Origin of the sequence: Leptospira jelokensis (genome assembly GCF_004769635.1) — a bacterium.
Lineage (GTDB): Bacteria > Spirochaetota > Leptospiria > Leptospirales > Leptospiraceae > Leptospira_A > Leptospira_A jelokensis.
This window is the reverse complement of the sequence record NZ_RQGH01000006.1, coordinates 1-57671: the sequence shown is the minus strand read 5'-3', so window position 1 is coordinate 57671 and position 57671 is coordinate 1. Positions and strand designations below refer to the sequence as shown.

The 57671-nt window shown below is 36.5% G+C and carries 41 protein-coding genes (1 of these 41 running past the window's edge); 25 read left to right on the top strand and 16 right to left on the bottom strand.

The features are described 5' to 3' along the window. Positions 1-1446, bottom strand: the 5' portion of a protein-coding gene (locus tag EHQ62_RS01120) for a nitrate reductase (protein ID WP_135640432.1). The gene continues 2067 nt to the left of window position 1, outside the view; 1446 of the gene's 3513 nt are visible here — the first part of the coding sequence; it begins with the start codon at positions 1444-1446; its stop codon lies beyond the left edge, outside the window. Between the two features lie 420 nt (positions 1447-1866). Here EHQ62_RS01120 and nirB point away from each other — a divergent pair, with 420 nt between their 5' ends. The 7 genes from nirB to EHQ62_RS01085 all read left to right on the top strand — a co-directional run bounded on the left by nirB (position 1867) and on the right by EHQ62_RS01085 (position 11485). Further along, on the top strand, positions 1867-4386 hold the full coding sequence (nirB, locus tag EHQ62_RS01115) for a nitrite reductase large subunit NirB (protein ID WP_135640431.1): 2520 nt from the start codon (positions 1867-1869) through the stop codon (positions 4384-4386). A 15-nt stretch (positions 4387-4401) separates the two neighbouring features. Further along, complete coding sequence (gene nirD / locus EHQ62_RS01110) at positions 4402-4782, top strand: nitrite reductase small subunit NirD (RefSeq protein ID WP_135640430.1); 381 nt, start codon at positions 4402-4404, stop codon at positions 4780-4782. Beyond that, the gene (gene cobA, locus EHQ62_RS01105) at positions 4779-5570 is read left to right on the top strand and encodes a uroporphyrinogen-III C-methyltransferase (RefSeq protein ID WP_135640429.1); all 792 of its coding nucleotides are present in this window, start codon (positions 4779-4781) and stop codon (positions 5568-5570) included. Before nirD ends, cobA begins: the two co-directional genes overlap by 4 nt. A 9-nt stretch (positions 5571-5579) precedes the next feature. Continuing rightward, a complete protein-coding gene (gene moaCB, locus EHQ62_RS01100) occupies positions 5580-6494 on the top strand; it encodes a bifunctional molybdenum cofactor biosynthesis protein MoaC/MoaB (protein ID WP_135640428.1) in 915 nt (304 codons plus the stop codon). Then, positions 6491-7681, top strand: a complete 1191-nt coding sequence (locus tag EHQ62_RS01095) for a molybdopterin molybdotransferase MoeA (protein ID WP_135640427.1) — start codon at positions 6491-6493, stop codon at positions 7679-7681. Before moaCB ends, EHQ62_RS01095 begins: the two co-directional genes overlap by 4 nt. A 198-nt stretch (positions 7682-7879) precedes the next feature. After that, positions 7880-9235 (top strand): NarK family nitrate/nitrite MFS transporter, encoded by a 1356-nt coding sequence (locus EHQ62_RS01090; protein WP_208720594.1) that lies wholly within the window; start codon positions 7880-7882, stop codon positions 9233-9235. 93 nt (positions 9236-9328) lie between these two features. Further along, positions 9329-11485: a molybdopterin-dependent oxidoreductase gene (locus EHQ62_RS01085; RefSeq protein ID WP_135640426.1), complete on the top strand. Its 2157-nt coding sequence runs from the start codon at positions 9329-9331 to the stop codon at positions 11483-11485. Here EHQ62_RS01085 and EHQ62_RS01080 read toward each other — a convergent pair. After that, positions 11482-12558 carry a HesA/MoeB/ThiF family protein gene (locus tag EHQ62_RS01080; protein ID WP_135640425.1) on the bottom strand — a complete coding sequence of 359 codons (1077 nt, stop codon included), beginning with the start codon at positions 12556-12558 and terminating at the stop codon, positions 11482-11484. The genes EHQ62_RS01085 and EHQ62_RS01080 overlap by 4 nt on opposite strands. Before the next feature lie 125 nt (positions 12559-12683). Here EHQ62_RS01080 and EHQ62_RS01075 point away from each other — a divergent pair, with 125 nt between their 5' ends. From EHQ62_RS01075 to EHQ62_RS01055, 5 genes are read left to right on the top strand one after another with little or no spacing between them, the layout of a single operon-like run. Continuing rightward, positions 12684-13625 (top strand): GTP 3',8-cyclase MoaA, encoded by a 942-nt coding sequence (locus tag EHQ62_RS01075; RefSeq protein ID WP_135640424.1) that lies wholly within the window; start codon positions 12684-12686, stop codon positions 13623-13625. Beyond that, complete coding sequence (locus EHQ62_RS01070; RefSeq protein WP_135640423.1) at positions 13626-13868, top strand: MoaD/ThiS family protein; 243 nt, start codon at positions 13626-13628, stop codon at positions 13866-13868. A gap of 10 nt (positions 13869-13878) precedes the next feature. Next, positions 13879-14304 carry a molybdenum cofactor biosynthesis protein MoaE gene (locus tag EHQ62_RS01065; RefSeq protein ID WP_135640422.1) on the top strand — a complete coding sequence of 142 codons (426 nt, stop codon included), beginning with the start codon at positions 13879-13881 and terminating at the stop codon, positions 14302-14304. Then, positions 14285-14917: a molybdenum cofactor guanylyltransferase gene (locus EHQ62_RS01060; RefSeq protein WP_135640421.1), complete on the top strand. Its 633-nt coding sequence runs from the start codon at positions 14285-14287 to the stop codon at positions 14915-14917. Before EHQ62_RS01065 ends, EHQ62_RS01060 begins: the two co-directional genes overlap by 20 nt. Next, positions 14914-15504 carry an HAD family hydrolase gene (locus EHQ62_RS01055; RefSeq protein WP_135640420.1) on the top strand — a complete coding sequence of 197 codons (591 nt, stop codon included), beginning with the start codon at positions 14914-14916 and terminating at the stop codon, positions 15502-15504. Before EHQ62_RS01060 ends, EHQ62_RS01055 begins: the two co-directional genes overlap by 4 nt. Here EHQ62_RS01055 and EHQ62_RS01050 read toward each other — a convergent pair whose 3' ends face one another. From EHQ62_RS01050 to EHQ62_RS01040, 3 genes are all read right to left on the bottom strand, one after another. Further along, complete coding sequence (locus tag EHQ62_RS01050) at positions 15505-16446, bottom strand: sensor histidine kinase (RefSeq protein WP_135640419.1); 942 nt, start codon at positions 16444-16446, stop codon at positions 15505-15507. 1 nt (position 16447) lies between these two features. Beyond that, positions 16448-16714: a hypothetical protein gene (locus EHQ62_RS01045; protein ID WP_135640418.1), complete on the bottom strand. Its 267-nt coding sequence runs from the start codon at positions 16712-16714 to the stop codon at positions 16448-16450. 103 nt (positions 16715-16817) lie between these two features. Further along, the gene (locus EHQ62_RS01040; protein ID WP_135640417.1) at positions 16818-17807 is read right to left on the bottom strand and encodes a M14 family zinc carboxypeptidase; all 990 of its coding nucleotides are present in this window, start codon (positions 17805-17807) and stop codon (positions 16818-16820) included. Between the two features lie 240 nt (positions 17808-18047). Here EHQ62_RS01040 and EHQ62_RS01035 point away from each other — a divergent pair, with 240 nt between their 5' ends. After that, positions 18048-19007, top strand: a complete 960-nt coding sequence (locus EHQ62_RS01035; protein ID WP_135640416.1) for an alpha/beta hydrolase — start codon at positions 18048-18050, stop codon at positions 19005-19007. Between the two features lie 70 nt (positions 19008-19077). Here EHQ62_RS01035 and EHQ62_RS01030 read toward each other — a convergent pair whose 3' ends face one another. The 3 genes from EHQ62_RS01030 to EHQ62_RS01020 all read right to left on the bottom strand — a co-directional run bounded on the left by EHQ62_RS01030 (position 19078) and on the right by EHQ62_RS01020 (position 20995). After that, the gene (locus tag EHQ62_RS01030; RefSeq protein WP_135640415.1) at positions 19078-19356 is read right to left on the bottom strand and encodes a hypothetical protein; all 279 of its coding nucleotides are present in this window, start codon (positions 19354-19356) and stop codon (positions 19078-19080) included. Between the two features lie 193 nt (positions 19357-19549). After that, entirely contained in the window at positions 19550-20170 is a 621-nt protein-coding gene (locus tag EHQ62_RS01025) for a glycosyltransferase family protein (protein WP_135640414.1), read from the bottom strand. A 72-nt stretch (positions 20171-20242) separates the two neighbouring features. Next, positions 20243-20995, bottom strand: a complete 753-nt coding sequence (locus EHQ62_RS01020) for an OmpA family protein (RefSeq protein ID WP_244241576.1) — start codon at positions 20993-20995, stop codon at positions 20243-20245. A gap of 222 nt (positions 20996-21217) precedes the next feature. On the opposite strand from EHQ62_RS01020, the gene EHQ62_RS01015 reads away from it, so the two are divergent. Together EHQ62_RS01015 and EHQ62_RS01010 are read left to right on the top strand one after the other, a co-directional pair. Further along, a complete protein-coding gene (locus EHQ62_RS01015) occupies positions 21218-22429 on the top strand; it encodes an NAD(P)/FAD-dependent oxidoreductase (protein WP_135640412.1) in 1212 nt (403 codons plus the stop codon). A 165-nt stretch (positions 22430-22594) separates the two neighbouring features. After that, positions 22595-26296 carry a LamG-like jellyroll fold domain-containing protein gene (locus EHQ62_RS01010; RefSeq protein ID WP_135640411.1) on the top strand — a complete coding sequence of 1234 codons (3702 nt, stop codon included), beginning with the start codon at positions 22595-22597 and terminating at the stop codon, positions 26294-26296. A gap of 136 nt (positions 26297-26432) precedes the next feature. Here the strand turns inward: EHQ62_RS01010 and EHQ62_RS01005 are convergent, their stop codons facing one another. The 4 genes from EHQ62_RS01005 to EHQ62_RS00990 all read right to left on the bottom strand — a co-directional run bounded on the left by EHQ62_RS01005 (position 26433) and on the right by EHQ62_RS00990 (position 32988). Then, a complete protein-coding gene (locus tag EHQ62_RS01005; protein ID WP_135640410.1) occupies positions 26433-26696 on the bottom strand; it encodes an RNA recognition motif domain-containing protein in 264 nt (87 codons plus the stop codon). Between the two features lie 118 nt (positions 26697-26814). Then, entirely contained in the window at positions 26815-28728 is a 1914-nt protein-coding gene (locus EHQ62_RS01000) for a 7TM-DISM domain-containing protein (RefSeq protein ID WP_135640409.1), read from the bottom strand. Beyond that, positions 28728-29387, bottom strand: a complete 660-nt coding sequence (locus EHQ62_RS00995) for a response regulator transcription factor (RefSeq protein ID WP_135640408.1) — start codon at positions 29385-29387, stop codon at positions 28728-28730. Before EHQ62_RS00995 ends, EHQ62_RS01000 begins: the two co-directional genes overlap by 1 nt. Further along, positions 29377-32988: an adenylate/guanylate cyclase domain-containing protein gene (locus EHQ62_RS00990; RefSeq protein WP_135640407.1), complete on the bottom strand. Its 3612-nt coding sequence runs from the start codon at positions 32986-32988 to the stop codon at positions 29377-29379. The genes EHQ62_RS00995 and EHQ62_RS00990 overlap by 11 nt, the downstream gene beginning before the upstream one ends. Positions 32989-33180: 192 nt before the next feature. Here EHQ62_RS00990 and EHQ62_RS00985 point away from each other — a divergent pair, with 192 nt between their 5' ends. From EHQ62_RS00985 to EHQ62_RS00960, 6 genes are all read left to right on the top strand, one after another. After that, the gene (locus tag EHQ62_RS00985; RefSeq protein WP_135640406.1) at positions 33181-34710 is read left to right on the top strand and encodes a hypothetical protein; all 1530 of its coding nucleotides are present in this window, start codon (positions 33181-33183) and stop codon (positions 34708-34710) included. 256 nt (positions 34711-34966) lie between these two features. Further along, a complete protein-coding gene (locus EHQ62_RS00980) occupies positions 34967-37216 on the top strand; it encodes a fatty acid desaturase (RefSeq protein ID WP_244241575.1) in 2250 nt (749 codons plus the stop codon). An 8-nt stretch (positions 37217-37224) separates the two neighbouring features. After that, a complete protein-coding gene (locus EHQ62_RS00975; RefSeq protein ID WP_135640404.1) occupies positions 37225-40278 on the top strand; it encodes an Ig-like domain-containing domain in 3054 nt (1017 codons plus the stop codon). Continuing rightward, positions 40275-44513, top strand: a complete 4239-nt coding sequence (locus EHQ62_RS00970) for a hypothetical protein (protein WP_135640403.1) — start codon at positions 40275-40277, stop codon at positions 44511-44513. Before EHQ62_RS00975 ends, EHQ62_RS00970 begins: the two co-directional genes overlap by 4 nt. A 4-nt stretch (positions 44514-44517) precedes the next feature. Continuing rightward, a complete protein-coding gene (locus EHQ62_RS00965; RefSeq protein ID WP_135640402.1) occupies positions 44518-48150 on the top strand; it encodes a hypothetical protein in 3633 nt (1210 codons plus the stop codon). Beyond that, positions 48150-49466 carry an OmpP1/FadL family transporter gene (locus EHQ62_RS00960; protein ID WP_135640401.1) on the top strand — a complete coding sequence of 439 codons (1317 nt, stop codon included), beginning with the start codon at positions 48150-48152 and terminating at the stop codon, positions 49464-49466. Before EHQ62_RS00965 ends, EHQ62_RS00960 begins: the two co-directional genes overlap by 1 nt. A gap of 1 nt (position 49467) precedes the next feature. Here the strand turns inward: EHQ62_RS00960 and EHQ62_RS00955 are convergent, their stop codons facing one another. Together EHQ62_RS00955 and EHQ62_RS00950 are read right to left on the bottom strand one after the other, a co-directional pair. Further along, complete coding sequence (locus EHQ62_RS00955; RefSeq protein WP_135640400.1) at positions 49468-50679, bottom strand: DUF445 domain-containing protein; 1212 nt, start codon at positions 50677-50679, stop codon at positions 49468-49470. A 39-nt stretch (positions 50680-50718) separates the two neighbouring features. Then, positions 50719-51300, bottom strand: a complete 582-nt coding sequence (locus EHQ62_RS00950) for a TetR/AcrR family transcriptional regulator (protein WP_135640399.1) — start codon at positions 51298-51300, stop codon at positions 50719-50721. Between the two features lie 204 nt (positions 51301-51504). Here EHQ62_RS00950 and EHQ62_RS00945 point away from each other — a divergent pair, with 204 nt between their 5' ends. The 3 genes from EHQ62_RS00945 to EHQ62_RS00935 all read left to right on the top strand — a co-directional run bounded on the left by EHQ62_RS00945 (position 51505) and on the right by EHQ62_RS00935 (position 55117). Next, positions 51505-52707 (top strand): helix-turn-helix transcriptional regulator, encoded by a 1203-nt coding sequence (locus EHQ62_RS00945; protein WP_135640398.1) that lies wholly within the window; start codon positions 51505-51507, stop codon positions 52705-52707. A gap of 47 nt (positions 52708-52754) precedes the next feature. Further along, positions 52755-53486 carry a hypothetical protein gene (locus EHQ62_RS00940; RefSeq protein ID WP_244241574.1) on the top strand — a complete coding sequence of 244 codons (732 nt, stop codon included), beginning with the start codon at positions 52755-52757 and terminating at the stop codon, positions 53484-53486. A 143-nt stretch (positions 53487-53629) separates the two neighbouring features. Then, positions 53630-55117 (top strand): NADP-dependent isocitrate dehydrogenase, encoded by a 1488-nt coding sequence (locus EHQ62_RS00935; RefSeq protein WP_135640396.1) that lies wholly within the window; start codon positions 53630-53632, stop codon positions 55115-55117. A 66-nt stretch (positions 55118-55183) separates the two neighbouring features. Here EHQ62_RS00935 and EHQ62_RS00930 read toward each other — a convergent pair whose 3' ends face one another. After that, a complete protein-coding gene (locus EHQ62_RS00930; RefSeq protein WP_135640395.1) occupies positions 55184-55783 on the bottom strand; it encodes a GyrI-like domain-containing protein in 600 nt (199 codons plus the stop codon). A 63-nt stretch (positions 55784-55846) separates the two neighbouring features. After that, positions 55847-56515: an SH3 domain-containing protein gene (locus EHQ62_RS00925; RefSeq protein ID WP_135640394.1), complete on the bottom strand. Its 669-nt coding sequence runs from the start codon at positions 56513-56515 to the stop codon at positions 55847-55849. A 139-nt stretch (positions 56516-56654) separates the two neighbouring features. On the opposite strand from EHQ62_RS00925, the gene EHQ62_RS00920 reads away from it, so the two are divergent. Then, the gene (locus EHQ62_RS00920) at positions 56655-57494 is read left to right on the top strand and encodes an FAD-binding domain-containing protein (protein ID WP_208720593.1); all 840 of its coding nucleotides are present in this window, start codon (positions 56655-56657) and stop codon (positions 57492-57494) included. The last annotated feature ends 177 nt before the right edge of the window (positions 57495-57671 follow it).

Sequence of the window (57671 nt, the reverse complement as noted above, 5' to 3'; positions counted from 1 at the left end):
TGAAATTGCTTCTCCAGGTGGATCGATGATTTTGGAAAGATACGTTACTCTTCGATCTGAGTTTGTCATCGTTCCTTGTTTTTCAGCCCAGCCTGCGGCAGGTAAAACATAATCCGCATACGGGATCGATGCATTACTCATGGAAATGTCTTGGACAACAACAAGTTCCGCTTCACGTAATCCTTGTTCCACTGTCCTTGCGTCAGGTAAACTCGTAGTTGGATTCGTACACACAATCCATACGGCTTTCATTTTACCGCTTTTTAGATTCTCAAACATCTCGACGGCTGTATAACCTGGTTTGTCCTTGATTTTACCTTCACTCACTCCCCAAAACTTCTCTACTTCATGACGATGGTTTACATCATTCAAATCTCGGTGTGCGGGTAACAAATTACAAAGACCCCCCACTTCCCTTCCTCCCATGGCATTCGGTTGGCCGGTAAGGGAAAATGGACCAGAGCCAGGTTTCCCAATTTTTCCAGTGATGAGTGATAAATTGAGTAGTGCTAGATTTTTGTTCACACCAATCACACTTTGGTTCAAACCCATTGCCCAAAGGGACAAAAAGCCTTTTGCTTCGTGGATGTATTTTGCTGCAAGAGCAATGTCTTCCAAAGGTATACCACAAATGTTTGCCGCTTCAAACAAATCAAAACCTAAAAGGAATGATTTTAACTCATCGAATCCTTCCGTATGAGATGTAAGAAAGGAATGATCAATCCAATCATGATCGATCAAAATTTTTGCAATGGCATGAAAAAGATAAATATCGGTTCCAGGATGGATTTGAAGGTGAAGGTCAGCTTCTTCACATGTGTCGGTTTTTCTGGGATCAACCACAATGAGTTTCGTATTGGGAAAATTTTTCTTATGTGCTTCAATCCTTCGGAATAAAATTGGATGGCACCAAGCAGGATTGGCACCTGCAATGAGAAAACAATCTGCAAGTTCAATATCTTCATATGATACAGGAACACTGTCTTCACCTAATGCCATTTTGTATCCAACAACCGCGGAACTCATACAAAGCCTAGAATTGGTATCGATATTATTACTTCCGATAAAACCTTTAATTAACTTATTAATAATATAATACTCTTCTGTTAATAACTGTCCTGATACATAAAATCCAACAGAATCTGGACCATACATAGCAATTAGGTTTTTAAACTTTTCACTGATCGAATCGAGTGCCTGGTTCCAAGAAATTCGTTTTAATTCAGAACTCCGTGTTGTACGGTGTAATGGATAGAAGATCCGATCACTTCTGTCCATCACGGTATAATGCAAATTCCTTCCTTTCGAACACAACAACCCTAAATTGGCAGGATGGTTTTTATCCCCTTCCACAAGAATTTCATGATTTCCTAATTTTTGAATCGTGACACCGCAGCCAACACCACAATAGGAACAAGTTGAAGGATATGATTCTTTGCTTCGCACATTGGAAAATTAGCAATTTTTATGCCAAATGCTGAATATTTCACAAAAATGCTTATTCTAATATAAAAAATCAATATTAGAACCAAATTTGGCATTCTTCTTTTCTAACATTCTAATGATTAGGATGCAAAATGTACACGACCTAGGCGATATGCCTCCATTTCCCCAATTTGATCACGAAAAATCTTTTCCCGTAAATAGAAAAGGCCATTCAAAAGAATGGAATGTTCTGAGTCAAACTGCTGTCCAACAGCTGATTCATTCCAAAAAACCGACATTTTGTACACGATCGTTACGGATCTTTGCTAATTTAGACCTTTTATTGATCTAGATGCCTTTCTTTGGTACAATTCGTGCATAAAAAGTATGGAAAGGGGCTTTTGTAGCTCCTTTAATTTGTGCCTTGGGTTAGGTAAAGAAATGATCAAGCGGAAGTTAGTTGTCATAGGGAATGGAATGGTTGGCCACAGGTTCTGCGAAAAGTTGGTAGAATTTGGTGGGACTGACAAATTTGAGATCACGGTCCTTGGAGAAGAACCCAGACGAGCATATGACCGAGTTCACCTCTCTGAATATTTTGCCAATCGCTCTGCAGAAGAACTCTATCTATGCAGCCCAGATTGGTATAGAACCAATGGCATTAAATTATTGTTATCTGAACCTGCCATCTCACTTGATACAGTAAAAAGAAAATTAGTAACAAGTTTAGGAACAGAATTAGAATTCGACGAGTTAATATTTGCAACAGGCTCTTCCCCTTTTATTCCACCACTTGAAGGTTTAAACAAAGAAGGTGTATTTGTTTATCGAACCATTGAAGACTTAGAAGAAACATTAGAATATAGCAAAAAAATCAAAAAAGCGGCTGTGTTAGGTGGCGGTTTACTGGGTCTCGAAGCGGCAAAAGCTCTTGTAGACTTAGGAAAAGAAACACATGTGATTGAATTTGCACCAAGGCTAATGCCGCGCCAACTTGATGAAGGTGGAGCCTCGATTTTAAAAGCCAAAATTGAGGAAATTGGTGTTGAAATCCATTTAAATAAACAAACCGAAACTGTTCTAGGAGACAAAAAAATTGAAGGATTTGCCTTCAAAGATGGAGGGACCTTAGATTTTGATATGTTAGTTGTCTCGGCAGGAATTCGTCCTAGGGATGAATTGGCGAAAGAGGCAGGCATTAGCGTTGGCGAACGTGGTGGTATCATTGTAGATGATGGTATGGGAACCAATGTTTATGGAATTTATGCTATCGGCGAAGTTGCATTACATAGAAATTTTATTTATGGTCTCGTAGCACCTGGATATGAAATGGCAGAGACACTTGCCTTTAATCTTTGTAGCCCCGGTAGTAAACCAAAAGTTTATGTAGGATCTGATCTCTCCACAAAACTCAAATTAATTGGTGTAGAAGTCGCATCATTTGGAGATGCCTTAGGACAAAACGAACACATCCCTATTGTATTCAAAAATCCTAGAAGCGGAGTTTATAAAAAACTCGTCATTTCACCGGATGGAAAGTATTTACTTGGTGGAATCCTTGTGGGAGATGCAAAAGCATATGGTAATCTTTTATCCTTTTATCTGAACAAAATGGAATTACCAGACGAACCAGAGACATTGATTGTAGGTTCTGTATCTTCGGAAAATTTATTTGGTGCTGATACTTTGCCAGATGAAGCAAAAATTTGTTCCTGTAATAATGTTTCCAAGGGAGATATCTTAAGTGCAATTCGTGAGAAGGAATGTTTTGACATCACTAGTTTAAAAAATTGTTCAAAAGCGGGTAGTGGTTGTGGTGGTTGTTTACCCCAAGTCAATTCTATCTTAAAAGCAGAACTTAAGGTGCAGGGAAAAGTGGTCACAGAACACCTCTGCGAACATTTTAAGTTTTCAAGAAAGGAACTTTTCCAAGTCATTAAAGTAAAATCATTAAAAACATTTCCTGATGTTTTAAAAGAAGTAGGAAAAGGCCATGGTTGTGAAATCTGCAAACCTGCGGTAGCGTCAATCCTTGCAAGTATCTGGAATGAACCTATATTAAAACACAGAGAAATCCAAGATACCAATGATAAATACTTAGCCAATATCCAGAGAGGAGGAACCTATTCCGTAGTTCCAAGAATTCCTGGCGGAGAAATTACACCCGACAAACTGATTGTGATCGGTGCAATCGCTAAAAAGTACAATTTGTACTGCAAAATTACAGGTGGACAACGAATCGATTTGTTAGGTGCAAAACTAAACGAACTTCCAGCGATTTGGAAAGATTTAGTAGACAATGGATTTGAAAGTGGACATGCCTATGGCAAATCAATGCGAACTGTAAAAAGTTGTGTTGGTTCCACCTGGTGTAGATTTGGAGTTCAGGACAGTACTTCTTTTGCCATCAGATTGGAAGAACGATACAAAGGTATCCGCGCTCCTCATAAATTAAAATGTGGGGTATCTGGATGTATCCGAGAATGTGCGGAGGCTCGAGGTAAAGATTTTGGAATCATCGCAACAGAAAAAGGATGGAATTTATACATCGGTGGGAATGGAGGTGTGAACCCAAAACATGCCATCCTATTTGCTGAAGATTTGGATGAAGACACCTGTATCAAATACATAGATCGCTACATGATGTTTTACATCCGCACTGCTGACAAATTAATGAGAACCTCAACATGGTTGGAACAACTGGAAGGTGGAATCGAATACCTCAAAGATGTTGTGATAAATGACAGATTAGGCATAAACTCACAGTTAGACGAAGAAATGAAACATTTGGTGAACACATACCATTGCGAATGGAAAGATGTTGTTGAAGACACCGAAAAACAAAAAAAGTTCAAACACTTTGTCAATAGCAACGAAACAGATCCAAACATTCAGTTTACAGAAGAACGTGGTCAAATCCGACCTATCGATTGGTTACAAAAAGATTTGGTGAAAACTTAAAAAAAGGATATTTTTATGCAAACGAATCAAAATACAAAAGAAAAAGTATTCATAGGTCCAATCGCAGATTTTGAAAAAGAAGGTGGAGTTAGTGCAAAAATTGGAACGAAACAAATTGCCATTTTTTATTTTGAATCAAAAAATGAATGGTATGCATGTGATAATGCATGCCCTCACACAGGTGATATGGTTTTATCGAGAGGTTTATTAGGCGACGCAAACGGTGAACCAAAAGTTGTATGCCCACTTCACAAACGAAATTTTTCATTACAATCAGGTGAATGTTTGAGTGATGAAAAATATAAAGTGAATCTTTATCAAGTCATCGTAGAAAATGGGTCTGTTTATCTCGAAATAGACCCTTCTCTTTTACAATCTACTGGTTTACCATCATGAGCGGTATTTCTAATCAAATAAACAGAGGTAAAATTTATTTGGTTGGTGCAGGTCCTGGTGACCCTGAACTTCTCACAATCAAAGCATTAAAAATCTTAAGAAAAGCTGACATTGTATTTTATGATGACTTGGTATCTCCTAGGATTCTTGGAGTTTGTCGCAAACGAATCCAAATGGTATATGTAGGAAAACGTTTGGGAATTCATAGTTGTTTGCAAAATGAAATCAATGATAAACTAATCCAAGCAAGTGTAGAACACAAAACCATTGTAAGATTAAAAGGAGGAGATCCTTCTATCTTTGGAAGGGTTGGCGAAGAGTATGCATCCATTTTACAAGCAGGAATTTCTTGTGAAATCATAGCAGGGATCACAACTGCATCTGGTGTAGCATCATCATTGGGATTCCCACTGACACATAGAGATTATGCTAGAGAAATATTATTTTTATCAGGGCATAAAAAAGACGGAGTGAATACCGATGCCTTTCAAAATTTAAATTGTATCGGAAAAACAATCATCATCTATATGGGACTGAATTCACTGACTCTGATTGCCTCTGAACTCATTCGATCGGGAAATCTTCCTTCGACTAGAATCGCCGTCATACAAAATGCAACCTTAGACTCAGAACGAGTTTTCACTGGTAATTTGGAAACCATTGAATCCATAGTCACAAAAAATGAAGTGAAATCTCCGGCAATCTTAGTCATTGGCGAAATTGTCCGTTTTTATGAAGAGATGAAATTTTTGAAAAATGGCTGTGCTTCCATTCTATCTCCTGTATAAGGGATAGGAATGAATGATATTACTGGAAAAAGAACAACCCTTCGTTTTGCAGAAGCAGAAGGATTTGTTTATTGTCAAAAAGAAACCATCGATAGAATCAAAGCCAATACCCTCCCCAAAGGAGATTTGTTTGGAGTCGCTAAAGCCTCTGCACTATTAGGTGCTAAAAAAACATCCGACCTCATCCCGCATTGCCACCCTGTTAATATCGATTCGTTTTCCATTCAATTTGAAATTTTAGAAGAAAAAAATGCAGTTCGCATCCTTACGCAAGCAAAATCAATCGGCAAAACTGGAATCGAAATGGAAGCCTTAACAGGAGTAACTGTTGCGGCTCTTGTGATCTATGATTTATTAAAACCAATTGATAAATCCATAGAAATATCTTCGGTTAGGCTTCTAGAAAAAAAAGGTGGGAAAACAGACAAACAAATCGCCAAATTCGCGTTTGGTTCAACGTCAAAAATTTTAGTTTGTTCCGATTCTTGTTTTGCCGGAAAAAAGGAAGATAACTCTGGCAAAATCATCTCTGAACTTTTAAAAGAAGAAGGTGTTGAAGTTTTAGAAATTAAAATTATACCGGATGAACCCGATGTTATCAAAGAAACAATCACCAATTGGACAAATGAAAACATAGATTTAATCGTAACTACCGGTGGGACAGGGCTTGGTCCAAGAGATAACACAACCGATACCATTAAACCAATGTTAGAAAAGGAAATTCCTGGAATCGCAGAAGTGATGCGTTCCTTTGGCCAAGACAGAACACCATTTGCAATGTTATCCAGATCCATAGCGGGAAGTATTGGAAAATCCATCATTGTTTCCGTCCCTGGGAGCAGTAATGGGGCAAAAGAAAGTATGACATCCATTTTACCTGCAATCTTTCATTCCAAAAAAATGATGCGAGGGGAAGGACATTGATTCCTTACGAAGAGGCAATTCAATTCATTGACCAAGAAGCCAAGTCTTTTGGTACGGAATCGGTTCCATTACTTGAGGCATACGGACGTATTTTGGCTGAATCAGTGTTAGCTGATCGTGATTACCCTCCTTTCAATCGTTCCGCAATGGATGGATTTGCAATCGCACTTAAAGATTTTGAAGCAAACAAACAATTTGTTTATGAAAGAGAACTACACGCAGGGTCCACTTTAAAAAAACTACCAGAGGAAACTGTCATTCGAATCATGACGGGTGCCCCTGTTCCGGAAGGATTTGATGTTGTGATCAAAATAGAAGATACAATTCTTTCGGAACATCAAAATCAAAAAATGGTTAAGTTCCCAATCGAAAATGTTTCCCTTTGGCAAAACATCGCCAAACAAGGAGAAGATGCCATTAAATCTGATCCCATGCTCTCTGTTGGAACATATCTCAATCTATCAGAAGTTTCCTTATTAGCAAGTTTAGGAACAATGGATGTCACAGTATTTTCACTCCCGAAGGTAAAAATCATTTCAACTGGAAATGAAGTTGTCCCTTTTGGTGTCACTCCCCTACCTCACCAAATTCGAGATTCAAATTCTGTTACCATCTCTACCTTTCTAAAAAAATGGAAAATCACTCCGATTGAAATTTCAAGAGTTCCAGACGACGTAAGTATAATAAAAAATACAATCGAACAATCATTAGATTGCGATATCCTGATCCTATCTGGTGGCGTTTCCATGGGAGAAATGGATTTAGTTCCCTCTATTTTAAAAGAATTGGGAGTTGAGACCATTTTTCACAAAACAGCGATTAAACCAGGAAAACCAATATGGTTTGGTAAAAAAAAGAAAACCATAGTTTTCGGCTTACCTGGGAATCCCTTTAGTGTTCAAACTTGCCTACGAATTTTTATCGATCCATTTTTAAGGAGTTGTTTTTCCCAAAAAAAAGAAGTTTATCTCAAATTTCCAATTTCCCAAACCAAAAAGAAAAAACATTCACTCACAGAGTTTTTCCCTGTTCGATTTACAACCAATGAAAAAACTCGATTGGAAGCGATTGCCTTTAATGGAAGTGGTGATATCAAAGCAGGTATTTTTTCAGATGGCCTCGCTCTATTCCCAAGTGAATCAAAGGAAATCTTATCCGAATCTAGTATCCAATTTTTACCATGGTAGATTGACTTTAGACAGATTGTACGTTCCGTACACAGATAATTCGAATTTTATACAATTCTAATTCTAGGGATATCCTCCTATCTAAAATCCTCCAAAATTATATAAAACCCCTTTATTTTTAGCCTTTTTTGGAGTTTATGAGTTCGATCATTTGGTACAATTTTTGCAAATAAATTCTCCATAAGGAGAATCATTCCCGTGACGATTACACCTCATGCGAAAGCAACTAAAATCGATTTATTCAGTTTCAAAACTCCCCAAATGAGAACTTTCCATCTCACTTGGATCGCCTTCTTTTTGTGTTTTTTTGGATGGTTTGGCATTGCCCCACTAATGGTTTATGTAAGAGAAGAGTTATCACTCACGAAAGCACAAATTGGAAACATCATCATCGCATCAGTTGCGATAACAATATTTATGCGACTTTTGATCGGATGGTTGTGTGACAAAATTGGACCTAGAATTGCTTATACATTTTTATTAATCTTTGGATCAATTCCGGTTATGTGCATCGGTTTGGCTGACAGTTACCTTACCTTTTTATTATTACGATTGGCGATTGGGGCAATTGGGGCTTCATTTGTCATCACTCAGTACCATACATCTGTTATGTTTGCACCAAATATAATTGGAACAGCCAATGCAACGACTGCCGGTTGGGGAAACCTAGGTGGGGGTGTAACACAAATGGTGATGCCTCTGATTTTTGGTTTTTTTGTCGCATTTGGTTTTACAACGGGAGTTTCTTGGAGACTTGCCATGGTTGTCCCTGGTGTTGCTCTATTCCTTATGGGGATCATCTACTATTTCGGAACACAAGATACGCCAGGAGGAAATTTTAAAGACATCAAAGATACATATCCAACCTTTCAAGGTGGTAAAAAAAATTCTCTTTCTAACTTTCTTTTGGTGATAAAAGATTCTAGAGTTTGGTTATTATTCCTAGCTTATGGAGCTTGTTTCGGAATTGAGTTAACCATTAACAATATAGCTGCGTTATATTATGTTGACCAATTCAAACTTGAACCTCCTACTGCAGGACTCATTGCCGGACTTTTTGGACTGATGAATTTGTTTGCAAGAACACTAGGTGGTGTTTTCGGAGATAAATTTGGCATTAAATGGGGGTTACGCGGTCGAGTGATTTGGTTATCGGCTGCCCTCGCTGGCGAAGGAATTTGTTTGATCTTGTTTTCGCAAATGACTTCACTCATACTTGCCATATCATCTATGATCGTATTCAGTTTATTTGTCCAAATGTCTGAAGGAGCAACCTTTTCCGTAGTTCCTTTCGTTAACAAAAAAGCGATTGGTGCAGTATCCGGGATTGTGGGAGCCGGCGGAAATGTTGGCGCAGTTTCGGCAGGATTTTTATTCCGAGGTGAATTGACCTACCAAAACGCCTTACTCATCATAGGTATTCTGGTTACAGTCTCTGCATTTTTTGCATTACTCGTTCGTTTTTCAATGGAAGAAGAAAAAGAAGTGGGAGACGAGATGAGTCAAATCGTGCCAACAGGTGAGAAAAAGGCAGACTTGTTAACTGCTACTTGATCTAAAACAAAAATACAAATTTCTTTTGAGAGGCAATTTTACACTTGTCTCTCAAAAAATCCCATTTTAAAATTTCCCTCTTGGGAGAAACAAATGGAATTCACTCATTACCGATCTTGTAATTTATGTGAGGCCATGTGTGGACTCCAAATCGAAGTTAAAAATGGTTCTATCCAAGGTTTTAAGGGAGACCCGAAAGACAGTTTTAGTAGAGGGCATATCTGCCCAAAAGGTCCAGAATTAAAAAGTTTATACGAAGATCCTGATCGTATCAAGTTTCCTTTAAAAAGAACAGAATCGGGATGGGAAGAAGTATCTTGGGTTTCTGTTCTTTCTGAAATCGCGACTAAAATCGTTAACATCCAATCGAAATATGGGAACGATTCTGTTGGGATCTATAACGGGAATCCAACTGTTCATAATTATGGTTCGATGTTGTTTGGCCAACGGTTTGTAAGTCGAATCAAAACCAAAAACAATTTTTCTGCAACCTCCGTTGACCAACTCCCTCACCAACTACTTTCCTATTTAATGTTTGGCCATCAATTATTGATTCCAATCCCCGATATTGATCGGACTCAGTTTTTTTTAATTTTAGGTGGGAATCCTTTTGCATCTAACGGAAGTTTGATGAGTGTTCCCGATGTGAAAAAAAGGCTAAAATCCATCCAAGATAGAGGTGGGAAATACATTGTCGTTGACCCAAGGAAAACGGAAACGGCAGAACATGCGAATGAACATATTTTCATCAAACCAGGAACTGACGTATTTTTCTTATTATCAATTGTTCATGTCATTTTTAAAGAAAAACTCACAAAACCAAATCCATTGGTCAAAGAAGCAGATTTAATTTCGATCCAAAGTTTGGTAAACGAATTTGATCCAGAGACTGTTTCTAAAATTACGGGAATCCCAAAAGAAACCATCCAAAGAATCGCGTTAGAATTTGCAACTGCACCATCTGCAGTTTGTTATGGAAGAGTTGGAGTATCCACTCAAGAATTTGGTGCACTCTGCCAATGGCTCATCAATACAATTAACACCATTACCGGAAATTTAGACAAAGAAGGTGGTGCCATGTTCACTTTGCCAGCTGTGGATTTAGTTGGTGAAGGATCTGTCATTCGATCCTCTCCAGGAAGTTTTAATACTTACCAATCAAGGGTGAGAAAATTACCTGAATTCAATGATGAATTACCAGTTTCAGCCCTGGCCGAGGAGATTCTAACAGAAGGTGAAGGACAAATTCGATGTTTGGTGACATCCGCTGGGAACCCTGTTTTATCAACACCTAACGGAAAAAGGCTGGAAAATGCCTTGTCTTCACTTGATTTAATGATTAGCTTTGACTTTTATCTGAATGAAACAACAAAGCATGCTCATTACATATTACCTCCAACTTCTGCTTTAGAGCATGATCATTATGATTTGATTTTTAATGTTTTTGCCATAAGAAACACAGCTAGATACAACGAACCACTTTTCCCTCCTAAAGAAGGTATGTTACATGATTGGGAAATATTTACCGATTTAACCAAACGGATTGAACTGAAACGATCTGGTAAAGATTTACCCGAGGAATTGATCCGAACGAAGTTAACACCAGCAAATATCATCGACCATGCTCTAAAGTCAGGACCCTATGGTGCCAAACAAAATCCTGATTTGCAAATGAGTCTAGAATTATTAAAAAATAGTCCACATGGCGTGGATTTAGGTCCACTGAAACGATCTTTCCCAGAGAGACTCTATACTGATGATAAAAAAATTCAATTATTTCCAAACCATTTAGAAAAAGACTTACCGAGACTTAAGGAAAAATTCCAAAAGCACCTTGTCGCCAATCAATCGTTATACCCATTCCTTTTAATTGGAAGGAGGCATTTACGAAATAATAATTCATGGATGCACAATCTTCCGAAACTCATGTCTGGAAAACCTAGATGTACGATGATGATCCACCCCGATGATGCCAACCAACTCGGAATCAAAAATGAAGAAGAAGTCATAGTGGCATCCAAAGTAGGCCAACTAACAATACCAATTGAAATCACAGAGGAATTGATGAAAGGAGTGGTCAGCATTCCCCATGGATTTGGACATAACAGAACGGGAACAAACCAAAAGGTAGCAAGTCAATTTTCAGGAGTGAGCATTAATGACTTAACGGATGATCAAAATTTAGATGAATTTTCTGGAAATGCCGCTTTTAGTGGTGTCCAAGTGAAAATTATGAAAATCAAAAATTAGTTTGGTTCCATTTTTTGTTTCGCCTGTATATATAATTTTCTTCCACCTAAGAAGGAATAACAATGCGAGTGATGTGAAAAATAAGAAATTGCATGTTTTGATCTGATCCCTGATTCACAAATACAAACGATTGTTTGGTTACCATCTATATCAGGGAGATTTCCTTTTTTCAATTCTGATAGTGGAAAATGGAATCCATCTTTTATGGGAAACTGTTTCACCTCTTCCTTTTCTCTGACATCGAGTAACACAACAGATCCATTTTTTTTGAGTGAAATGAATCCTTCATAATCGATTTCCATTTTTTTTATGACCGGTGTCATTATGTTAGAATTAGGATGATTACATACACAATTTGAATCGGGTTCTACTTTTGATTCAAAAAAGGAAATCGGATTCCATTCAATGAAATACACAGAACTTGATTCAAACTGTTGTGGATTTAAAAGGTATTGTAAGGCAAGTGATGCTTGGTAATTTCCTGCAATTGAAACTTGTAATCCTAAAACCCCACCTTCATTACAACTTAGCGTATCACCTTCACTTAGGTCAGGAAACAAACATCGATAACAAGGCTTTCCTTTCCCAGAAAATAATGCAAACTGAGCACTTGTTCGAAAAACTGATGCGGTTACGAATGGAATTCCAAGTTTTAGACAAAAATCATTAATGGCATACTTTGAAGCGATGGTGTCAGTGCAATCTAAGACAAGATCCCAACTTTGAAATATACTTGGATTTGATTCAGAATGCAGGAAATCTGAATAGATCTCAATTTGCACCCATGGAACGTGTTCCTTTATTACTTCAGCTGCAACTTCATTTTTTTTACGACCGATATGTTTCCATGTAAACAAAGTTTGACGGTGTAAATTTGAAACATCGACAACATCAAAATCCAGAAGTCCAATCCTTCCAATTCCAGAAAGAGCCAATTGTAATGAAGAAGGACAACCAAGTCCGCCAAGGCCAATGATCAATACGGACGATTTGGCCCATTTCGTTTGACCCAATTCACCAATTTCTGGAACCAAACTTTGCCTTTGAAAGAATTTCGTTTTATCTATATTCATGATTTCTATTGTATGAAAATCGATTCAAAAAAAGGATCATCTTGCCTATTTTTCCAATAGATCCAATTGAAAAAAATCAATTTTAGTTTCCAACTTAGAATTACTGTATAAATTCGTTTATAACGATGTTACCGGATACTCGAAAATTTGAAGTTTTACGAATTAGTATCCTATCCCATTGCAATTTTGCATGTGTCTATTGTGCACCAAAAGAAAAAGAAAATCCATCCTCTCGGCATGCTCATACACATTCTCTCGGCCCAAACCAATTAGATAAAAATTTACACCTACTAAAAGCCCATATAAAAATTAAGGAAGTGCATTTAACCGGTGGGGAACCAACTCTCCATAAAAATTTAATCGAGTTGATCCAAATCGTAAAAAAACACAACATCCAAGAAATTGCTCTCACTTCGAATGGTCATTTCCAATCAGAATTATTAAAAGAAATGGTTTCGACTGGACTAACAAGAATTAACTTTTCATTGGATAGCATGTCACAATCGGTTTTCGAGCGATTGAGTGATCGAAAAATTCCTGTTTCACATGTGTTAAACCAAATCAAATCAGCAAAACAACTAGGCCTCAAAGTCAAAATAAATACCACGGTATTACGTGGATTGAATGACCAAGAAGTATTGAAATTACTCTCATGGTGCGGCGAAGAAGGAATCCCCATTCGCTTTTTAGAATTTATGAAAATGGGTCCACTACACGAAGAGCACCCTTCCTATTTTTATTCCGCTGAAGAAATTCGAAACCAAATTCTTACGAAGTACCGTTTCCAAAATTATCCAACTCCACCTGATTCAACGGCTCAGTATTATATCACAAACGAAGGATATATTTTTGGTATGATCGCCAATCATACAGAGCCATTTTGCTCTGGTTGTAACAGATTGCGTATGGATAGCAGGGGAAGGATTTATGGATGTTTGAGTGACGAAACTTCTTTTGAGATTCCTGATACATTTGATGAAATTCAAAACACATTAGAAAAAGCAATGTTAACAAAAAAGAAAGAATTCACTGGTTCTGAATTATCGATGAAGTATATTGGAGGTTAAATGGAAGTTGAAATTTTATATTTTGCAGCCTTAAAAGATTATTTCCCAAGTCGAGAAATCAAACAAATCGATTCAAATACTACTGTCGCGGCACTAAAGGAAATTTTGGCAAAAGAAATACCAAACGCTGAAAAAATCATAAAGGTTTCAAGAGTTTCCATCAACCAAAGGATAGCAAAAGAATCAGAGATCATTCCAAAAAATTCTAGTCTAGCAATTTTACCACCTTCAAGCGGAGGATAACAGAAGCTAAGTGAAACATATTACCGAAAACAAAATAGAAATCCAAGAAATTTTACCAACATTACCGAAGATGGGTGGATTTGTCATGTTTACTGGGATCGTACGGGATACCAATGAAGGGAAATCCGTAACTCATTTAGAATATGAAGCTTATTCTGAGTTGGCCAATAAAATGATCCAAGATATTATCTTGGATGCAAAAGAAAAATGGGTTTTAGAATATGCAGACTGTATCCACAGATTAGGAAAATTGGTTGTTGGAGAAATTGCGGTGATTGTATCCACAGGTTCTGTCCACAGAGATGAAGCATACCAAGCAAATCGTTATATCATTGATCGCGTGAAACACGAAGTTCCAATATGGAAAAAAGAAACGTATATTGATGGAAGTTCTGAATGGTCAAAAGGTTGTGTTCATGAAACACACGAAAAATGATCTTATCTTTTTACTATTGGCAGGTGGACAAAGTGTCCGAATGGGAAAAGAGAAAGCCTTCCTTCCCATTGGAAAAAATTCAAATTTCATAACAAAACTCATTCAAAAAATAAAATTTTTCAAAAAGGAGGTCTACCTTTCCCTCCGTTCCGAACAAACGAAAGATTACATTTCATTTTTCCCCGAAGATAAAATCATCACAGACCAAAACATCCCTGTTTTCGGTCCACTTTTAGGTTTATTCTCCGCTCATGTATTATTAAAGAATTCAAAACATCACTATAATGCACTCTTTGTTTTACCCGTTGATATACCATATATAAAATTGAAAACAATAAATCGATTGATCAACCTCTATGAAAAAAAACCAAATGCTTCAGGTTTCTTTTACCAATCGAGTACTGGCCTTGAACCTCTTTGCGGAATTTACCACCACCAAACTCTGGATAAGTGGTTAAAGGATTTTGAAACACAAATCGATTCTGAACTTTCACTTCAAAAAAAGATTACAAATTTAGAACCAAAACCTGATTTCATTCTATTACCAAAAGTTGAAGAACGGTATTTTCAAAATATTAATACTGAAAAAGATTTGGAGTTTTTCAAAAAATGAAATTACTGACTGAAAAAAAATATTGGATTTTTGATATGGATGGGACACTCACGGTAGCCCAACATGATTTTTTGGCAATCAAACAAGAATTAGGAATTTCATTGGAACTTGATATACTCACTTCCCTTTCCAAATTACCAGAGGAAATAAAATTACAAAAACAAATCCAATTGGATGAAATCGAATATAAAATCGCAAAATTGGCTATTGCTATGCAGGGTTCAACAAATCTCCTAACACAATTAAAGGTAATGGGCCACCAAATTGGTATCCTAACTAGGAATAGTTTCGACAATGCAATTGAAACGCTAAAGGCCGCAAGGATTGATTCCTTTTTCGAAAAAGAACATATTATCTGTCGAAATAAAGCCTTACCCAAACCAATGCCAGATGGTATCCTTCATTTGATGCGAGAATGGAATGCAAAACTTGATGCTACGATTATGGTAGGGGATTATTTGTATGATATGCTCGCTGGTAAAAATGCAGGAGTTCAAACCATTTATATTGACCCCAGTGGAAATTTTCCTTACCAAGATGAAGCCAATTATTCTGTGAAAAATTTGGATGAAATTCTATACTTATAATTAAATTTCAATTGGAGAGTCATTCACCAAAGGAAATCGAATCTCAACATTCATTCCTATCGTATTATCAAAAATAATTTTTCCTTTAATCTGCTTTACTAAATTTTTAACAAGCATGATTCCAATTCCTTTAGATTCACTCAGCTCAACTTCCGAACCAAGGCCATTGTCTTTGATTACCAATACATATTCGTCGCTCAATTTTCCTAAGCTCACTTCAATAATTCCTTTATCTTCTTTTTTGAATGCATGTCGAAATGCATTTGAAACCAACTCATTTAGGATAAGTCCAATTGGTATTGCCCTATCCAAGTCCATTTCTAATCCTTCTTCTATCAACTCACGTAATTCAATATTTTGATTTTCTTTGAGGTAAGTTAATTTTATATTTAATAAGATTGAACTAAAAATTTGATTCAGATTCACAAAAAGAAGATTGGGTGAACCATATATGATTTTATGGACTGATGCGATTGCATTGATACGATTTTGGATTAAATTGAGTGATGTTGTGAGTTTTTCATCTTTTTCTGATTCAATTTGTAATGCCATGAGACCAGAGATAATTTGTAAGTTATTGTTCACACGATGGTGAATTTCAGTTAGTAATTTGGTTTTTAACTTAAGATCCGATTTGATTTGAGATTCGTGTTGGATGATTGTGTTTTGTTCTTTTTTAATGGTATGTACATAAAAGTAGATCAGAAGGAACATCGCATACAAATCTTTAAAAAAACCTTCGTAGTCATCAAAATAGTCAATGGAAAAACCATGTTCAAAAATATTAGAGATATTCACATAACACGGAATAAGTGCAAGAACTAAAACCATAGTTCCTTCTCCGCGAAATACAGGTTTTTTGATCAACACAAATATGATCTGGAATATTGCTAAGAGATAAATGATAAACGATGTTACATTTAAAAAAACGATTGCATTCATATCAATGGGCTGAAACCAATATTTCTTTTTTCACACTAATCAAAAAGAATACAGAAGAGAAAAAATAAAAGGAATGTTCTAATAAATTAAATAGGTCAGGAAAACAATAACCTTCGACAACTGTAAAAATATTGCTAAACCAAATACAAAGAAAGCCGAGTAATAAAAATTTATAATTTGGGATTAGTCCGAGCCAAAACAATCGAACGAGAATCAATAGGCCAATACTATCAAAGATAAGATTTAGTACTTCGCTCAATTGGTACATAACGATTGCCTTTGGAAATATTTTTTCCCAGGAAAAAAAGAGTAACAGAGAATGGGGAAAGGTAAAGAGAATATTTACAAAAAAAATCTAAAAAAATTGATTTTTAGACTAGATCGTCTGCTTTTTGTTTTGCCAGTCGCATAACATCGGATAAGAATTTTCGATGGCTGATGATCGATTTTTGTTTGGATTCGCGCGCTGGGTTAAAAATACCACGTTTGCGGAATATTTTCCAAGGGTCGATTTTGATATCAGACCAAGTTCCCATTTCCAAAGTAAGTGGCAAAAACCTTGAGTTTCTAGTGTTTGGATTAAATTTCCTTTTTGCAAGAAACAAATCATAAAGCCGATCCCAAAGATCACCATGGGTTGTATACGTTTCACTTTGAGGACCGAATCGATACAAATAATGATTTAATGTGTTGGTAAAATGATTTGCCATTTTTTGGAATAAAGGTTCGTCAGCACAAGGATCATGTGTGCTCGCATAAGGCCACCAAACATGGTCAATTGTGCCAAATCCAGAATGTATGTCTACGACAGGAATCATCTCATTTTCAGCATTCAATAGATACTCGTAAAAAAAACGATCTAATACTCTCGATTCGGATTGTAATACATTACCACGGAAGTAAGGAAAAAAATTGGAATATTTATGTCCACCAAAGAAAAATGGAGCCTTCACTGCTTCTACTCCAGAGTTCCGCATCAAATCAACCCCACGAGGATTGGAACGCCTCTTCATGGCAACACCACCCGGATTCAAAATAGGAATGCATACAACACCTAGCTCACCATTTTTGATTTCTTTGTATAAAACAGATGTTTTGTGGGATAATAAATCATCTAAAAAATCCAAAAGCACTCGGATTCCGATTGTCTCCAATCCATGCACTCCGGCAATTAAAGCGGCTACATTTTTTTTAATGGCTTTGGGTTTTCCAATTTCCAAAACATAAATTGGAAATCGAAACCCTTCCTCAGTTTTACTTGAGAATCCAAATTGTTTCAAACGAACCAATTTGCCACCGAGTTTCGCAATCCTCAAGATCCTATTTTCATATCGATTGAGACGCTTCATTCCACGTAACATAGTTTCAATTCCATTCCAATTTTGTGTAAACCTGAATCATTTAGGTAGAGAATTTCATGTTTTTAATTGGTGATAATTTCTTAAATGCGAATAATTGATTTCTTGTTACATTTTGATTACAAATCATTAGGGTTGAATCATTGAATCCAATTGGACTCTTGAAGAATAGATTGCAATAATAACAAGGTGTTTTATTTTAAAGGAAACGTTATTTCAAATTTTTTTTCCTCCTGATTCTTTATGATCAAATCAAAAAAATCTTCCAAACCATCAAATTCAAAATTCCAAGAAGAGCGAATCCAAATCGGCGGGATCAAACTCAATGTGGGTATTTGGCCTGGTAAAAAAACTCCCATCATCTGTCTGCATGGTTTGTCAGGTAACTTACATTCGATGGAGGGAATCATCAAGATCTTAAACAAACAAGGACACAAGGTCATCACCTATGATTTGCGAGGGCGTGGCCATTCTGACAAACCACTTACTGGATATGGATTTGAGAATCATACCAATGACCTAAATGAAATCATTTCTTTTTATCATCTAAAAAATCCAATCTTACTTGGTCATTCTTTTGGGTGTATGATTGCCCTTCGGTATGCCATCAAGTACCCAAACCAAATCAAATCGATGGTCCTTTTAGATGGAGGTGGGCTTTTATCTTTAAAAAAGAGAATTCAAATTTTAAAAGTTCTAAAACAATCATTCGATCGTTTGGATGTTGTTTTTCCCAATCCGGAGTCTTACTTACAATTGGTAAAAAACTCACCACTCATCCCAAATTGGTCAAAAGAGATTCAAAACTATTTCACCAAGGAACTACATAAAGCTAATGGTGGTTATGTTTGCCATATGCCAAAATTTGTAATGGAAGAAGAATTAAAGGAAATGGGTGGGTCAATCCATCTTAATAAGGCATTCCTTCAGTTTCTCTTTCGACCCATAGATATGATCCAGAAAATAAAAAGGAATAAACAATTGGATTTTGAATCCATCCAAATACCGACTTTCATCTTAAGAGGGACAAAAATGAATTTATATCCCAACGATGATCTCTTACCTGCGAACGCCTATCTGTCGATGTTAGAACGCATCCCCCAGGCAAAGGGAATGGAAATCGAAACAAACCATTATGGAATTCTATTTGAGCCAATCAAAGAAAGAGACCAAGCCATTCTCAAATTCATCAAACAGTCTTAAAACCGAATCAAATTCGTACCCATACAATTATGGCCGAATTTGATTCCTTGTTATGATTGCCAATCCAATGTTATGGATGCCCTTTTCCCTTACACTTTCCTCCCTTGACAGTGGAATCCCAATAACAATCTGGATTCTTTAAACACTTCACACTATCTGGTTTTTTCGTGCACACCTTATGAGTTTTATCGTCAACTTTGTCTGGATTAAGGGCTGGCTCATTTTCAGCGGTTTCCACTTTTCCTTGCATTTGGCATTCTAAATCATTTTCTTCGCATTCATTTGCAGAAAGATCAAAAATGACCAAACTTCCTGCAACAATCAATAATAAGAGTAATTTTTTAAACATAGTCCTCTCCCGTCTCCATTTCATAATCTGCCGAATCCTAAGGAAGTGAATGCAAATAGCAATCCATTATTTTGAATGGGAATCGTTGTTCAGAAATTCAAAATGAGACCCATTGCCATATGAATGTCAGATAGAGTAAAAAACTAGCTGAGAGTTTTGCAAAAACTTTAAGTTTGATTTCAATACGAAACCTCTACTTTTGGTACAAGGAGAAAAGGAAAGAGGAAGGTAGTTGTAACTGGTTACCAATTTTAAGAATGAAGTTGAGTAGAGTTTGTTTGTAGATTCCATTTTTAATAAAACGATGTGCGGAGGTCACTGCTTGGAAGGGTAACAAAACAGGTTTACTTTGTTTCAAAAAATTTTGGCTTAACTCTGTGTCTTCAAACAAATAACTTGGACTTAAATCTTCTTTCCAAAGATGCCTTTGGAAGAAAATGCAATGATCAAAATAAACAATGCCTTTTCTACGAACCCTCACTTCATTAGAATACCAGGATATCCAATTTAAAAAAAAATGTTTTTGGTCAAAGGAATGGAGAAAACCACCCCATTCCCATTCAACCAATTGTGTTTTGCTTTTTTCTATGAGATAAACAATTGCTTCTTTGGGAAGATTTGTGCGAGGGTGATGGAATAAAATCAGATTTCCTTTTGACCGATGGAAACCTAAATTGAACCTTTCTGCCCTCGTAAATGCTTCCTTCTGAGGGATCAGAATGATTTCTACATCATTATGCCCTTGAAACGGTAAAAGAGATTCTTTGTAATAAATATTTTCATCTATGTCTGTGGGAACGATGATGCTTAACATGTTCAATCACCAATAGGTTGCCATTGAACATTTGGATTGTTATCCATAAAGTTTCGTTCCCCAAACAAAGGTTTATTCTTTGACTAAAAATATAGAAATTGCAGATTGATTTTCTTCTTGTTTGTCCGAAGAATTTTTAGTCTCTCTTTCCGCCATCAAAGGGAAAATCCGATCTTCTGATATTGATTCTTGCACCAAAATTTGGCGTATTTCATCAAACCGACGTTTTACGAGTCTTGTTTGGTAGGCAATATCACCGGAAGTATGAGACTTACCAACCAAAACAATTTTAAAATTAGATTCCGATTTGAGCAAATCTCTTGTTAGTTGGATTAATTTTTCCTTTGTTTCTTCCGTTAACTTATAATCGTCAGGTGGAAACGAAATGTTTTGGATGGGAGATGGACTACCACTTGCCTGCCAAAAGGAAAACTTGGACACGTTCCCTTGGATTGGAGATTGTTTACCCAATGATTCAAGGACAACCTGTTTGGGGCAGACCACACTGATTTCAGACGATGATGTAACCGAAAACAAAAAACCAAGTGTTGTGAACACGATGTCCCAAGGTTTTGCATATGCTTTTGTTTCTACAACGAAAGCATCGTTAGGGTCCAAATTGGTTGCCACCCCAATGTCTCGAGTGTAAACTGGGAGTAAAAATAAAATTCGATAGGTTCTGGTTTCCAAATTTGGTTCACAACTGGAGGGAACCGAAATGGGGATATGTTTTTTCTTTTCCAAAGGGATTCCATTCCAAGAACAAGCCATTCCCAAAATACCAATACATAAACTACCAATTGTTTGTTTCCAATTCGCTTTCAAAGTTTTTTCCATCATAAGGGAAGTTTTGCGATCCTTGCCCAGGAAGAAAACCATTTTCCAATTCTTTTTTCCAGAGTCACAAACTTTACCTTCGGGCTGCCTTTTTCCATTGAATGATTCTAAGTTTAAATCAATTCGAAACAGTTTTTGACGCAATGGGATAAAATGATTTGTTTGTATCCGTCAAATAGAATACCCTGTATTGTATATGGAGGATTTGTGATGAAATCTATTTTAGTTTTGGGAAGTAATTTTGCTGGGGTCACTGCGGCAATTTCCACGAAAAGGAAATTAGGTGATGAAGTAGAAGTCACTGTGATTTCACCCACATCAGATTTTTTATATGTTCCCTCTCTCATTTGGGTTCCGTTTGGCACAAGAAAAGTGAAAGATATTACTTTCCCCGTAGGACCCATGTTAAATAAAAAAGGTGTTAAATTTATCCAAGACCGTGGGATCAAAGTGATACCAGATAAAAACATTGTGCTAACAGAAAAAAACGGTGAAATGAGTTATGATTATCTCATTATTGCAACAGGAGCTTCTCTCAATTTTGATATCTTACCCAATCTGAATCCAAAAGAGAATATGATCCAATGCATCGTAACACCTGAACTTGCAGAAAAATCAGCCTTAGCATTCGAAGAAATTGTTAAAAATCCAGGACCAGTTGTAGTCGCTGCAACCCAAGGTGCCAGTTGTATGGGTGCCGCGTATGAATACCTTTTCAATTTAGATAAATATCTGAGAAAACGTGGAGTTCGAAACAAAGTAGAAATCATATGGATCACACCTGAACCATTTTTAGGTCATTTTGGAATCGGTGGCATTTTAGGTGGCCAATCTATGTTAGAACTCTTTATGAAACTATATGGTATCAAATGGCATACAAATGCTACGATTCAAAAAATTGAAAAAAACAAAATCACCTTAGGTGACAAAACAGAAATACCGTACAAAATGTCCATGATGATCCCTCCGTTTTTAGGAGCCAATGTGATGAAAAATTCTCCAGAGCTCGTAGATGAAAAAGGTTTTGTGGTCACAAATGATGGATACCAACACATTCATTATAAAAATGTTTATGCAGCAGGGCTTGCAGTCGAAGTCATTGCACCATTCAAAAAATCTGCGGCTCCCTTTGGTGTTCCCAAAACAGGTTTTCCTTCTGATGTGATGGGAAAAATTGTCGCAGAAAACATTCGTAACGATATCAAAAAAACTGGGAAATTCAAAACAATGCCGTTTGGAAAAATTCCCGGTATTTGTATTATGGATGCTGGGAAAAAGGAAGTATGGATCCTAACGAACCATTTGTTTAAGCCAAGACAATTTGAACTTATGGTTCCAAACCTTCTGTATAATTTTGGAAAAATCATTTTAGAAAAATACATGTTATGGAAAAACAAAAAAGGTTTTGTCCAACTTCCTTAAAAGGAGACAAACTTTCACGAATATCGATTGGATGAACCTTGTATCGATTCTGTCCTTTGCCGGTGGGAGAGTCAGCTTAAATCGTGAAGCAGAATCATTGCCGATGATAATTTCTTGATTCTTTTCACAGGGCATTCATCCTTTCCCTAAGCGGGGAGAAACCAAATGAAAAGAAATACTTTCCTATTGGTATGCCTTCTCTCCGCTTCCTGTTCCATTCCAAAACTTTCCCGTAGCCCCTTAGATTTCTTCGCTTTCCTTAGGATATTTACGGGTACTCAATTTACCGGACAAACCATTGGTGGGGTTGTCTCTGGTCTTATCACCAATACATCCGTCACTTTAACAAACGGAAATGATACCATTACAGTTTCTACTGATGGAAATTTTACTTTCCCCAGAAAATTGAACACGGGAGATCTTTATAACGTCAACGTAACAACGAATGGAGTTGGATTAAGTTGTACAATTGCAAATGCCCAGGGTGTCGTACAAAACGCGCCTATCACAAATATCAGCATTACCTGCGGGCTTGGAGTTGGTTATTATGAAGTTGGCGTTAATATAACAGGCATTACTGGGACAGTAGACGTTCAGAATAATGGAGCCGATACAATCAGTTTTTCTGCGAATGGATTCCAAAAGTTTTCAATTGTCCAACCAACTGGATCTAATTATTCTGTTACCATTTCTTCGCAACCAGCAGGTACAGTTTGTTCTTTTGACAACCCTTCTCTCACAGTGGGAACCGTTGGTGCTACCAATGTCACGGTGTTTATCACTTGCGTATCGGGTTATATTGTCGGTGGTAATCTATTTTCTTTTTCATCAACTGATATCGGCACAAGTTTAATCAACCAAAAGTCATACCTAAGAACATTTGCTGGATCATTCCCAACAAATAATTCTGGCTTGGGACCTGCTCCTGGAGTTGCTGTAATGAGCACCACCAGTACTGTAGCACGTTTTAATAACCCAAGTATGATGGCCGCGGATACAAATTTCTTATATGTTGCTGATACAACAAATGGAGTGATTCGAAAAATAGACAAAGTGAGTGGTATCACAACGATTTTTGCCGGAGGGAATTCGGGTGGTGGGACTCCTTGTCCAGGTACTTTGATCACCAATTGTTTAGACGGAGTGGGAACAGCCGCACAATTCAATGGACCCGTCGGACTCACAACAAATGGTAATAATTTGTTTGTTTTAGAAAACAATGGAAATCGGATTCGGATTGTCAACCTAACAACCACTTCTGTATCAACTTTGGCAGGTTCTGGCAATAATGGTTCATTAGATAATACTTCAGGCATCCTTGCTTCCTTTTCAAATCCGTCTTGGATGACTCTCCATAATGGAACATTTTATATTGTGGATCGAGGAAACTGTACAATTCGTACGTTAAATCCTACAACAACTGCAGTTGCGACCATCGCCGGTGGTGTTGGTCTCTGCTCCTTTGCCAATAGTCCCGTTGGAACTAACGCTCGATTTGTTTCACCAATCGCCATTGTTGGAGTTGGAAATTATCTCTATGTATCGGATGTAGGTGCGGGTGGTGGTTATAAAATCCGAAGGATCTCACTCACAGGAACCAATGCCGTAGACACCATAGCTGGCGATGGAGTGCAGGCTTCCACTGACGGGATTGGAACTTCAGCCCAATTCAATGACCCACATGGTTTGACAACAGATGGAACCAATTTATTCATTTCCGAATGGTTGGGACATCGCATCAGACATTTAAACCTAACAACGAATCGTGTGACCACTCTTGTCGGAAGTGTTTCTGGTTATGCGGACAATGCAACTGGAAATGGTTTACTCAATTTTCCAGGTTATATTGCAACCGATGGCCAAACCATTTACATTGCGGACCAAGGAAACCATGCAATTAGAACCTTACAACCCGCAGAATTATTACAGTATACCCTTGATGGAAATGCAAATGATTCAATTGGTACAAATCATGGAAATTTGATTGGAGCGCCTAACACAACTAGAGATGAAAATGGTTTGTCCAATGGTGCCTATGAATTGGATGGGACCACTCAATCCATAGTAAGTTCTTCCAATGTCTCTCAAATCACAGACAATCTAACCATCTCAGCCTGGATTCATACCTCTGGAAAAACAACCAATCAAGCTGTTTTTTACAATGGACTGGGTGGAACAGATGGGTATGGACTTGTGATCGAAAGTTCAGGTAATCTTAGAATCTCCGTTGGAAATTTGTTTAGCCCAGCTTCCTTTATGCAAGTATCTCCAAATCGTTGGACACATGTAACAATGCGTCGTTTTGCTGGCAGTTGGCAAATTTTTTTCAATGGGAAATCCGACTTCATCGGTTATGCGACAAACCCAATCACACCAACCGGCACATTTAAGGTCGGAGATGATGGGAATGGATCTCGTTTCAAAGGCAAAATTTCAAATGTTCAATTTTTTAATGGAGCTTTGGATGATGATGCCATTCAAAAATTAGCGATCCAAGTGCCCTCTGGTTTAATTTCCTATTACCCATTCAATGGAAATGGGAAAGACTTTGGAAATTATTCCAATGATCTCTCTTCATTTGGAGTTGTTGCGACTACCACGGATCGAAATGGTTTCCCAAGTTCTGCTTACTATTTCAATGGGACAAGTTATTTTGAAAAATCGAATCCGAATGGATTGCCAATTGGTGGAAGCAGTCGATCGATTTGTGCTTGGTTTAAATCATCTAGTCCAGTAGCCCAATACATTGTGAGTTTTGGGACTGCCATAAATTCGACTGCAAGCGGTCTCGTCATTTTACAACCCGAAGTTGGGATGTTGGGATGGAATGATGAAGCAAAGGTCATAAAAGAAGATTTTTTAAACCAATGGATCCATCTTTGCGGTGTTTTCGATGGCACAACTGCTTTTGTATACGAAAATGGAACCCTTCGCCATTCAGAAGGAAAAAGTTCTTGGAATACAGGAATCAGTTCCACTCTCAATATTGGTCGATTGATCACACCAACTGGTTATTTTAATGGAGATATTGATGATGTTAGAATTTATGATCGGAGTTTATCCATTTCAGAAATAAGAGCAATTTCAGGTTATTACCCTACACAAACCAGTGTTTGGAACCAAACAGTCGCTAGTAGTAGCTTAAAGTTCTTTTTGTTACCCGAAAGTGCAAATTTTGGAGCAGGTGGTTGTAACGGAGGAGCTAACTGTGTTTATGCGTGGAATGATCGTAGTAGAAACAATTTAAACCTAACACAAGCAACTGCTAGTGCTCAACCAATATTCAACGCTAACATATTAAATGGATCTCCTGGTATTCGTTTTATTGGACCAGACGCCACTTATTTATCTGCTGCTTGTTCAACTTCCTTACTTTCTTCAGCCAATACAATTTTTGTTGTCTACAATGATACTGAGATGTCAGGCAGTGATGGAATTTTTCAAAATGGCGCTAAACTATTGTATTTACCTGATGGTACACCTCCCAATAAACTTGTCAGTTTATTTGACTTACAACTTGGGAACCCACCAAAAGTCATAACATCTTCTACCTTTAGTAGCACACTTGGCGAAACCATCCTTTTGACACTCGACCACAATGGAACCACCGGAAACATTTATAAGTATGGAACCAGTGTTGCGGTAACGCCTTCCTCGGGTACAGCATACAATTGTGCATTAGGTGATTTGAGTATGGGGCGATATTTTTGGAACGTTGGAATCTATCCAAATAACGGAGATTATCTGAATGGTAGCATCGGTGATTTTTTATATTTCGACCAAGTATTAACTCCAAATGACAGAGAAATTGTGGAATGTTATTTATCTAGTAAATACAATTTAAAATTGGGACATACCTGTCCCTAACGAAGAATCGTTTATTAAAAAAAGGAAGTTAAAATTAAAGGGATTTTAATATCAATGTTTGCTAAAGAAGAAATCAAACTCACTTAGGCATTCCAATGGAATCTCCATCTATACCTAAGCGAATCCATTGGAATGATTAGTTCCAGTTGTTTGTTTTTGGTTTTGCAATATTCACTTTCATTTCACGATTGAGAATATTTTTTCCGTTTAAATCATTGATCGCTTTATCTGCTTCATTTCGATCTTTCATTTCGATAAAACCAAATCCTTTTGAACCGCCAGTGTATTGGTCAGTAATGATTTTTGCTGATGAAACAGAGCCATGAACTGAAAATAGTTCGTTAAGTTTAGTTTCGGTCATTTCGTAAGAGAGGTTACCTACATAGATGTTAGTTGACATATGATGTCCTTAATAGTTTTATTTGACTCGGAAATTTTAGAGGATTAGAAACAACTTTCCAGTGAAGAAATCAGGTAAAAACACAACGAAAATGCAGGGAAAAACTTAAGAAAAGCGATCAGAATGCAAGAAAGTGAGGAATACTTCGATCTTCAGGAAAATAAATCTTTAACTCATAAATTCCAGCTTCTATCTGAACATGCAACCTTCCTTTGAGTTGCACCAACCTTTGTTTGATACTTTTTAATTCAGGATTTACCTGCACGATCAATTCAGAATTTCGTATCAGATTCTTTTGATTTATCAAAAATTCTCCGTTTGCATAATGGAGATTCCAAACTGATTCCCCAGTTCCATACTTTATATCATTTGTACAAACTTCATATAACATATAAAAAATATTTAAAAAAAAACTTTGGTTTTTCCCTATGATTCTTATCTGCGAAAAATATCTGACAAACTCAGTAGTAGGCACAAACTCAAACTCACGCCCGACATCAGAATAACGTCTAAGTAACGTTAACTGAATACCTGTGACAAAATTTTCGAAGATCAAATTTAAATCTTCTATATAAAGAAGTTGATTCCGGAGGGATTGAATGATTGAGATAACCCTTTGGTTAATTTGCTCTAAATTGATTCTTTCTTTTAACGATTCATCTAAACCAGACATCTGCCTTTCTACATATACTTTTAAATCAGTTAAATTAGCCCCTAATTGGTCATGGACCATCAACTGCATTTCTGCCCTTTGTTTGGACAAAGCAATTAGAGATTCTTCATGAAGTTTCATTTCAATATTTGCCCTCGATTCGATAGCGAAGGCAAAATATTGACTAAGGGAAACACTCTGAAATACCACATAAAATAAATAACCAATAATCAAATACAATCCCCCCTGAACTCCATAATAATTTAGAGAGATTGCCAAAAAACAAAATACAGCCAGCGAAAAGAGCGCCATTGCCATAAAATAAAAACCTTGTGCCTCCTTTTTGTGTTTGATTAATAAAAAAATGGAAAAAACCAAAAACAAAACAAGGAACGTTATGATGTAAATTAAGTTGAAATAATGTTGGATCGATACAGGTGCAAAAGGTGTAAACGACGCTAACAATGCACCAAAATAAAAAGTAAATCGTACAAAGGGATAATCATAAGGTTTGAACAATTCACTTAAGAATGAAATAGAAAACAAAAAAGTAGCAATGTTAACATAATGTAATAAATTAGTCTGAAATTCAAAACTCAAAACTGGCAAAAACAATTCATAAGATTTTGAATTGAGGAAAGGAATTCGTATTAAAAAAGTTATACAAACAAACGCAAAATACAAAAAACTCTTTTGTTTTCTATTGATAAAATAGAAAAACAAATGATACAATGCAGATCCAAAAATTAGTCCAAAAACAAAAATTTCTACGAGCAAACTTTTGTTTTTGAATAATAACATTTGTTTGGGTGACGCGATTAAAAACTCACTTCTCGGTCCACCATGGTAAAAGGTTGTGTTCGCAATCTGCAAAATGATTTCTAATTCTTCTTGGTTGGACTCGATTTCAATCGTCGTATTGGTTCTATCTGGTAAGATTTGCGAAGTATCAGAGGAAACTTTTCCTTTTTCTATTACCAATTTTCCATTGAGGTAAACCTTGCAAGCGGAGTATAAATGAGAAAAATAAATCTCTAAATGGATAGAACCTACCTTTTTTTGGATCTTTATTTTTTTCCGATACGTTGCATATCCTTTTGCTGGAAATTTTTCCTTAGTGATTTCGAGATTGGTCCATGGGCGAAACTCCACAACGGGGACATTCGGCAATGATCCCATTTCGAAATCGGAAGGCTCCAATAATTCATTCCAATAAAAATCCCAGTTCGATGCAAGATTGAGAGGGACATTCGTTTCCCAATCTACATTTGACAAATCTAATATAGAATCACCCTGATCTGATGGATCCAAATTCCGATAACAATCTAATGATAGGAAGGAAAACATGAGAATAAAGATGATTTTGGAAAACGAATTCATTATAGAATAAAATATTCTTGTACTTTGAGAGCAAGTTCAGATCGATTGTGAACTTGTAATTTTCGATAAATAGATTTTACGTATCCTTGTACAGTATGTTCACTCAGATCCAAAAACTTTGATACCAAGGGTATCGTTTTCCCTTTTACCAATAATTCTAAAATTTGTTTTTCCCTATCAGTTAAGTACACTTTAGGTTTATCAACTGGCTTACGAAAACTAGAAAATACTCTAAGTGCGATTGTTGGAGTGATGTATGCACCACCATCTAATAACACATCCACAATACTTTTGATTTGACCGAGTTCGGATTTTAATAGGTAACCAAGTGCACCATTTTTGATTGAATTAAAAATCATTTCATCTGAATTCATATTCGTTAGCATAATGACTTTAATGTTTTCATTTTTTTCTGACAATACCTTTACCACTTCAATTCCACTCATTCCTGGCAACATGATGTCTAAAAATAAAATATCTAAGGTTTTGTGTCTTGGATCTCTTAATAAAATTTCACCCGTCTCCCATGAATGAATTTCTGATACATTGGTGAGTTCCGAAATTCGATTTTTTAATTCTTCCAAGAAGAATTCATCATTTTCCAAAATTCCAATTTTAAGTTGGATCGGATCTATGTTTTTTTCAGAATTAGGCGACATGTTCTCTAGTTCCTGCTAACATTTCGTAATACTTCCAAAAACTTTCATTTGGAGTCCGTTTGTCATCTGAAATGGAATATTCATTTTTTAAGCCTAACACATAGTACATTTCCACCTCACCCTTGTTTTTAGCATTTACCTTTCCTCGGTATTCGCATTCAAAAACATCTTTTATCATATCATAAGTTGTTCCACTGATATTAATTTTTCCAGGGGTACCCGAGGATTCCATTCGTGAGGCTGTATTCACCGTATCTCCCCAAACATCATAAGCGAATTTCTTTTCTCCAATCACACCAGCAACAAGTGGCCCTGAATGGATTCCTAATCTTAACTCCCAAAATGGTAACCCTTGGTCAGCTTTGATTTGTTTCATTAAATTCATAAAGGCTTGGATTTCTAAAGCCGCAAGAATCGAATCAATAGCATGTGTTTGGTTCCTCTTAGGAATTCCACCAGCACACATATAACTATCTCCTATGGTTTTTAATTTTTCAAGTTTATAACGCTCCGTGATTTTATCAAATTGAACAAAACAAGCATCCAAATCACGAATTAATTCTTGTGGTGACAAAACCTCGGCAATTTGAGTGAATCCTTTAAAGTCAGTGAACATGACACTGACGTTTTCGTATAAGATTGGTTCTGTGGCACCTTTTTCCTTTAACTCTTGGGCGATATCAACGGGTAGGATGTTAAGCAAAAGTTTTTCATTTTTGTTCCTTTCTTCTTCAGCGATATTACGAGAAATCTCAAGCTCTTTAAAAATAGTGGATCCATATATGATCCCAGCAAGTTGCTCCGCAAGAATCGAAAGATTGGAAATATCTTCTTCGGTCAACTCAAGTTTGCTTTCAGAATTGGATAAATCTAGAATTCCCACTACTTCACCATTTAAAATCATAGGAATAAAAATAAAAGATCGGATATTACAAACCTCTTGCACCCACTTGTCATCCTCGGATAACCAACGCTCAAAACTTCCATTACGATCGGGAATATAAATTGGTTTTTTCCTCCTAAGGGATAATTCGTGAGCACCTTTCCCTCCCTTAATTGGTACTTTCATATCATAAATTCTTTTTTTCTGAAACTCCGTTACATTTTCTGGAACTTCCATGTCCACGAAACGTAGGAATTTTTTTTCACTGTCTGCAACAAGTAATGAGTAGTAGGTGATGTTGAAATTTTCTTTCACATACCGATGTACCTTTTTCATGATCAAATGGATATCCAATTTCTCATTGAGATCTTTGATGAGATCGTTAAGTGCAAGGATATCTTTTTTTTGTTTTTCAGTTTGTTTGAGCAAATGAACTCTTTGAATGACACCAGAAACCTGGGCACAAAGCCTTTCAATTGACCTTGATTCTGCTTTTGATATGTTTAATCGTTTTTCAAAATTCGAAAACATGATGATCCCAATTGTTTCATTGTTTAAAACCAATGGGACATGCAAAAATGAAGTCGCATGAACACCTTCACTAATCCTTTTATCGATTTCAAAATTAAATCGCTTCACAAAGGATAACAACATACTTTTTTTTCGTTTCCATACTAAGTATGCGACTCCTCCCGTTTCATCTAAAGGAATTCGTAAATTATTGACAAATGTTCTCTGTTCTTTTGTCGCCTCCACAAACGTTTCTGCATGTACACTTCTTATTTCTTCTTTGCTTTCATCCAAAAGGAACAACCAAGTAGCAAGAATTCCATATTTTTGATGAACATAATTTGCAATGGCATTAATGATTTTTGATAATTCCGATTCGGAGTTGATTAAGTTTGTGAGTTGATTGATAGCTTCAATTTCTTTTTTTGTTTCCTCGGATTCGATAAGAGCAGAGTCAGTCCTCAATTTCTCTTCAGCCAATGCTAATATTGTTTGGTCTAACCTAACAGCGGTGGATCGCAAAAATACAAATGAAACAAGATAAAAAGCCAAGGCGATGGGTGAGGCAACAAAAATGGCATGATAAATCGCCACGTTCATTGGGAATAGATTCATGAGATTCAATACATAAAAGGACATTGTAATCGGAATGAAAAAGAGAATCATCAGTGATACCCGATTCCCAATCAAAGTGGCTTGTCCGGAAGTAGGAATGGCACCTAATTTGAGGATAAAAATGGATATAAAAAAAGCAGGTAGGAATTGTAATTCACCAAATGAATAAATTGGTAAACCCATTGTCGCTGGCAAATTAAGTATAATTAGAAAATCACCAAAAATCAATGAAGCAACAATTAAACTCGCCAATTTATTGTTAGTTTCCTTGTGAAACCGAAACCAATCTTTTAGAAATAAACCTATCCCGAGAAAACCCAAGATTCCAAATAAATTAAGCCCAATGCCTCCAGCAGAAATCCTTCCAAACGAATATTCGTAAAACCCACTAAAAAAATAAGGAGTCCATAATACGACAGACAAAATAAAGGAACAAAAATCGATCCACCTTACAAATTTCGGGGAATTTTTTCCAAATAACGCATAACAAAAGCGAATATGTATCCCTGGTGTAAAAACAAACAAGGTATAAAATATTTGTTCAATCCTTCTTGCGACGATCAGTGGCATCTCAAATTTGAAAATCACCATCACGATCGTAAACGCGCCGGCTAAAAAAAATGAAATGGAAGCCAACATATTTAATTTTTTATCTGGGTTACTTCCCGCTATGTAAATTGCCAAAGCGAATACCATAACGCTAGAGAATAGTGGAACCAAAAAATAGGGTCGCTCATAAGCCGTTAGTTGAATGCTTGGGTGGAGGTAAAACGAAACGATAAAGGCAATAACTAGTAAAATCGTAGTGATAAACCCTGATAAAAAATAAAACAAACCTCTTTGTTTGAATAATAAATCATTTAAATTTAGAAAATCTGACCGGAAGATCCCATAACCTAAAATCGATAATGGTATGAATGCAAAACTACTCAATGGAAATACGGGATAACCAACTAAACTTAAAAAATTAGTAATCAAAAGAATACTGCAGATATGTAGACCCAAAAAGATCAATTTTTTAGCTTCAAAATCTTCCTTAAAACGTACCCGGTAATGAAGGGAAGCCGGAGTGTATAAAAATAGATAATTAAAAAAAGTGACTACGCCCCATATTTTTAGAGGTAACTTTGCAATTGGATATTTACCAAAGGAATAATAAAAATAACTGCCTGTAAAATCATCATGATTTAAAAGCCCGTAGTACCCATATAAAAGAGTTAACATTGTGAGTATACCGGAGAAGATTAAATACTGATAACGTTCGTTAGTTAAGTAGTATGTCAAAAATGATGCGGATGGAGCCATTAAAATAACTCCAAAGTATCCGATCCTGTTCCAATATAAAATCGTAGATTGATCTTCAATTAAACTTCGGATTGATAATACGAAACCAAGAGAGGCAAAGGAAAAACAAAAACAAATAAAGCTTAATAAAATTTTACGATTTTCAGATTTTTTTGTGGCGATGATTCCTAGCGATGTTAGTGCTAATCCAACAAAAATAGTTAAAAAATTGGGAATGGCCCAAGGAAGTTTGTGCCAAAAGTATTCAATCGCTCCTGGATGGATTGAAAGTTCAGGGATTGGTAACATGGAATCCTCAATTGTTTTACGAATTTCTCCGCAAAGACATCATACCTTTGCTAAGAATTCGTTAGAAGCTTTCAAAAAACCTCTTTTTGGAAATAAATATTTCACTCGACTCCACCCCCAGTTTAGGGGGTTTTTGAAAGAATTTTTAGAAACTGCTTTTCTAAAATCATGGGTGGGATACAATTTTGGTCCATGAAACGAAGTCCTTTCCTTTGCCTCTTCTTAACAATCTCTTTGGCTTCACTCTCTGAGACAATTCCCAAATCGAATCTATCGGATCCTTCTGAATTGTTAGCTGAAAAAGGGTTTGAGTCACAAGAAAAAACCATCCAAGTATTAGGTGCATCAAAAACCATTCGAGTGGTATACAAACCGGAAGGAAATAAAAGACAATTTGCAAAATTGGTTTTAGAAACTGCAGCGACTTACATAACGAAGGTGGCCGAGTATCTGAACGTGGTACCAAACGCTAACGTTTTTACTATCAAAGACATCACTGACGGCACAACGGCAAGGAATGAAGGATCTGTCATTTACCTTCCGTTTGCTTACCCTGATCCAAATCTTCCCATCCAAGCCCCTCTGCTCTATCATGAAATAGGACATTTGTGGTTTGGCCAAGACCCAAGATGGATATCGGAAGGGGTGAGTAGTTTTTTACCCATCGCCATGACAAAAAGTGGGAATTTAGATTTAGATCCTTTAGAAATACATAAAATCAAGTCATGGTGGGGATTTTTTAATCCATTGCCTACAAACGATTCACCGTTAGGTGACAAGTCGAAGGGAATTGAGAACATCCAATCCAATTTTCCATTGTATTATGAAAAAACTTTTAAAATCCAATACTTACTGTTTTTAGAATTAGGGAACGAAAGGTATCGAAACTTTTTATTATCTCTTATGGATCCAAACCATGAGACGTGGCACGATTACTTCATTGCCCCTTCTCAATTGGTTTTAGAAAAGCGCTCGAAAGGAGTTTTGGATTTATTAAAACTACAAAAAGATCTCAATTGGGACAAGTATCTATCAGGGTGGGTTTTACAATCTGGTTACCATTCTGAATCAAAATCAATCCTCATAGATAGTGATGGCGACTCACTCGTAGATTTGGAAGAATTCAAATTAGGTACGAATCCAAAAGAATGGGATAGCGACAAAGATGGATTAGGTGATTTCGCAGAAGTGGTATTAGGAACGAACCCTATCGAACCAAACGATCGTGATGGGTTCCAAAACAAAATTCGTAACCATGGAATCATCTTTGATGGCATCAAGGATGATTGGGAATTCCTAGATCCAAAAACCATAACGGTGCAAAATCAAAAGAACCAAAACCCATTCCATATAGAATTTCGATATTTCCTGAAAGACAAAATCTTATATGGGATGTTGGCCGCAACAAAACCATTCAGAGAACTTTTCCCGAAAGGAAAAGATCTCTATTTCTTTTTTGCCGACCTTTCCAAACAAAAAGAACGAATTGGATTTGGATTCAAAATGAATCCAAATGATGCCTTTGGTTGGGAATTTGAAAGGGCAAAGGGAAAAAAAAGGTATGTTTTGGGAAAATCAGGGCATGTGTTCGAATTCCAAATCGATACCAGTGAACACCCTGATCCACAACTAGCACTGATCCCCCTCATCAACCCTCAAACGGGTCCCTCTTTATGGCACTGGGACTACGGGGATCCCATTCTCGTCCCATTAGAGCGGTAAGAGGGACCGGTGGCGGGTAGGTTGCCCGTAAGCCTATCATAACCCCTCCCATCCTACCATACCGGACTTCCTGGGACTCGCCTACCAAGTCATCCCTTGGGTGGGTGGCAATTTTTCTCTAAAAAAACACAAATTTAATGTTTGACTTATTTTTGACTTACTCTATTTATAACGAACGTGCGATATAAATTGTCTGCGGGGAACAAACCAAGTTTCCTACAAACGAGACATCGCAATGGAAAGAAAGGAGTTGGATATGTTCCTAACAGATCGAACAAGCACTGGTAAAACGAAAGTGTCGGTGAAACGAGACACGGAGAAAATGACAAACCAAGTCATCATCAATGGCACATCCATCCAAGTGCGCCCAGAAGAAAACATTCTCAGCGCTGCCTTACGACAAGGCATCGATTTCCCTCATAGCTGCCGAGTGGGAGGATGTGCCACATGCAAATGCCAACTCGTGGAAGGCAAGGTCAAAGAACTGACTGAAACTGGGTATCTACTTTCCGATGAAGAATTAGACAATGGATTCATTTTAGCATGCCAAAGTATTCCGCAAACAGACGTTAGCATCAGAGTTGAAAATAAAGAAACCATTTACGGGAAAGTTTTCCAACAAAAAATTTTAACTGACGAAATCTGTGAAATTTCCATCCAACTCGATACAAAACTAAATTTCAACGCTGGCCAATATGTATCACTTTCTATTGAAGGATTGGATGCCGAAAGGAATTATTCTATCGCAAATGCCCCTAATGAGAAAGGAATTGTTCGTTTTATCATTCGAAAAGTTCCCAATGGAAAATTATCCAATTATATTTTTAACGAACCATTGGTTGGCAAAAAAGCAAAAGTCAAAGGTGCCTTTGGAAATTTTTATCTAAGAGAAAACAAAAATCCAATCCTCATGGTAGCAGGTGGCAGTGGGCTTGCTCCTATCCTTGCGATTTTAGAACAAGGGATATTAAATGGAATCAAACGACCACTCACTTTACTTTTTGGAGCACGCAAAAAAGAAGATTTATACAAAATTAATGAAATCCAAAAAATTGAAAAAATTTGGAAAGGAAAGTTTACCTTTGTTCCCATATTATCTGAAGAACCAAAAAACAGCTCTTGGAAAGGAGAAAGAGGGCTTGTCACTTCGAAAATAAAAGATCACCTAACAAAAGATACAGAAGCATATTTGTGTGGCCCTCCTCCAATGGTGGATATCGCAACAAAAGAACTCCTCCAATCTGGAATCGAAAAACAATCGATATTTGCTGATCGGTTCACAACCATCGACCATAGTCTCAGTTTACAAATTGATGATAAAAAAACGAGATACAAAGCTAGTTTCTTCGATTACCTCAAATTCTTTTTATTCCATGCGGTGGGCCTCACATCTGTTGTGAGTTTGCTAATGGGTGGAACATACACCACTATTGGATTTTTTTCCTTACTCTTCTTTTACATTGTTGGGGATGCCATCTCTGGAGATGATAAAAGTACACCTAGTTATTCCAAACCAGAAATTTTAACCTTACAATTATGGATGGCATTACCAATTCTTAGTTTAATCTTTTTCTGTTCTACCTGGACAGTAAGCCCAACTGATACATTAGGTTTTGGATCTTGGCTCACAGATTTATTCGGTTATGACTTCAACTTAGCAAAAGCAAACACCCCAACTCTCGTACATTTTTATGCAGTGATTTTAACGGGCCTTATGATTGGGCTTGTTGGAACAATCACTGCCCATGAGTTGACTCACAGAACTTGGGATCCAATTTCCATGTTCATTGGTCGATGGTTACTTGCTTTCAGTTTTGATACAATTTTTTCCATAGAACATGTATACGGCCATCATCGTTATGTTTCTACAACAGAAGACCCTGCCACTGCACCAAGAGGAAGGAATGTGTATTACCATATCCTTGCCTCTACAATCAAAGGAAATCTGAGCGCCTGGAAAATTGAAACCAAACGATTAAAGAGAAAGAATTTATCAATTCTCTCATACCATAATGCCTTCCTTCGTGGCCATTTAATGAGCCTTAGCTTAGTAGGCCTAGCATATTGGATTGGTGGTATGCCTGGAATGTTCTTCTTCATCGCTGCTGGATTGTTTGGAAAAACATTACTCGAAATCGTAAATTATATGGAACATTATGGGATGGTTCGGTTACCAGAAGAACCAGTCCAGCCAAGGCATTCCTGGAACACAAACAAACGAATTAGTTCTTGGACTATGTTTAACTTAACAAGGCATTCACACCACCATGCACAAGGTGAAGTCGCTTACCAAGACCTCAGACCTTATCCCAATGCACCGATGATGATCAGTGGGTATTTGACAACCATAGTGGTCGCTCTTATTCCTCCACTTTGGCATTATCTTATGATTCCAAAAGTGATGGAATGGGATAAAAAATTTGCAAGCCCAGAAGAATTGGAATTAGCAAAAATTGCCAATGAAAAAAGTGGAATCGCAAGATTAATTGCATCTAACAAGGAATAGCTGAACTTATGGGCTGGCAGAATTGGATTCGATTGGGGGTAGTGATTGGAATTACGATCCTCCAACTCAATTGCAAAAATGAGAAACCTAGTTCTGCAAGCTCTGAATCGGTTACCGTTTTATCTTCGGGAACAAAACTTGATGGTATTGGTCAAACCCCAATTGACCCACCTAACAGCGTTCCCAATTTACCAATACCCTCAGGTTTCGGGAGTGCAAGGCCCGAAGTACGATTTTTGTTTTTACCGAATAGTGTCGATCGATACAAACCACTTGAGCTTCAATTTTCCGAAGCGATGGATCCCACCTCAGTCGCGAGTGCTCTCACCATTCGCAATCTGACAACGGGATCTATTGTCTCAAATTTTACCTTACGATGGACAAGCCCCGTCAACTTATCCATTCGGATGGGGGAAGAACTGGGTTCAAACCAAAATTACGAAATAGAATTGAACCAGATTGCGAAATCAGCAAATCAAAATATTTCCTTATTACCTTTCCAAGAATCCTTTCATACAAATAAAAACATACAGTTGGCTAGGAGTTTGGTAGTGAATGGATCCATTACCTACCCTGTCTCCACAGATAAAGGAATTGTGATAGACAAAAACCAAACAACGAATTTGCGACTCGACTTAGAAATCAATTACCCTGAGGAAACAAAAGAAGTTATTTTATGTAAACTTGGACAAACTCAGTCGGCAGATCCTCTTTCTGTAATTTGTTCATCTATCGTAGCCGTAGGAGTTAGGATATGCAATCAAAACTGCCTAACACATATGAGTTACGACCTATTACATTCAACAGTAATTCCACCTAACATCGGAACAAATCTATATTTTATCAGATTGGAATCGATTTCCGGAAGTTTTAATTATTTTAGTGTAAATTTTTTATACGGAGAACTAACAAGTAACACAAACTCAAAATTATCGAATGTAGCAAACCTGTTAGTTGGCCAAAACCAAGGGATCAATGCTATTTCAGAACTAATCACAAATTATGCTAAAGGTAATTTTACCTTATATGACTCAATTTCCCAAACGGACAAATCATTAAACCAATTCATCCAAAAGAAATCGAATGTTTTTCCGGGTGGCAATTGCCTTCCTTGGCCAATTACAAAATTAGCCAATGCACCTACTCCCTATCATATAGATTACCTTTCGACAATAGGTCCATTTTGTGGGATTGAGGTGGAAGGAAGCATTTTTGAAAGTGCTACATATCCAAATGTAGATTATAAAGCGAAAGCCGATATCTATATCACAAGTTTGGTTGTGGATGAAACTAGTTTTCCTTCTGGAGATACAAATCTCAATTTTCAATTTGATATTCAAAATGGAATTTTTGATACCAATGTCTTTGGAAAAAAGTTAAGAGGAAAATTTGCCATCGTCATCAAAGTCGAAGAAATTGAATTTTTTGATTACCTTTTGGCCAATACTTTAGTTTATTATGGAGAATCAATCCAGGGAACTGATGGAGATGAGGTGGCTTTTGCATTCAACGAAGATCCACCTGTTGAAATTTCTCGCAGAGCATTTGTTAGATCTAATTTACAAGTAAATTCCCTTGGTAAAATCACTCTACAAGTAAATCCAAACAACTTCCCCACAAATTTCCAACCCAATACCGATTGTTTGGATTTGCCAAACATCGTTGCACCGAATACAATTTTACCTTGTAACCCATTTGTGACAGATTGGGCAAATCATATCCAAGTGAATCAAGTGACAGGTTCAGGTGCCGTTGCCGCCATAGTCGCCGATGTGATCAACCAAGAGATCCCTCGTTTAAAAAATAAAATTGTACAAAATGTACTTAAGGATGTTACCGAGCGAGTTACGCCCGAGATTTTAAATAATTTACTTGGCCAACTCGATAGCGGAATATTGATAAACCTTCCCGATTATTTACCAAATCCTTTAAATAAAGTCACATTAAAACTCAATGCGAATTTAAAAACAGATACCTCAACTAAATACCAATCACCCAATTTTGGAATCGAAGGTAGTTTGGACGTTTCATTACTCACTTGCGTAAAAGACAATGCAAATCGTTGTCCTTGGAACATTGGTTATACTCGATCAACCTTCCCAATCCAACCATATGGCACAAATTCTTTTATCCAAACAAAATCAAACTTACCGTTACCTTCCAATTTACAAAACGCAAACGAATATCCAGGTGTTTTATTAAAAATCCACAACGATCTTCTTAACCAAGCATTGTACCATTTATGGTGGAATGGAGGTTTTAATTTTGAAGTAAATCAAACATTTATCGAAAACATCAACCAATTTGCAGGCACTTCTTCCTTATTACGGCTTACTACTTCTTTATTAAAAGCAGATCCCATTGTTACAATTTTTGCACCAGGGCAAAACAATCTAAAAACAAGTAATGGGGCCATTTATCCAAATGATGATATTGTTTTAAGCCTTAATCCAATCCAACCGATTTATATCGGATTTAGCCCCTTAACAGGTACACCCGATTTAGAAACGCCAAAACTCCAAATCAACTTCGCTGATTTGGAAATTACAATCAAAGGAAAAAAGACAGACCCTACTCGTACGAGTTGCCCTTCCATTGATTGTAAAGATGGAAGTCTTTATACCATTTCGAAAGTTCGTTTGAGTTTAACTTCAAAATCAACTTTAAGTTTTGGAACGTATAGTTTACCAAATTGCACAGGAACTTGTACATTTTCCAATTCTGTTTTAGCTTCCATTGGAAATCCAAGTTTAAAACTAATCACAAGTAAAGAAATAGGTGACTTATACTATTTGATCGAACCTCTTGAAGGGCCAATTCACAATCCACTTGCCCTTCGTCCTTCAGGGATAAAAGAGATAGTCAATCCGTTAGTCAAATCACTGATCATCCCTCTCATCAATAACATCACACGCGATATACCACTTCCAAAATTACGTGCTTGTGGCTTAGATTTATATGATTTAGAAACATTGCCAATACCAGGGAATACGAATGAATCTTTCTTAATTCTGCATACAAAAGTTCAAAATATACTTTTTACAGGAAGTTGTCGGTTATGAAAAAAATCATTTTTGTTTGTATTCTATTCGTCATTTCTTGTGTTGGTGGACAAAAGGAAAAAAATTCATTCCAAAACTTATTGGAATCATTTTTTACAAACAATAACTCTCAAAATTCCAATGTTGGGCAATCAACCGACTTTAACAACATCACACCACCAAATGCTAGTGATGTTGTCATTGGTTCAAATAACGGTCAAGTCCCCAATTTACCGCCAAACTTAGACTTAAGTTTTATTTCGGCCCCTGGTGGCAACCAAACTTTGATTAGAACATTGAAATTAGAAATTGATGGGAATGATTATTCGAATGCTTCAATTTTTCATTTTGCTGAGAAACAGATTGGAACTTCTGAAAAAAAATTAGTTAGGTTAAAAAATGTAGGCAATGATTCGGTCACGATTGTCTCCACAGAAATTACTTCCCAAACTAACCAATTTCAATTTATCAATTTGGGTATCTATAACGGCACACAAAATATAATCCTTTCACCCAATCAATTTGTTGAGTTTGAAATTGAATTCCAACCCACAAATTCAGGGAGCAAATCAGGGAGTTTACGCATCGTTTCAGATGATCCCAACCAACCAGAAAAACTTTTGGAACTTCGAGGGATCGGTTCTACGAACGCCAGTGCGATCGTGATGAAACCCTATTCGGTAGTTTCCAGGTCAGATTCCATAATCATTGAATTTTCGCATTCGGTGGACCAGGATTCTATTTGCCAAAACCTTCAAAATGCATATGGGTTTCCTGGAATCAATCCTTATGGAGGAAGTTTACTTAAGATAACTAAAAATCCGAATGATGAAAACCAAGCGATTGTTGGTAATTGTTATTGGAATTCACATAGACAGTTAGTATTGGATCCATTAGATGTTTTAGAACCTAATACCCGCTATTATATCATATTGCCAGACGCTAGGTTATATGGTTCTAACAATACAATCCAATGTGTTAGGAGGATCGATGAAGGAAATTGTATAGGACAAAAATTAGTTACAGAATTCATCACAGAGCCTGCATTTTATTTTCAAATATCATTACAGAACGGTTATTCGATACACCCAACACCTAACTTCAAATCTGCTATCATAAACAAAGTATTTACCCCAGAAGTTACGATCCAAACGACAATATCGGAATTTTTGGAAGCAGATGAAATAAAAATCAAAAAATTAAACAATCCACCAACGACATCGTTTATCCCTTGGCAAACCAATATAAATTTATCTACCATTTCTGATCTAAACCTCAGGCCATCCGATGGAGCCAATACATACTACTTAGAAATCAAAAAAGGTGCAAAACTATATTATCGGGTCTTTGGGTTTCACTACGGGACTACTTCACCAAATCCTAATGAACCAAATCCTTCCACTGCAAGAGTCAATATGGGGACAGGAAACCAAGGAATCAATGTTTTAGGTAGGTTGTTAGAACGGTTATTCAAATCCAATGGCAGTTTCACAACACTCTCTGACAACTTTCGCATTGGAGGAAAAATATTCAGTGATCCTATCCAAGAATTTTTAGGTACCACGGAAAACAATTGTGCAAGGGTAAAACCTAATAGTTTGTCTGGAATCAAAGAAGGACACATTCTGCGTGGTGTTTCCTTGGCACCTAATACGTTTGTCAAATCCATCGTTACCAATGGATCGATTCCATCAGGAGATGGATGTCCCAACACAAGTACATTCACAACAGCTCCCTTACTCATCCTCAGTCGAGCAGCCAATGATGGCTTTGGTGAAACCAATTCCAATCTAAAAATAACAGCGGGGCCTGACATCGGTAAGGTTGTAAACCTAACGAGTGGATCAAACCAAATCAGTTTTGATAATTCAAATGATTTGTATCCTGGAGTTTTTATCAACCACCCAAGTTTGCAAGCAGGGACTACTCTTTTAAACCAAGTGAGTGGAAATGTCTGGACAGTTTCCAACTCAAGTTCTGCTTCAGTGATGGCAACCACTGTAAACATTGGTAGGACCTTTATGCAAAATCCGAAACGAACTGGAACTGTTTTAACAGGGGTGGATGCTCTTGGCCAAACTTGTTTATCAAATCCAAATGATTACGGAACAAACAAAGAGTTAAATCATTTATTATCCATTGGTCCATTTTGTAGGATCAATTGGTCTTGGGGTGGGTTTTTAGCCAATGGAAAATCAGATGTTTATGTGACAAACATGACAATTGAAAATACAACAAACACTATACCGAATGATAACTTACTAGTCCAACTCATTCCTGCTGCTGGTGCCACACAAAATGGTCAAGTGAATATCAACCTGAATGGAAAAAGATTAAAAGGCACCTTACGATTGTTTATGCATTCAGGTGGTGGGCTTGCGGGTGGGCTTGCAAACGGTGCGGTCTACGATGTAGATTTTTTAATGAGTCCAAGTGGAGGTTGTAATGCAGGCGCTGAATTTTTAAATTATGATCCCAATATCAATTTTCATTTAGCCCAAGCTTTTGCCAGTTTCACCATACCAGGTACCAATGGTGCCATTGACCTTACTATTTTAAACCAACCAGGTTGGGTTAACAATCCGAATGCGACGGAGTTTAAAGTGGCAGCTTGGAATTCTGCTATTTGTGCATATAATGTTCGGACCATCAAACCAGGAACATTTGATAGCATCATCCAAGCTGTATTAGAATCAGTGATACCTGGAATTCAATGGAGGGTTGTCCAAGGTGTGATCCGTGACACCATCCAGTCAGTTACCCCCAATATCCTAAATGCATTGTTTTACCAAATGCGAAAAGACACCAATGCAAATGGTATCGACATCAACCTACCAAATTATTTACCCACACCATTCAACAAAACACTAATCAATATTGGTGTGAATCTCAAACAAGAAAATACAAATCGCATTCATGCAGATGGAATTGACTTAACAGCTGCTACCTCTGTCAGTGTATGCCAAAAATCAGATCCAAATTCAACAGTTTGTTTGAATCGAAATGATTTAAGTGATAAACCAAGTTTACCACACCAAGGTTTTGGATTTGAAAATAGTTTTTTAATGTATAGTAACGGAACTCCACCTAGATCCCAACTAACCCGTTCTTCCGTAAATGGCAACCAAGGTACGGGAAAAATAAATGATCCAGATGGTTCAGGTGTTCTTGTCGGAGTTCACTCTGATACGATCAACCAAACCTTATATCATTTTTGGTGGAATGGGATACTGAATTTAAAACTAAACCAAAGTTTTGCTGATCAAATCAAAACGTTTCGTGGAGACGGTGATCGTTTATTCCAAATCTTCCAAATTTTACTAAAAGCAGATTCCATTTTAAAAGTTTTGGCACCTGGTCGAAATTCAATTCAATTCAAAAACTCACAAGGGCAAATCAAAACCATCCAAAAGACTGACGATATCTTTTTCAAAGTGGAACCTCTACTACCACCAAATGTACGTTTTTCGAACACGAATCAATCGGTTACAGTTAATAACGGAAAATCTCCTTTGATGGATTTTGAGTGGACTGACCTTATTTTCAGAATTTATGGCAAACAAGGAAATGATGAATACCTTTTAACAACATTAAAAGTAGGTATATCTACTAAACTCTTGTTTGGTGCCGGCAAATTCACTTCTGCCGTTGGTTGCCCAGGACTAAACCCTTCTCACTGCAATGGATCAGAAAATGATTATTACCAAGTATCTGCAGTTCAATTCAATTTATGTGATGATAATAACGATATTGATATTCCGAATGCCAATTTAGCAATTGGATTCAAAAAAATCGACTGTGATGCAGTGCGAAACGGATTTAATGATGGAAATCCAAATAATGATTTGGATTTATTTTATAGTTTAGAAGTTATAGACACTTACAATGACAATCCAAGTGGATTGAATCCAGATGGAATCAAAGAAGTATTCCAACCAACCATCCAAAAATTAATCATACCAGTGATCAATTATGTTTTGGAATACGTTCCTTTGGAGAAAAAAAATGCATCTCTCGCAAAGGACAATCTTTACGGATCACCAAACTATTCATATACGACTGGCACAAAAGAAGATCCAAATGCAAGTGGAAATAAAATTGCAGCCAACTGCGGAATTCGGATCAACGATCTTGTTACATTACCTTATCCAACCCAATATTCAACTCTGAGTGGTACAACTGCAGAATCAAATCCTTACCTTCTCATCAACCTAAAATTATCGAATTATACCTTTTGGGGAAATTGTAATCTATAATCCTATGAAAGCTAAAATTATAATATTACTCATTTGCTTTCAATACCTTCCATCTTGCAAATCAGAGGATCTCAATTACCAAGATAAAAATCTTTTTTGGGATGGAATATTCAATCAAACTGGGATCCAACTGTTTACTTTATTTGATGGGTTCCCGGCCTTAAAAAGTGGACTCACCAAACTAGAAGCAGTCGAATTTAACATTCGATTAAACTCTTCCCTAGAACCAATTCGGGGGAATTTATCCAATATTCTATTGCATTTAGGATACCTTTTCAATGATGAAAGTAACGCCATCAAACAATCATTACGCTTTATTTCCGATGAGCTCCAATTTCTTAGAGAAAACAAACCAAATTTATTCATATCAGTTTCAACAAGTTTAGATAAAATCAGAAAATCTCAATTTGATTTATTACCAAATCTTATACCAATTTCCAATCAAACATTTAAAGAATTATTACGAAGCAAATCAGAATCTGCGATCGTTCTTTCCATCCAAAGGATCAATGAAAATCTAAAAGATGCAGACCTAATTTCGTTTATTAAAAAAATCGAAAGGATCTTTGGAAAACTAATCATCCAAAATGAACAAACTCGAGCTGGCATAACAAATATTCTATCAGGGATATTACAATACAAAAGTCCTGAATTTTATTCCTCCTTATCTGAAATGATTGGGGGAATAGGTGAAGGTTTTTCTTACCAAACGGGCATTGGATCTGGGTTCAAACGAAGTGGTACAAGCTTAAAAGAATTATTGATTAATTTAGAGGATTATTATACACCACAAGGGACAAAATTCAATACGATTTACTCCAACCCTAACCACTCAAGCCAAATTCATTTTTTTTTGAAAGACTTCATCATTAATCTTCGCCAAATCATTGTTCCTCCAACAAACTTGATTAAAAACCAGAATGATTCATACATTTCAAACATTGCGGAGTCTTACCACAAACTTAGGTTCACATCTTCATTAAAAAAAGCAAATGATTCCTTCTACCAAATGTTAAGTGCTGATTTGTTTAGTAGAAATCGCACCTTGGATGTTTATGGAGAATCAATTTCTTTATTGGAACATTTATTATTTACAATTGGTGTGACAAATGATTTTGGATACTACTGGTCAAATGATCCTTTTGAACCACAAATTGAATCTTCATCTGGTGGTGTCATTACATTAGGTGATTCCCTTTTTAGCTTATCATCAAAATTGAAATCAGTTGGAATTGTAGTTCGTAATGCAAATGCCAACAGTGCCACACAAGTTCTCAGTTTGCCAAATTCAGATTTGGCCATCCAAAACGGGGATTCTGTTTTCGGAATTGGAATCCCAAACGGAACAATCGTCACTGCAGCCAATACCACATCTGTTCAATTATCAAATCAAACAACCTATACACTCAACAACTCACCTGTTACATTCAAACGGAGTACTTCAATTTCTAACCTTGGAATCTCGGCAGCGATTTGGAACTCGGCGATCTCTGGACGAGTGAAAAAAAATGGAGTGGTTGAAAACGTAAACCTGAATACTGCTGTTCTATCACGCATAGAAAACGATGTCATATTGAGCAATGCAAATGATCCTATTTATTCAAAGACCTTACCTTGGATCCTTGCAAGTTTCAGTTCGGTGTTGTATTCGGGCCAAGGACCATATTATAACCAAAACAGAAAAAATGATTTAGGTCAAATTGAAACTGTCGATGGACGTGTTTACAAGGACTCCTTTGGTAATGATTTGATTTATCAAAAAGAATGGAACACTTCAAAATATAAAATCGGCGTACGCAATTCCGAAAATGGTGAAGTCCGAGGGGTTGGGCTTGGTGGCATTGAATACCCAGAATTCGATTCTAGTAATGGAAGTGACTATCACATAACAGAAATTAATATACCAGAAAACGAGAGAGCCGTTGGATCGGACGAAGAAGCATTTTACAAAAACTTTTATTGGTTAATGTACCAAAAACGATATGTGATCGTTGTGCCAGTTGCTTTGGAAGCTTTAGGTGATACTATCCAAGATGCAGTTTATATTGTCATCATTGCAAATGGTTTAAAAGGTCTCATAGATGTGAAACCATACTGCAACGAATCGCAATGCAGTGAGTTTGATTCAGGAAGGTGGTTACATGCAAATACATTCATTAAAAATGATATCAAATCCCAAGGAAACTTACAAAACTTTTCCAATTTAGCAGGTGATTCTTGTTTTTTGGTTGAGGTATGGGGTTATGGGATCAGCGCAAATGCCAGCAGTAATTTAGGTTTTGTGGATGATACAACTTTCCAACAAGTGTATCGACTTTTGTTTTCTAAATTCAATTCTCCTTCGGAATTTTATGGACCAATTCCTCCAGTCATATCAGCAGGATTTCCTAGTGTCGAACGGCTTGGCTTTTTAGCCGAAGGTAATATTCGAGAAATATCATTTGGTTCCCTTTGGGAAAAACGAAATCACCTTTTGCCAATTATTTCTTCAATTGCCCACGCATCTGTTTTAACTTCAGATCCATCACAAAATAAAAATTCATTTACATTGTTAACAAATTTTATCCAAGTATTGAACCGGCCATTTTTATTTGAAAGTTTAGATCCAACTGCGGCAAGTGATACAGAGGACACAGCATCACCTAACAGAAATGTTATGACCAGGCAGTATCGGATTCGAGGGAATTCTGGTGCTTTTGGAATTCGCTCCCCCAATATGCCAAACCTGGCATTGTATTACCCAAATACACAACTTCGATCCCATTTATCTTTTCTCATAGAAAACCAAAGGAAATGGAATGATGGTATCCTGAATGCAATGAGTAAAGGCCGTCTCCTTTCATCTTTACTAGAAACAATTTATCAATTTGGGGATCCTAATCATAAGGAGAGTCGTTCCTTAGCCATCATAGGTTTACAACAGTTATTTTACGAATGGAAATTGGATGTAGAAAGTCCTGAGTCCAATCAATTTTCCATCAATCAGTTTTCCAATGGAATCGAGGACTACATTAGTAGTTTGGTGATTGAGCGAGGGAAAAATCCGAATCACTCTGCTTATTCATTCATTGATGATATAGAATCTTTTTTTTCTACCTTACTCAATGCAAAGTCACCATACTCTTATAGCAATCAATTCAAAACTGTTTTTTTAACATTATCAGATGCGAATTTAACTTCAGGAGAGATTTATGGAATCTTAGAATGGTTAGGTCAAATTTTTATCTTAGAAAATGGAAACCCACGGTATCGAGTTAGTTTGTTCCTTTCAGAAACTTTACCCAATCTACTCGAAGAAGTTTCAGGAAAATCAATTCCTGTGTTACAAATTTTGGAGTCTTTAACGGGTGAGTCTTCGTTTTTTGAGTATTTTTACAAACGAACCATTAGCGAATATTCCTTTTCTGAAATTTGGTTGGACTTGGAAAAATTTTGTAAAAGTTCTATGATCCAAATTCCTTCAAAAGATAAAAACGATTTATTTTACAACGTAAGCCAAACCTTCCAACTCTTCTCCCAAATCCTAAGTTCTGAGGCCAAACCAATGCAAACAGATTATTGGTTTTTGGACCAAGCCAATCGTAATAACGAACTCAGTTTGTTTGATCATTTCAATTTTGTATTTTCTAAAAAATAATGAAAACTATCTATTGTATCATACTTTTATTTAGCGTGCGTTATGTGCATGCCGGCTCCTATGGTGATGTTTATGGCGGGTATCCCAAACAAGCGGGTATGGCAGGGGCTGTTTCTTCTTTTGTTAACCATTCGTCGGCACCACTTTACAATATTGCAGGACTCGCAAGAAAAAATGAACAAGAAGTCATTCGCGAAAATTCAACCGCGAATCCAAAAGAAGAACGACTTAATTTTCATGAAGTAAGCTTTTCTTATCATCATGTTGATCCAAAAATCAGCACAAATTTACAAAGAAGGGAAAGTCTTTCGAATACAAAAGACCACCATCTCACATTTGGACTGACCTTTAGTTTAAATGAAATTTACAACATGGAAAATAAACTTCGTTTTGGGCTGCATATCGTAAGCCCAGCCACTGGTAATATTGTAACCATCAACGATCAAAATCCCAATGTCCCGAGACCCATCCAATCGGGTGCTGCCAATGAAAGGCCAAGTATTATGGGAGGACTTGCTTATGAGTTATGGAAAGATCATCTCTATTTTGGTATTGGCTTTAATGCATTTGTGAGAGGTGGTGGGTCTGTATTATTAAAAAACGTTCCCATCGCAAAAGAGGAATCCACTCCTGACCAACAAGTCATATTACAAATCAAACCAATCATCAATCCTATCTATGGATTACAATTCCATTGGAACCAGTTTGACTTTGGATTATCATTTAGAAGCGAAAGTTTTTTATCAATAGACCCTGTGACAACGAGGGCTCAAACAACATTACTCGGCATCCAATTGGATTTAGATTTGGCCTTACTTGATTTATACCAACCAAAAGTATATACATCTGGAATCTCTTACCTCTTAAAAGATCGATACCGTTTCGCTTTTGATGTGAATCTAGAAAAATGGAGTGAATATAAATTATCCAGAACAAAGTCCACATACAACCAAAACCCAGAAGTAAAAGACACCACCAATTTAAGGTTAGGATTTGAATACCTCTTTAGGCCAGATACAAGTTTTCGCTTGGGTTATGCAAGAAGACCTAGTGCGATTGGGGATTCTAGTGGTAGGGCCAACCTACTTGATTTTGATCGAAACATTTATACGTTTGGAATGAGTTATGTAATAACCGATCAATCTTCTTCTTATCTCACTGGGCTTAAAAAAGCAGTTGTTTTAGATTTTGTACTGGACTACCAGTCGTGGAGTTCGAGAGAAATTGTTAAACGTGAGCCTTCATCGGAAAATCCAAACTTCAGTTACGGAGGGAAAGCCCTCCACATTGGATTTGGAATCACTACTTTTTTATAATTTAAACTGATACCAAAACCAATTGCAAAAAACCAACAAAAGCTCCTAATGCGGCTCCTATTAAAATCAAAAGTAATTCATCTTCCTGGAATGCTGAACGTAAGATAGATTCAAATTCTTTCGCAGACATAACTTTCATTTTATTTGTGATGATTGTATCTAAGGCCATACATGAATGTAGATAATCATCTAACCCTTTCGCATGGAGAATGGTGGCTTCAGTAATTGTTTTAGAAATATCAAGTTTCGATGTTTCATAGGTAGCCCACTTACCGGAGACTGCAATGAGAGGTTTTGTAAACGTTGTGATCTTATCAATTTGAATGAATATCTCTTTTTGTATGTCAGCGAGTAAAATCTCTGCAGCCTTTCCGAACAACAACTCTTCTAAAATATTTTTGGAACTTAGAATTTGTTCTGAAACAATTTTTGCAAATGCGAGTGAAACAGCATCTTTACGTTTTAAAAATAAACCTTGGTATTCAAAAATTCCAAAATATTTTTTTGGTTCAATTGGACGAAAGATCATTTGAATTGCTAAAAAATTTGTTACGTACCCAACTAAAATTCCCTGGAGTGGCAATGTCCATGCAATCGGAAAATAAAACCAAACAATTAGTTGGAACAAACCTAAAAGGAATCCAAAATAAAGCCCTGATCGCTCGATGAATTTGAATTCCGGTCCTCCAACACGTTGGAACATTTCGACAATCGTTTTTGTATTTTCACCAGTCATTTTTTCAAATACAAGATGTTTAATATTCAATTTTGAATGGATGTCTTCTTGTATTTCACGAGTGATTTTTTTTATGATCACTCCACTTTCTTTTTTGATTTTTCCTATGATCTCCGTTTGCAAATTTTTTGGAATTTTATTCCAAAACTCTGGATCGATGGAATTTGCAAAATCGATTGTAGCTTTTTGAATCGTTGGTTCCAGTGCATTCGATAATTTTTTTTCAACTATTGTATCATCTATTTTTTTTGCAATTTCCTTCACATCCAACAATTTTTCAGTAATCACCTCAACAAAGTTATGTGCAATTTTATTCGCTTTTCTTGGAATGATTCCTTGCCAACCAAAATAAGGAGGATAACCGAAAAATCGAATTGGATAAAAAGTCATTTTTAACGCCAACCAATTTGTAAACCATCCAATCAGTGCGTAAGTAAAAGGAATGGTTGCAATCAGGATCAAATCAGATGGAAACATATAGGTGATGAGTTTATCAATAAAATGTAATTACGATATTTAAGAGATTGAGGAATCCGAATTTTTACCTTTATCGGAGAAAAGATCTCCCAGGTATTTTAATCCTTCGAATAACTCAATCCAGGAAGTATCTTCATCACCTTTGGATTTCAAAAACAATACACCAACAAAGAATGATAAAAATGCCTTACCTCCTTTGCCATCGGTTTCTTTTGGAAAAAATCTATTTAAGGCAGATTCATATGCTGAAAACGATTCATCTACTAATTGGATCAATTCCTGTGAATCTGAAAGTTGTCGTTTCACATCCACTGCAAGTAACATCAAATTTAAAAAATGCCCTTCTTTTCCAGCAACAAAATTCATTATGTCGATGATACTTGAACTTTCTTCCGAAAGCTTGTGAATTGCTTCAGCATCCGAAGAAACGAGGTATTTGACCATAGAAGTGAATAAGGCTTCTTTTGTTGGGAAGTAATGGTATAATGTTCCCGTGGAGACACCTAATTCTTTCGAAAGTTCTCGCATAGAAACGGAAGCCACACCTTTTGAAACAAAAATAGGAAGTGATTTCGATAATAACTCAACTCGATACTGTTGATGATCCACAATCTTAGGCATAAAAACCACCAAGTCAAAAATGATGTTTAAAATTCGAATGTTATTTTTCTTTTCATGACAAACTAAAATCGAAAACTAACAACTAGGTTATTTTCATAATTGGGCATGGAACTTCAAGCGAGAATCTTTTTTAAGGCTATTGGCTAGGATTTCCTTTAGGCTACATAATCAAAAACCAAAATTATGTTTTAGGAGAAAATTAGGATGATCGGTGAATTACAAATCCCAATATTATTATGTATAGCAGCCCTAGTTTCTAATCTTTCTGTATTCATTTCATCAGTAAGATTCAAATATCCTATCTTCATATCTTTAAAGTGGATATCCATTGCTTTGCTGTTTGGAAACTTATTCCTAATCGGAGTCTTCAAATCTCAAACCGAAAAGGAAGCATATTTAGCATTTCATCTGTTTCGATGTGTGATCTTTTTTATACCTTATCTATTTCTAAAAATGAGCCATACACTTTCTGGTAGAAGCCAATCCACACTTCTCATGAAGATATCTCTTGCCATCACTTTCATATACCTTCTTCTCATCAATATTGATTATTTTTTAGGACAATCCTTTCTCATTTTAGGTTGGAATCAATACGACTGGGGATTCTGGCCAATATTACATCTCAGAGCAAAAATTCTAATTGGCTTTGGCTTCTTCTTATCATTTTTCATTTCCCTTTATTTATTAGTAAGCCCTAAAGAGGAAGTTGAAAACGATTTTACGGTTTTCTCATATTTACTCCTTGTTTGGTGGATTGGCTTTGCTTTTAATTTCTTAGCATTGTATGGAGTTCCTATTTTTCCTTTTGGCATGGTGATTGATACAATCATCAGTGCATTCTTTTCTCTTTTATTAACAAAGAACTGGTCTCAACATAAGATCCATTATATTACTGAATTTTTATCCCTCTTTGGTACCACCATTTTAGGTTTTATCTTGCTACAATGGACTTTAAATTCCAATCCATCTGTCCAGTATTTGATTTCATTTATCATTGGAATGGCGTTTCTTTATTTTTTATTTCAATTGATTCAAAAATTCAATGCAAAAGCAAATGCTTTTCATAATCAAAATCATGATGGTTTGATAGGAGGGAATGCATTCCAAGAAAAATCGAATGTCTCTCAAATCACTGCAAAAATGAATTCATACCAACTGACAAAAAAAGAAATTGAAATCGTAGAAATGATGATCAGAGGTTTCTCTAAAAAACAAATTCGTTTTTATTTAGATATTTCCGATGGAACATTCAGGAACCATCTCAGTAATTTATATTCCAAAACTATTGATAGAGAATCACCAAACACAACTGGAGATAAATTCCAAAGATTTCTCTATTTTTTATCAAAAACAATCTCAAAATCTTATATTCATGACAATTGTCATGGGGATTCATACAAACCATGACAAGTCGCAGATTCCAAAAAATTTAAGAGTACGATAGACTGATGTCTATGAACACAACAATCATCTACATCCCCTGGTTTAACCAATTGATCACAATTGTTTCTTCCTGTCTCCTTTACCTATTCATCAGTTGGATAGGATTCAAAAATAGCAAAAAACAATTCCCGAATCAGATAAATGAAATCAAAAAGATTTGGTTTAAAATCTCACTCTACTTTGGATTTTGTTTGTATCTTTCCTATTTAGGTTTTTTGGAAACATTTAAATTTCCGCCGAGAATGCCTCTGCTTAGTTTCTCTATTACACTCGTAAGCCTTTATCTGATTATATGTTCTCCTCTTTATGATTTAATCAAATATTTTGGAAAAGAAAACCTGGTATTATTCCAAGTTTGGCGATTCATACCAGAATCAATCATCTACACCAACGTATTTACAGGAATTCAACCCTCTATTATGACATTTACAGGAAACAATTTTGATATCATTGTTCCTATCACAGCCCCTATCATTTACCTGTTATTCAGATTCAAGTTCATCAATACGAATTGGATATTAATTTGGAATGTAGTTTCTTTATTAGGATTATTGCATACATTGAGTGTAGGAGTTTTATCTGCACCTTACCCATTCCAATTCTATGATGTTCATCCATCGAATGCAATCGTTGGATATTTTCCAATGACTCTTATCCCTTTATTTTTTGTTCCATTGGCTATCATCTGTCATGTCCTTGGAATTTTACTCTCGATCAAAAACAAAATAAGAGAAAGTAACTAAAAAATTACATCCAAGATTTCCATTTGTTTGCAGCAACAATGGAAATCGGGGGGAAATAAAAAAAAATTATACCCAAAATGGTTTCACTGGGTCTAATATACGAACTAAAATTCGCGTATTATTTTACATACCAGGAGACGAAAATGCCAACAAAAACATTAGAAAATCCAAACCAATCGAATACGGACGAGAAAGATAAAGTCGTTGTCACACTTATCGAAGGAGATGGAATTGGGCCAGAGATCATTGGTCAAACCATTCGTATTTTAGATTATGCCAAGTCAGGCATTCAATTTGAAAAAATCGAAGCTGGTTCTTCCGTTTATTTATCCGGAATACTCTCTGGGATTGGTGAAAATGCTTGGGATACCATCCGTCAATATCCTACCATTCTCAAAGGTCCAATCACAACACCAAGAGGTAAAGGTTACAAAAGTTTAAACGTTACCATTCGAAAAACTTTAGGATTGTATGCAAATGTTAGGCCGGCAAAAACATATGATCCTTTCATTAAAACAAATCATTATGGTACGGACATTGTCATCATACGTGAAAACGAAGAAGACACATATGCTGGGATTGAACACCGCCAAACAAGAGAAGTCACTCAATGTTTAAAATTGATTACGGTGCCAGGGACTGAAAAAATTGTTCGTTATGCTTTTGAATTTGCTAGGTCCAATGGAAGAAAGAAGATCACTTGTATGGTGAAAGACAATATCATGAAAATTACTGATGGCATGTTTGCTAATATTTTTTTGACCATTGCAAAAGAATACCCAGAGATTGAAGCGGAAAGTATGATCATTGATATTGGCGCAGCTTTACTTGCAAATCGACCTCAAAAATTTGATGTAATCCTTGCTCCCAATCTTTATGGTGATATTCTTTCCGATATAGCCGCAGAGGTAACAGGTTCTGTAGGGATGTGTGGATCAGCTAACATTGGGGATATGGTCTCAATGTTTGAAGCAGTTCATGGAAGTGCTCCTGATATCGCTGGGAAAAACATTGCCAATCCAACTGCAGTGATCAAAGCAACCGTGATGATGTTAACCCACTTAGGAAAACCGGGAAAAGCAAAATTGATTCGGAATGCCGTATTAAAAACTTTAGAAGACGGATACCGGACAGCAGATATCTATCAAAATGAGAAAAACACAATTCTAGTTGGAACCAAAGAATATGCGGATGCCATCATTGATCGACTCGGAAAAGATCCAAATGTTTTAACTGCAAGTGAACTCGTGAAACCTAAGTCATTTCAATTAAGTTTATCCAATCAAAAGGAAAAAAAGGAACTTGTTGGTGTGGATGTATTTTTAGATATTCCTAACAATCGAAACCCAGATGTTTTAGGTAAAAACATAGAATCAATTGCAGAACAATTTTTACATTTAAAAATGATCACTAACCGTGGAGTAAAAGTTTATCCCAAAGGTCAAAAGGAAACATTTTTAACAGACCATTTCCGATGCCGGTTTGTATCTCCAACTGGTGGAAAAATCCAACACAAAGACATTACAGCAGTGCTTACAATTTTAGAAGCAAAGGGTTATGACTTTATCAAAACAGAAAATTTATATGAGTTTGATGGAGTTCCAGGTTATTCTTTGGGCCAAGGAGAGTGAAAGAACGTATTTCATCAACAATCCACTGTTCGAATCCAAAATCGGACAGTGGAATATTTTCATTCCCTACTTGGTTTGGAAAAGTCCTTCCAATGGAGCGAATGCCTCACGACTGACTTCGATTGGCATAAAAAAATCAATGTGATCAACAAAATTTGAAGATCCGCCATACACTTCGATTGCAACAGATGTTTTGGCAGATTTATCGGAAAGGAATTCCTGAAACTTTGGATACACCTTTGTTGGCGCAAGGAAATAAGAAACAATATTCTTAAACGGAAAGGTTGCTGTGATACACTTCACAGCAGGGATCTGGAATGTATTCAATTTTGTTTTGATCGATTTGACTTGGGCATCGGAGAGTCCATCCATACGGCATCCCAAAACAGATCTCAAATTTTCTTCTGGGGTCTCTGGTCCATCCAAGTAAATAGCAAGACTATTACATTCTGTAAGGCCTATCGATTCCCATTCTTTTTGGAATTTATCCCAACTTTCATTTAAATTTTTGTAAGCGCCTTTGTGAGTGTAGATAAAAATTTCGACTGGTCCGAAGTTTGTTTCTTTCACTTCAACTTCACGGAATCCACCCATATAGGCGTAAAAGGATAACCCAATCGCACCAACGATCACAACGATTAAAATAATTTTTTTGATCAGTTTCATATTGTCCTCAATACAGATTTGATTTCCTTTCAAAATGATGGCAATGGAAATTTATTTACGTCCTTATAAATCTTTTCTGAGGATGGTCACACCATTTTCATCCTGATAAATACGAATCATTAACTCTTGTTTATTTTTGGAGGGAGCAGTGAAAGCATTGGATCCATCCAATGTAAAAGTATCACCCGTAAATTCTCGACAAAGTTTTCCAAGCAAATACATCTCTTCCATCGAAATCTCAGGAAAATACAAATCAAATGTATCTCCTCCTTCTGTCATATACAAGATTGATTGTTTGTAACGATACGCAGACTTACCTTCGTAATCTCCCATCGAAATTGTTTCGAGTTTGCTCGGTCCATACGATTTTGTTAGGTAATCCTTCAAACCTTTACATTGTTTCGGAGGAGAAGGCAGTCGACTCAGGAAACCATCAAATACATAACCTTTCGATGTTTGAAAACTCACTTCGATCCAGTACCCTTTGATTCCATCAATTGTTTCTGGTTTCGTTTCTTTTTTTGAAAGTACTTTTACCTGACCACCCAATGGAATTTGTGTTAGTTTTTTGCCTTTGGCGGATGGTTTGTCCCGCAGATTCAGTCCTTTCTCAGCCATAACCGTTAAGGTTTCGCCATTATCATAATAGGAGATTGCACCCAAAGGTCCAAAACAAAGGAACATCGGAATCAAAATTAATAACTTAACACATATTTGTTGTAACTGCTTCATCTGATCAGAACCCAATCATGGAAATGACTTTTGATTCTAAAGAAAATCCTTCCAATTGTCAATAAATTAAGGAGGGATCACTTGGATTTTCCGTCTAACGATTGGAACTAACCAATTCACTTAGGCATTCGTAAATCCATTGAAAGTCACCTTCCCAACAGACCTAAAATCCATCGAAAGAAGAATACAAACTGTAAATCCGATCCTGTATGCTAGCTCCCGCAATTACATCGATGGGGCAGTTTCCTTGCTCTCACCATACATTGCACGTGGTTTCATTTCCACAAAACAGATATTTGATTATGTTTCCAACTTAGGTTTCAAACCATACCAAATCACAAAATTTGTCCAAGAGCTTACCTGGAGGGATTATTTTCAGGAAGTTTGGAGGAATAAAGGAGATCTTTTATTCCAAGATTTGAAACATCCCCAACCGAATGTGAAACACACTAAAATCCCAAAGGCAATACTAAAAAGTTCTCTCGGGACGGGTATCAGTGGGATCGACAGGGAATTGTTGGATTTTTATGAAAATGGGTATTTGCACAACCACGTCCGCATGTACATCGCATCTTTAGTTTGTAATCTTTCCGGTGCCTATTGGAAACTACCTTCTCAGTGGATGTATTATCATTTGTTAGATGCAGACTTAGCAAGTAATACATGCAGTTGGCAATGGGTTTCTGGTTCCTTTAGCTCTAAAAAATACTTTGCCAACCAGGAAAACATCAATAAATATCTCAAAACGAACGATCAAAATACATTTTTAGATCTTAGTTATGAGGAGCTGATGAACCTAAAAGAAATTCCAAAAGAATTTTTGGAACTTTCTGATTTTGACCTATCTAACGCATTTAACTCCACAAAACAATGGTTTTATGACAAAAAAGTGCAGTTTGAAAACAATAAAATCACTACCATATTTGCGGATTCTTATGAAAGATTGGAATTAGATCCAAATCTACCAATTTGCATTTGACCCATAATTTGATAGGAATTACCAAGGAACGGATGTTACAGTTTGAAAAAAATGCAACAAAATCCATTCCAACCGAAATGGATTGATGTTTTGATTTCCATCCATTTGAAAAATTTAAGAAGGTGGATCAAATAAGGTGGGTTGGTTGGGTATGTTCCTTCGCTCCCAAAATTTTTC

What these genes read in the sequence shown, in the direction of transcription:
- nirB (WP_135640431.1), top strand. Translation starts at nt 1,867, where the DNA reads ATGATCAAGCGGAAGTTAGTTGTCATAGGGAATGGAATGGTTGGCCAC.
- nirD (WP_135640430.1), top strand. Translation starts at nt 4,402, where the DNA reads ATGCAAACGAATCAAAATACAAAAGAAAAAGTATTCATAGGTCCAATC.
- cobA (WP_135640429.1), top strand. Translation starts at nt 4,779, where the DNA reads ATGAGCGGTATTTCTAATCAAATAAACAGAGGTAAAATTTATTTGGTT.
- moaCB (WP_135640428.1), top strand. Translation starts at nt 5,580, where the DNA reads ATGAATGATATTACTGGAAAAAGAACAACCCTTCGTTTTGCAGAAGCA.
- EHQ62_RS01085 (WP_135640426.1), top strand. Translation starts at nt 9,329, where the DNA reads ATGGAATTCACTCATTACCGATCTTGTAATTTATGTGAGGCCATGTGT.
- EHQ62_RS01080 (WP_135640425.1), bottom strand. Translation starts at nt 12,558, where the DNA reads ATGAATATAGATAAAACGAAATTCTTTCAAAGGCAAAGTTTGGTTCCA.
- EHQ62_RS01075 (WP_135640424.1), top strand. Translation starts at nt 12,684, where the DNA reads ATGTTACCGGATACTCGAAAATTTGAAGTTTTACGAATTAGTATCCTA.
- EHQ62_RS01070 (WP_135640423.1), top strand. Translation starts at nt 13,626, where the DNA reads ATGGAAGTTGAAATTTTATATTTTGCAGCCTTAAAAGATTATTTCCCA.
- EHQ62_RS01060 (WP_135640421.1), top strand. Translation starts at nt 14,285, where the DNA reads ATGAAACACACGAAAAATGATCTTATCTTTTTACTATTGGCAGGTGGA.
- EHQ62_RS01055 (WP_135640420.1), top strand. Translation starts at nt 14,914, where the DNA reads ATGAAATTACTGACTGAAAAAAAATATTGGATTTTTGATATGGATGGG.
- EHQ62_RS01050 (WP_135640419.1), bottom strand. Translation starts at nt 16,446, where the DNA reads ATGAATGCAATCGTTTTTTTAAATGTAACATCGTTTATCATTTATCTC.
- EHQ62_RS01045 (WP_135640418.1), bottom strand. Translation starts at nt 16,714, where the DNA reads ATGTACCAATTGAGCGAAGTACTAAATCTTATCTTTGATAGTATTGGC.
- EHQ62_RS01040 (WP_135640417.1), bottom strand. Translation starts at nt 17,807, where the DNA reads ATGTTACGTGGAATGAAGCGTCTCAATCGATATGAAAATAGGATCTTG.
- EHQ62_RS01035 (WP_135640416.1), top strand. Translation starts at nt 18,048, where the DNA reads ATGATCAAATCAAAAAAATCTTCCAAACCATCAAATTCAAAATTCCAA.
- EHQ62_RS01030 (WP_135640415.1), bottom strand. Translation starts at nt 19,356, where the DNA reads ATGTTTAAAAAATTACTCTTATTATTGATTGTTGCAGGAAGTTTGGTC.
- EHQ62_RS01025 (WP_135640414.1), bottom strand. Translation starts at nt 20,170, where the DNA reads ATGTTAAGCATCATCGTTCCCACAGACATAGATGAAAATATTTATTAC.
- EHQ62_RS01015 (WP_135640412.1), top strand. Translation starts at nt 21,218, where the DNA reads ATGAAATCTATTTTAGTTTTGGGAAGTAATTTTGCTGGGGTCACTGCG.
- EHQ62_RS01010 (WP_135640411.1), top strand. Translation starts at nt 22,595, where the DNA reads ATGAAAAGAAATACTTTCCTATTGGTATGCCTTCTCTCCGCTTCCTGT.
- EHQ62_RS01005 (WP_135640410.1), bottom strand. Translation starts at nt 26,696, where the DNA reads ATGTCAACTAACATCTATGTAGGTAACCTCTCTTACGAAATGACCGAA.
- EHQ62_RS01000 (WP_135640409.1), bottom strand. Translation starts at nt 28,728, where the DNA reads ATGAATTCGTTTTCCAAAATCATCTTTATTCTCATGTTTTCCTTCCTA.
- EHQ62_RS00995 (WP_135640408.1), bottom strand. Translation starts at nt 29,387, where the DNA reads ATGTCGCCTAATTCTGAAAAAAACATAGATCCGATCCAACTTAAAATT.
- EHQ62_RS00990 (WP_135640407.1), bottom strand. Translation starts at nt 32,988, where the DNA reads ATGTTACCAATCCCTGAACTTTCAATCCATCCAGGAGCGATTGAATAC.
- EHQ62_RS00985 (WP_135640406.1), top strand. Translation starts at nt 33,181, where the DNA reads ATGAAACGAAGTCCTTTCCTTTGCCTCTTCTTAACAATCTCTTTGGCT.
- EHQ62_RS00980 (WP_244241575.1), top strand. Translation starts at nt 34,967, where the DNA reads ATGTTCCTAACAGATCGAACAAGCACTGGTAAAACGAAAGTGTCGGTG.
- EHQ62_RS00975 (WP_135640404.1), top strand. Translation starts at nt 37,225, where the DNA reads ATGGGCTGGCAGAATTGGATTCGATTGGGGGTAGTGATTGGAATTACG.
- EHQ62_RS00970 (WP_135640403.1), top strand. Translation starts at nt 40,275, where the DNA reads ATGAAAAAAATCATTTTTGTTTGTATTCTATTCGTCATTTCTTGTGTT.
- EHQ62_RS00965 (WP_135640402.1), top strand. Translation starts at nt 44,518, where the DNA reads ATGAAAGCTAAAATTATAATATTACTCATTTGCTTTCAATACCTTCCA.
- EHQ62_RS00960 (WP_135640401.1), top strand. Translation starts at nt 48,150, where the DNA reads ATGAAAACTATCTATTGTATCATACTTTTATTTAGCGTGCGTTATGTG.
- EHQ62_RS00955 (WP_135640400.1), bottom strand. Translation starts at nt 50,679, where the DNA reads ATGTTTCCATCTGATTTGATCCTGATTGCAACCATTCCTTTTACTTAC.
- EHQ62_RS00950 (WP_135640399.1), bottom strand. Translation starts at nt 51,300, where the DNA reads ATGCCTAAGATTGTGGATCATCAACAGTATCGAGTTGAGTTATTATCG.
- EHQ62_RS00945 (WP_135640398.1), top strand. Translation starts at nt 51,505, where the DNA reads ATGATCGGTGAATTACAAATCCCAATATTATTATGTATAGCAGCCCTA.
- EHQ62_RS00940 (WP_244241574.1), top strand. Translation starts at nt 52,755, where the DNA reads ATGAACACAACAATCATCTACATCCCCTGGTTTAACCAATTGATCACA.
- EHQ62_RS00935 (WP_135640396.1), top strand. Translation starts at nt 53,630, where the DNA reads ATGCCAACAAAAACATTAGAAAATCCAAACCAATCGAATACGGACGAG.
- EHQ62_RS00930 (WP_135640395.1), bottom strand. Translation starts at nt 55,783, where the DNA reads ATGAAACTGATCAAAAAAATTATTTTAATCGTTGTGATCGTTGGTGCG.
- EHQ62_RS00925 (WP_135640394.1), bottom strand. Translation starts at nt 56,515, where the DNA reads ATGAAGCAGTTACAACAAATATGTGTTAAGTTATTAATTTTGATTCCG.